Origin of the sequence: Curtobacterium sp. MCLR17_051 (assembly GCF_003234395.1) — a bacterium.
Classification (GTDB): Bacteria; Actinomycetota; Actinomycetes; order Actinomycetales; family Microbacteriaceae; genus Curtobacterium; species Curtobacterium flaccumfaciens.
Window position 1 is genome coordinate 1 of sequence record NZ_QKTA01000014.1, and the last position, 57,671, is coordinate 57,671.

The following is a 57,671-nucleotide window of genomic DNA, read 5'->3' on the forward strand; positions in this document are numbered from 1 at the left end:
CGAGAGGGAAACGCCCGGTCACATTCCGAACCCGGAAGCTAAGCCTCTCAGCGCCGATGGTACTGCAAGGGGGACCTTGTGGGAGAGTAGGACGCCGCCGGACTTAACGTAGAAACACCAGGGAACCCCTGACCATTCGTGGTCAGGGGTTTTCTGCGTTCCCGGCCCGTTCTGGGTCCTTGTCGACGGGGACCGGTCAGGCCGTAGGATCAGCCGACGACGGAGGAACGATGACCGAAGCCTGGCCGGCCCTGCCCGACGGCTCCCGACTGGCGCTGCGGGAGATCCTCATCCACGGGGTGCTCTCCCGTGCCGAGATCGCCCGGTCACTCGGGCTCTCACGGGCGAGCCTCACGCGGGCGATGCGCATCCTCGTGTCACAGCGGCTCGTGGTCGAGGTCGGCACTGATGTTCGCGGCGCCACCGGCCGCCCGTCGGAGCTCCTGCAGGTGAGCAGCGGGCAGTGGGAGTTCCTCGGCATCAAGCTCACGAAGGACCGCCTGTACGCCGCGGTCACGGACCTGGGCGGACGGGTCCTCGCCCTGCACGAAGAGGCGATCGACGACACCGCCGCCGAGCCGCTCGCGGAGCAGATCGCGGCGGTGCTCGCCCGGCTCCGGGATGCGCACCCGGCCATCTGTGCGATCGGGGTCTCGCTGCCCGGCGACGTCATGGTCCGCGCGGGGGAGTCCGTCGTCGCGGCGTCGGTGTTCCTCGGGTGGCACGAGGTGCCCTTCGCCCGGATGCTCGAGGAGCGGACGGGCATCGCCACGTTCACCGCGAACGACGTCCATGCGCTCACGGCGAAGGAGCACTGGTTCGGTGCGGGTGCCGGTCGCGGGTCGATGGTGCTCGTGACGGTCGGTGAGGGCCTGGGCCTCGGGCTCATCGCGAACGGGCAGGTCTCCACCGGGGAGCACGGGCGACTGGGGCGCATCGGGCACCTTCCAGTCCTCGGGGGAGGTCCGGACTGTGGCCTCGGTCACGCCGGGTGCGCCTCGAGCTACCTTCCCAGCCCGGTCATCGTGCGGAACGCCGGCCACGAGGGGAAGACCTACGACCAGGTGGTCGAGCTCGCCCGGGACGGTGACGAGGCAGCCCTCGCTGCGTTCGAGGATGCCGGCCGCGCCCTCGGGGTCCTGCTCGCCACCGCGGTGCACATCGCAGACCCCTCGGCGATCGTCCTGACGGGCGACGGGCTGCCCGTGTACGACCTGGCGCGGGCGACCGTCGACGAGTCGATGCGGGCCGCACTGGCGCCGTACACCGAGCCGGTCACGGTGGAGGTGCAGCCGTTCGAGTTCTCGGAGTGGGCACGCGCCGGGGCGGTCCTCGCCATCCGCCGGCTGCTGGGGGAGTGAGCGGTCGAGGGATCAGGCATAGGTGTCGGCGCGTTAGTTACACACGTTGACAAACGCGGACGCAGACGGGAGGCTTGAGCGGTCCACACCATCGAAGGAGATGCCGTGACCGCTGCCCCCACCGTTCCGTGGCCGACCGACGGCCTGTCGTTCGGCGGCGACTACAGCCCCGAGCAGTGGCCCCGGGAGACCTGGCTCGAGGACGTCCGACTCATGCGCGAGGCCGGGGTGAACCTGGTCACCGTCGGGGTGTTCTCGTGGGCACTGCTCGAGCGGTCGCCGGGGGACTTCACGTGGGAGTGGCTCGACGACGTCCTCGCGCTGCTCCACGAGAACGGCATCGCGGTGGACCTCGCGACGCCGACCGCTGCACCACCGAACTGGCTGCTGACCGCACACCCGGAGATCCTGCCCGTGGACGCCACGGAGCGGCGAGAGCGACCGGGTGGACGACTCGGGTGGTGCCCGGCCTCCGAGCTGTTCCGGGAGTACGCGCTCCGCATGGTCGACGCGCTGGCGGAGCGGTACGGCCGGCATCCCGCGGTGCGGCTCTGGCACGTGAGCAACGAGCTCGGCGGCGGCAACGGCCGGTGCTACTGCGAGGAGTCGGCAGCGGACTTCCGGCACTGGCTCGTCGCGAAGTACGGCGACGTCGAGGCCGCGAACGACGCGTGGGGCACGGCCTTCTGGGGGCACACGTACACCTCGTTCGACGAGGTCTCGCCACCGCGCGGTGTGGGCGGGGCGCCGAACCCCGGGCTCGCGCTGGACTTCGAGCGGTACTCCTCCGACGCGCTGCTCCGCCAGTACGACGCCGAGAAGGCCGTCATCGAGCAGCACTCGGACGTGCCGGTGACGACGAACTTCATGGTGGGCGCCGGGTCGCAGGTCGTCGACTACGCCGGGTGGGCGAAGCACGTGGCGATCGTCGCGAATGACCACTACACCCTGGTCGACGACACCCGCCGCGAGCAGGACCTCGCGCTGGCCGGTGACCGGATGCGCGGGATGTCGGCGGACCGCCGTCCGTGGCTGCTCATGGAGCACTCGACGGGTGGCCCGAGCTGGCAGCAGCGCAACCGCGCCAAGGAACCCGCGGAGCTCGTCCGGAACGCCCTGGCGCACGTCGCGCACGGGTCCGACGGGGCGCTGTTCTTCCAGTGGCGGGCCTCCACCGCGGGTGCGGAGCAGTTCCACTCGGCGATGCTCCCGCACGCCGGCACCCGCACTCGCATCTGGCGCGAGGTGCTCGCCCTCGGCCGGGCACTGCAGGCCCTCGCACCCGTGCAGGGCACCCGCGTCGAGCCGGCCCGGGTCGCGATCGTCGTGGACGAGGCCTCCGGGTGGGCTGTGCAGTCGGGGCTCAAGCCGCACCGGGGCCTGCGCTACGGCCGGGAGCTCCGCGCCTGGCACCGCGCGTTCCACGACCGGCAGGTGCTCACGGACGTGGTCCCCGCCGACGCCGACCTGGACGGCTACGACGTGGTCGTCGTGCCGACGATGCTCATCGTCGACGACGCGACCGCCGCGCGGCTGTCCGCCGTGGTGGACCGCGGCGCCACCCTGATCGTCACGTACCTGTCCGGCGTCGCCGACGAGACAGCACGCATCCGCACCGGCGGCTACCCGGGCGCGTTCCGCGAGGTGCTCGGCGCCTGGAGCGAGGAGTTCACCCCGCTCCAGCGCGATGAACGCTGGACCCTCGACGACGGCGAGGTCGTCACCGACTGGGCCGAGGCGGTCGTCCTCGAGGACGCCGAGTCCGTGCTCCGCTACACCGACGGCCCGCTCGCGGGCCGGCCCGCCGTCACGCGCCGCGCCGTCGGCGGCGGCGCCTGGTACGTGTCCGCGATGCTCGCGGACGACAGCATCCAACGGCTCGTGGACGGGGTGATCGCGGAGCGGGGGATCCTGCGGACGGTCACCGGGCCTCCCGGCCTGGAGGCGGTGCGTCGCGTCGGTGACGACGGTTCCGCTTTCCTGTTCCTCGTCAACCACCGCGCTGACGACATCACGGTCGTCGCGTCCGGCACGGACCTGCTCGACGGGTCCGGCCACGGGCCGGACACCGTCGTGCCGGCCGGACGCGTCCGCGTGCTGCGCGAGGAGCGGGCCTCGTGACCGTCGTGGAGCGCGAGTCGACAGCCGTCGGTGCAGGCGATCGACGCGTGCACGTGCTGCGATCGGCCGGGGTGTCGCTGGTGCTGGCGTCCGCAGCGGACCGGCTGCCCGAGGTGCTGCACTGGGGTCGGGACGTCGGGCCCGTCGCGCCGGACGATGCGGCCGACCTGCTGCTCGCACTCGGCCGGCCGCTCGGACCGAGTGCGCTGGACGCGCGGTGGCCACTCACGGTGCTGCCGACCGAGCGCGACGGGTGGGAGGGGCGACCGGGGATCGCGGGGCACGTGGACGGGATGCCGCTCGTGCCGCGGTGGCTCGACGTTGTGGTGATCGGTGACGACGAGCGGATCGTCGTGACCGCCGAGTCGGACTCGTTGGCGCTCCGGAGCGAGTTCGCGCTCGACTCCGCGGGGGTGCTGCGGGTGCGGCACACGGTGACGAACACCCACGCCGAGCCCGTGCACGTGCAGGCGCTCGAGGCGACGCTGCCCGTGGGGGAGCGGATCGCCGAGGTGCTCGACCTGGGCGGACGGTGGACGCGTGAGCGCACACCGCAGCGCCGGTCGGCGACGGCCGGGAGCCACGCGCGGGAGAGCCGTCGCGGGCGGACGGGCCACGACTCGCCGACGTTGCTCGTGCTCGGGACGCCCGGGTTCTCGGACGCCGAGGGCGAGCTGTGGGCGGTGCACCTGGCCTGGAGCGCGGACTCGGTGTACCGGTACGACCAGCTCGCCGAGGCGCGACCATTGCTCGGTGCCGGAGAACTGCTGCGTGCCGGCGAGGTCGTGCTCGGCGAAGGGGACTCGTTCGCTTCCCCTGATGCGGTGTTCGTGTGGAGCGACACCGGGATCGACGGGCTGTCCGACCGCCTGCACGACTCGTTGCGCAGCCGCCCGGGGCCCCCGCGACGACCCCGGCCCGTGGTGCTCAACACGTGGGAGGCCGTCTACTACCGGCAGGAGCTCGAACCCCTGGTGGCACTGGCGGAGACGGCGGCGGACATCGGCGTCGAGCGGTTCGTGCTCGACGACGGGTGGTTCCTCGGCCGGCGGTCGGACTCGACCTCGCTCGGGGACTGGCGCGTCGACCCGACGGTGTGGCCGGACGGGCTGGCACCGCTCGTCGACCGCGTACGTGCGCTCGGCATGGAGTTCGGGCTGTGGTTCGAGCCCGAGATGGTCAGCCCGGTGTCCGAGCTGGCGGAGGCCCACCCCGAGTGGTTGCTGCAGCGCCCCGAGGACGACGTCCGCACGTGGCGGAACCAGTACGTGCTCGACATGGCGAACCCGCTGGCCCGGCACCACGTGCTCGAGAGCATGTCCCGGGTGATCGGCGAGCACCACGTCGACTTCGTGAAGTGGGACCAGAACCGGGACATCGTGCACGCGGTGCACGCGGGACGCGCCGGCATCGACGCGCACACCCGCGGCGTGTACGCGTTGATGGACGAGCTGCGTGCGCGGCACCCGTGGCTCGAGATCGAGGCGTGCGCGAGCGGCGGTGCCCGGATCGACCTCGGCGTGCTCGAGCGCACCGACCGGGTGTGGCCGTCGGACTCGAACGACGCCTTCGAGCGACTGCCGATCCAGCGGTGGACCGAGGCACTGCTCCCGCTCGAGCTGATCGGCTCGCACGTCGGGCCGGAGGTCTCGCACACCACGGGCCGGCACCTCGACCTGGACTTCCGGATGGCGGTGTCGTTGTTCGGCTCGGCCGGCATCGAGACCGACATCACGAAGCTGTCGCCCGAGGAGCTCGACCGGCTCCGGGCCTGGACGGCGCTGTACCGACGGGAGCGCGGGCTGCTGCACTCCGGGCGGCTGCGGCACCTGGACCTCGGGGATCCGGGGACGGTGGCGACGTCGGTCGTGGCCACCGACCGTTCGCGTGCGCTGGTGCGGGTGGCGCGGACGGAGACGGGGCCGAGGTCGTTGCCGGTGCCGCTCCGGATGCGCGGACTCGACCGGTCGCGGCGCTACCGGCTCGCCCCGGTGTCCGGGCTCGCTGTCCCGCGCGGGCTCGACATGGTGCCGCCGGAGTGGCTCGTGCGCGGACACCTGGAACTGACCGGCGCCGTGCTCGAGGACGTCGGCGCGCGGCTCCCGCTGCTCGCACCCGCGACCGCGATCGTGCTGGAGCTCCGCACGATCGACTGAGCGCCGTCAGCCGCGCTGTTTCGGCGGGGGAAGCGTTTCCTGATCGGCGACGTGACGGTTCTGGTTCGCGATCCTCGGGGATCGTGAACCAGAACCGTCACGCGTCGAGAGGAAGTGTCCGTCCCGGGCGATCGGTGGGGTGCCGCGCGGGACGGTCCCTCCGTCCGCGGGCTGTGGTGTTGCGGGCCGCCGGGTTGCGGGTGCAGCGGAGGTGGGTGGGGGTGCTCGGGTGACGGTTCCGGTTCGCGAACCCGGGGGATCGTGAACCGGAACCGTCAGCGGCGCGAGGGAACGTCGCCGTCCCCCCTAGGGCACCCGGGTCAGGGCAGGAGCGAACCTGCGTGTCGGAGGACGAGCGGGTGGACGAGCTCCTGTGCAGCGATGCCCGGCGCACCCGTCACCGTGAAGGTCACCGACTCGCCGGGGAGCAAGGACACCAACCCGTCGTCGACGCGGGCGGCCGCATCCACGCGGTCGGGGAACAGCGAGACGTCGCGCGCGTACGCCGTCGCCGTCACGGTGACCGTTGCGCCGTCCTCCGTCGCCGACACCACCGTGGACAGGGGCGAGTGGTCGAGTGCCTGGTCGACGACCTCGGCGAAGTCGTGCACGGTGCGGGTGCCGGCTCCCGTGACGACGAGGACCTCGGAACCGGGGTCGCCCGGTGCCGCGAGCGACGACGGCAGCTGCACCCGGTCGGCATCGGCGGGGGCGGCCGCGAGCATGAACGACGACGACTCGAGCACGGTGCCGTCGAAGGCCACACGGGAGACGGTGACCTCGTCGGCGACCGACGCCCCGGACGCGTTGACGAGGACGACGTCGAGACCTCCGTCGCCGTCGCCGTCACCGCCCTGGGCACCGGACGACGGCTGGACGGTGAGCAGCACGGGCTGGTAGGCCTGCCGGACGGCGTACCAGACGGGCTTCCGGATGCCGGCGTGGTCGACCAGGGCCCAGGACACCACGGGCCAGTCGTCGTTGAGCTGCCAGACGACCATGCCGGTGTTGTCGGGCGTGCGGGAGCGGAACCACTCCATGCCGAAGCGGATCGCGTGCGCCTGGTTGAGCTGCGCGGCGAAGTGCCAGTCCTCGATGGAGGTCGGCTCGGGCAGGTGCCCGCGCATGCCGTCGGCGAGCTTCCCGTTGCCCTGGTGGGCCTTCTGGTGCACGAGCATCTCGTGGCCGTCCGGGTCGAGGGGCTCGTCGTGCACCACCGCGGTCAGGGTCGACCACGCCGGCGGGCCCTGGAACCCGAACTCGGCGACGAACCGCGGCTCCCAGTCGGCGTAGGCGCGGTAGTCGAGCCGGTTCCACACGTCCCAGATGTGCACGCTGCCGTTCCGCTGGTCGTTCGGCGTCAGGTACTCGTCGAACGAGAACGGGCTGCCCGGCGTGTACGGCCGGGTCGGGTCCAGCTCGGCGACGACCGACGGCAGCAGGGAACGGTAGTAGCCGTTGCCCCAGGTCCGGCCGACGAGCGACGGCCGCCAGCCCCACTCGGCGTAGGCGACGAGGTTCTCGTTGTTGCCGTTCCACACCACGAGTGACGGGTGCGGGCTGAGGCGGGTGACGGCCTCGCGGACCTCGGGCTCGACCTCGTCGGCGAGCCAGGGCTCCTCGGCGTAGGCGGCACAGGCGAACAGGAAGTCCTGCCACACCAGGACGCCGAGCTCGTCGCACCGGTCGTACAGGTCGTCGGACTCGTAGATGCCGCCGCCCCAGATGCGCAGCAGGTTCATGTTCGCGTCGATCGCGTCCTGGATCCGGTCCGCGTACCGCTCGGGCGTCATCTCGGTCAGGTAGGCGTGGTCGGGGATCCAGTTCGCCCCGCGCACCATGACCGGACGGCCGTTGACGCGGAGCAGGAACGGCGCGCCGCCGGCGTCGGCGGCGGTGTCGAGCGTGACGGTGCGGAATCCGACGCGGCCGGTCCACACGTCGTCGCCGACCTCGACCCGCACGTCGTACAGCGGCTGGTCCCCCTCGCCGCGGGGCCACCAGACGGCGACGTCGGGGACCTCGAGGCGGACGGTCGCGGCACCGTCGACGACGGGGCGCGCGTCGGCCACCCGGCCGGCGGTGTCGGAACCGGCGTGTCCTGCGGACGCGGGGTGCGGGGCCAGGGTGATCCGGGCCTCCAGGCCGGTGCCCGCGGAACCGTCCGCGGACGCGACGGGCGCGCTGCCGATCGCCTGCGAGAAGGAGCCGGTGGAGCCGGCGTGCTCGACGTCGACGTGGGCCGTCAGCACCCCGGTGGTGCCGTCGAGGTCGACGAGCGGGCGGACGGCCGCGATGCGGACGCCGCTCCAGGACTCGATGCCGATCGACTTCCAGATGCCGCTCGTGGCGACGTCGACGCCCCAGTCCCACCCGAAGTTCGACGCGTTCTTGCGGAGCGCGTTGTAGGGGTGGTGGTTGACGTGCGGCAGCTCGCCGCCGTGCAGGGCGGACAGGCGCTCGGCTGCGGGGACTGGGGCGTCGAACGTGACGACGAGCTCGTTCGTGCCCGGTCGGAGCAGGTGCCCGACGGGGAACCGGTACGAGCGGTGCTGGTTGGCGGTGGTCGCGACGACGATGCCGTTGAGCTCGATCGTGGCGAGGGTGTCGAGGCCCTCGGCGACGAGGTCGTGGCGGGTCTCGTCCGGCGCAGTCCACTCGAACGTGCGGCGGTAGCGCCAGACGGTGTCACCGATCCACTGGGTGGCGGCCTCGCCGTCGCCGTCGAACGGGTCGGGGATCCGGCCGGCCCGCAGCAGGTCGGTGTGCACGCAGCCGGGGACCTGCGCCTCGACCGGTTCGCGGTGCTCCGCCGACTGCTCGGGCCCGGTCACCGCCTCGAGGGTCCACGTGCCGTCCAGGGTGGTCCGCTCCATTGCGTCTCCTCATCGTTACGGGGCCGTGACCCGACCCCTTGACCGCCTTAGTTTACGCGTGTAACAATCACGCTCACAACGTGGACCCTGCGACGACGCAGACCGAGAGGACAACGATGTTCAACCCAACCCGTTCACGGCTCGCCATCGGCGGCGCCGTTCTCCTCGCAGCCGGCCTCGCGCTCAGCGGCTGCAGCTCCAGCGGCACCGCCAGCACGAACGACGCCGCTGCCTCGACCCTGGTGGCGTACACCGGCCAGTCCGGCGACTACCAGATCAACTTCAACCCGTGGTCGCCGTCCAACATCGGCGGCGTCGGCACGATCTACGAGTCGCTCTTCTTCATCACCAACGTCAACACGAAGGACCCGAAGCCGCTGCTCGGCAAGTCCTCCGAGTGGAACGACGACGGCACGCAGCTCACCATCACGCTGCGCGACGGAGCCACCTGGAGCGACGGCGAGCCCTTCACCTCGAAGGACGTCGTGTTCACGCTCGACATGCTCAAGAAGCAGAAGGCCCTGAACTCGATCGGCTACGACGGCACCGCGAAGGCCGACGGCGACGACAAGGTCGTCGTCTCGTTCGACAAGCCGTCGTTCGTGCTCGGCCCGAACCTGCTCGGCAAGACCTGGATCGTGCCCGAGCACCTGTGGAAGGACATCGACCCGACCACCGACGTCGTGCGCGAGCCCGTCGGCACCGGCCCGTACACGCTCGGCACCTTCAAGGCGCAGGCGTTCACCCTCGAGGCGAACAAGAAGTACTGGGACGGCGCCCCGGCCGTGAAGACCATCCGCTACCTGTCGCTCTCCGGCAACACCGCCGGTGCCGACGCGCTGAAGCAGGGGTCGATCGACTGGCAGACCGGCCCGGTGCCGAACATGGACGACATCCCCGCCAACTACAACGGCTACGACGGCATCACCGTCGGTCAGAACCAGATGGCCCTGCTGACCTGCGCGAACACCGACCTGGGCTGCGCCGGCCCGCAGACCGACCCGGCCGTCCGCCACGCGATCGCCGACGCCATCAACCGGAAGCAGCTCAACTCGCTGGCGTTCGAGAACACCGCGAGCGAGATCTCGCCGACGTTCGCGCTCACCACGACGCAGAAGGACACCATCTCGAAGGACATCGAGCCGGCCGTGATGCCGGAGACCGCCGACACCGACGCGGCCGCCTCGACCCTCGAGGACGCCGGGTGGGAGAAGGGCTCCGACGGCATCTACGCCAAGGACGGCAAGAAGCTGTCCCTGACGGTCGAGGTCGTCACCGGGTGGACCGACTACATCACCGCGATCGACACGATGACGCAACAGCTCAAGGCCGCGGGCATCGAGCTCAAGGCACAGCAGTCGTCGTGGAACGAGTGGACCGACAAGAAGACCAAGGGCAACTTCGAGCTCGCGATCGACTCGCTCGGTCAGGGCCCCACGGCGAACCCGTACTACCTGTACAACAACTACTTCACGACGGCCAACACCGCGAAGGTCGGTGAAGCGGCCCCGATGAACATCTCGCGGTACAGCAACCCCGACGTCGACAAGGCCATCGCGAAGCTCGCCACGATCAACCCCGAGGACACCGCGGCGACCCAGCCCGAGCTCGACACGATCCAGGAGCACATCGTCGAGGACCTGCCCTACATCCCCGTGATGACCGGCGGCACGACGAGCGAGTTCCACGCGGCGAAGTTCACCGGCTGGCCGACGGAGGACGACCTGTACGCGTTCCCGGCGGTCTGGGCGAGCCCGGACAACGCCGAGATCTTCAAGGCGCTCAAGCCGGCGAAGGGCTGACACCGATGGGATCGCGACCGAGGGGCACTCGACGATGACCTACTTCCTGCGCAAGATCGGCTTCTACGTCGTCGCACTGTGGGCGGCCCTGACGCTGAACTTCATCATCCCCAGGCTCCTGCCCGGCAACCCGGTGGACATCCTGCTCGCCAAGCTCCAGCAGCGCGGCGGGCAGGTGACCCCGGCGACCCGGGAGGCGTACGAGCTGCTCCTCGGTGGCGATTCCTCGGAGCCGCTCATCTCCCAGTACGGCCACTACCTGGTCAACGTGTTCCGCGGTGACCTCGGCGTGTCCGTCAGCTACTTCCCGGCACCCGTCACCGAGGTGATCGGCAGTTCGCTGCCGTGGACGATCGCCCTGGTCGGCATCGCCACGATCGTGGCCGCCATCATCGGCGTCGGCCTCGGGGCCTTCGTCGGGTGGCGGCCCGGCACCTGGCTCGACTCGTTCGTGCCGGCCACCACCCTGCTCGCCGCGGTGCCGTACTTCTGGCTCGCGCTGATCCTGGTGTACTTCTTCGCCACCGGGCTCCACCTGTTCCCGGCGCAGGGCGGCTACGACGTCATCCTGACGCCCGGGTTCAACTGGGACTTCATCGTCTCGGCGGTGCAGTACGGGGTGCTGCCGGCGGTGACGATCGTGCTCGCGTCGCTCGGCGGCTGGCTGCTCGGCATGCGCAACATGATGGTGTCGACGCTGTCCGAGGACTACATCACCACCGCGCAGGCGAAGGGCCTGTCGGACGGCAAGATCCTGCGGAACTACGCCGCCCGGAACGCCGTGCTGCCGTCCGTCGCCGGGTTCGCGATCTCCCTCGGGTTCATCGTGTCCGGTTCCGTCGTCACCGAGCAGGTGTTCTCGTACCCGGGCATCGGGTCGAAGCTGCTGTCCGCGGTGACGAACAACGACTACGCGCTCATGCAGGGCATCTTCCTGTTCATCACCCTGGCGGTCCTCGGCGCGAACCTCGTCGTCGACCTGCTGTACGGACTGATCGACCCGCGCACGCGGGCCCGGAGCTAGGGGAGGAGACGACCATGACCAACATCCAGCAGGAGACCGAGCCCACCATCGGCGCACTGACCGAGGAGGCCGACAGCACCACGTCGATCGCCACCCGGCGCGCGTCGAAGGGCGGCATCCGCAGGTTCCTCCCGACCCTCACCCCGTGGCTCGTCACGGGCATCGCGCTCGTCGCCGGCGTCACGCTGTTCGGGGTGATCGGACCGCTGCTCGTCGGCGACCCGACCACCATCCGCGACACCGGGCTGCAGGGACCGAGCGGCTCGAACGTCCTCGGCACCACCCAGACCGGTCAGGACGTCCTGGCGCAGCTCGCCTTCGCCACCCGGGGCAGCCTGCAGATCGGGCTCATCGTCGGTGTCCTCGCCACGGTGCTGTCCGCGTTCTTCGGCATCCTCGGCGCGTACCTGGGCGGGATCATGGACGAGGCGTTCTCGCTGTTCTCGAACGTGTTCCTCGTCATCCCCGGCCTGCCGCTCGTCATCGTCATCTCCGGCCTGGTGCCGCGTGAGGCCCGCGGGCTCTGGACCATCGCCGTCGTCCTGGCGATCACGTCGTGGGCCGGGTCCGCCCGGGTGCTGCGGGCGCAGACGATGTCGATCCGCAACCGCGACTACGTGTCCGCTGCCCGGGTCGCCGGCGAACGGCCCTGGCGGGTCATCGCCGTCGAGATCCTGCCGAACCTGCTGCCGGTGCTCGCGTCGCAGTTCGTGTTCGCGGTGATCGCCGCGATCCTCGGGGAGGCGGGGCTGTCGTTCCTCGGGCTCGGGGCGTCGAACTCGTCGACGCTCGGCACGATGCTCTTCTACGCCCAGAACGGCTTCGCGCTGGCGAACGGCGCCTGGTGGTGGTTCGTGCCACCGGGCCTGCTCATCGCCCTGCTCGGCATGGGCCTGTCCCTGGTGAACTTCTCGATCGACGAGGTCATCAACCCGCGACTCGCGAATGTGCGTGCGCAGCGACGGCGCGACCGTCGTGCGAAGCGTGCGGCCCGCTCGGGAGGCCCGGCCCGCGTCGCCACCGCCGGTCACGACACGAAGGGGGTCGCCCGATGAGCGCCACCGACACCGCACGACCGGTCACCTCCGGCGCCACGGGCGACGGCCGCCGCCCGGCCGTGCTGACCATCGACCACCTCGACGTGGTCTACGAGACCGAGCACCCCGTGCACGCCGTCAAGGACGTCTCGCTCACCCTGGCGCCCGGCGAGATCCTCGGGCTCGCGGGGGAGTCGGGCTGCGGCAAGACGACCCTGGCGTACGCCATCACCCGGCTGCACCGGCCGCCGGCGAAGGTCACGTCGGGCAGCATCACGTTCCACGACCGCGACGGCACCGACGTCGACCTGCTCGGCCTGCCACACGAGCAGCTCCGGGCCGTGCGGTGGTCGAAGCTGTCGATGGTGTTCCAGGGGGCCATGAACGCGCTCAACCCGGTCACCACGATCCGCGCCCAGCTCGACGACGCCCTGGTCGAACACCGCAAGGGCCTGCCCCGCAAGGAACGACGGGCCATCGCTGAGGACGCCCTGCGCCGCGTCGGCGTCGACCCGTCCCGCATCACCGCGTACCCGCACGAACTGTCGGGCGGCATGCGGCAGCGCGTGATGATCGCGATGGCCATGCTGCTCGAACCGCAGATCATGATCATGGACGAGCCGACCACCGCGCTCGACGTCGTGGTGCAGCGGGAGATCCTGCGCGAGATCGTCCGACTGCGCGACGAGCTCGGGTTCGCCGTCGTGTTCATCACGCACGACCTGCCGCTGCTGCTCGAGATCAGCGACCGGATCGCGATCATGCTCCGCGGCGAGGTCGTCGAGTGCGACCGCGCCAGCGTGATCCAGCACGACCCGCAGCACCCGTACACGCGGAAGCTGCTGCAGTCGTTCCCGAGCCTGTCCGGAGCCCGCGGCGCGTTCATCCGCACCGGGGTCGAGGACGGCGCCGAACCCGAGACCGACACCCGGGCCGTCGTGGTCCAGGCAGCACAGGAGACGGACCGATGACCAGTGTGACCGTCAGCCACCTCGGCAAGGACTTCCACACCCGCAAGGGCCTGAAGCGCACCACCCTGCGGGCCGTCGACGACGTGTCGTTCGACCTGCTGCCCGGCCGGACCGTCGCGCTGGTGGGGGAGTCCGGCTCGGGCAAGTCCACCATCGCGCGGATGCTCGCCAAGCTCGAGACCCGGACCCGCGGCTCGATCGACGTGCGGCTCGAGGACGGCACCCCCGTCGAGGGCAGCATGTACCGGCGGCACGTGCAGATGGTGTTCCAGGATCCGTTCGCCTCGCTCAACCCGTTCCACTCGATCGAGCACCACATCGCCCGGCCGCTGCAGCTGCACCACCGAGCCCGCGGCGCTGACGAGACCGCCGACAAGGTGCGGGAACTGCTCGGTCGGGTGAACCTCGACGAGGACTTCGCGTCGCGGCGGCCGCACGAGCTCTCCGGCGGGCAGCGGCAGCGCGTCGCCATCGCCCGCGCACTCGCCCCGGGCGCCCAGGTGCTCATCGCCGACGAACCCGTGTCGATGCTCGACGTCTCGATCCGCCTGAGCGTGCTCAACCTGCTCGGTCGGCTGCAGCGCGAGGACGAGCTCGCCGTGCTCTACATCACGCACGACCTGGCGACCGCGCGGCACTTCTCCGACGAGATCCTCGTGCTCTACCGTGGCCGGGTCGTCGAGCGGGGTCCGTCGGACGCGGTCATCCTCGACCCGCACCACGACTACACCCGGCTGCTGGCCGAGGCCGCCCCCGACCCGGAGCGCACCGAGCGCCGGATCACCGCGGGGCCGCCGCTCGACCGGACGAAGATCGACAACACCACCTGCTACGACCACACGGTCGGGGACTGGGTGTCGAGCGAGCCCGCACCGGTCGGGGCGCGATGAGCAACGGGCCGACGTTTGTCGACTGGGTCACCGACGGGTTCGCGGCACGGTTCCGGATCCATCCCGATCAGCCTGTCGCCCTGGTGTCGTTCGTGACCGGGGGCAGAGCGCTCGCCGACGGGCCGGACGACCCGCAGCCGCTCGTCGAGCTGACGACGATCGGGCACGGGCGGTTCCCGGGCGGGTTCCGGCACGTGGACTCCACGATCGGGGCGCGACTGCGGCCCGTGTCGCACCACGTGCACGACGACGGGACCGACCTGTGGTTCCGGATCGTGCAGGCGGACGCGGCCACGGGCCTCCAGACCGAGTCGGTGTTCCGGGCGCGCGCTGGCGTGCCCGCGTTCCAGACGTGGACCGAGGTGTCGGCCGAGCGCGGTGAGCACGTCGTGGACTCCGTGTCGTCGTTCGCGACCGGGGCGTTCCTGACCGACTCGGGCGCCTCCGTCGACGACCTCGCCCTCGTGCACGCCGACAACGACTGGGCAGCGGAGAGCCGGTGGCGGACCGATCCGCTGCGGTCGATCGGGCTCGCGGCGATCGACCGGGAGGCCCAGCACCACCCGCCCCGCAGCCGCGCCGTCGTGCAGAACCGCGGCTCGTGGTCAACCGGTGAGGCGCTGCCGATCGGGGTGCTGCGGGCGGAGGACGCTGTGTCGCTTCCGTACGCGCTCGTCTGGCAGGTCGAGCACAACGGGCCGTGGCTGTACGAGCTCGGCGAGACCCGGCGGCACGCGTACGTGCTGCTGAGCGGCCCCACCGACCAGGAACACCAGTGGACCACCGTCGTCACGCCCGAGCAGCCGTTCACCTCGGTGCCGGTGTCCGTCGGCATCGCCGGGTCGATCGACGACGCCTTCGGGGTGCTCACCCGGCAGCGACGGGCGTTCCGGCACGTGCGGGAGTCCGACCGTGCCCTGCCCCTGGTGTTCAACGACTACATGAACACGCTCATGGGCGATCCGACGACCGAGAAGCTCCTGCCGCTCATCGACGCGGCCGCCGACGCCGGAGCGGACCTGTTCTGCATCGACGCCGGCTGGTACGCCGAGGGACACTGGTGGGACACCGTCGGAGCGTGGGAGGAAGCAGCGTCGCGGTTCCCGACGGGGCTCGGGGCCGTCATCGACCACATCCGTGCACGGGGTATGCAGGCCGGCCTCTGGCTCGAACCCGAGGTCATCGGCATCCACTCGCCGCTGGCCGGGACCCTGCCGCCGTCCGCGTTCGTCGAGCACCACGGGGTCCGGGTCGCGGAGCACGGGCGGCACCTGCTCGACCTGCGCTCGCCGGAGGCCCGCGCACACCTCGACTCGGTGGTCGACCGGCTCGTCGGGGAACTCGGCGTGACGTTCTTCAAGATGGACAACAACACGATGACCGGGCCGTTCGCCGGGATGCTCGACCACCAGCGGGCCCTGCTCGACTGGCTCGACGCGGTGCAGGAGCGGTACCCGGCACTGCTCATCGAGAACTGCGCCTCGGGAGCGATGCGCGCCGACTGGGCCATGCTCTCGCGCCTGCACATGCAGTCGACATCGGACCAGCAGGACCCGGTGCTGTCCGCCACGATCGCCGCCGCCGCTCCCGCCGCGATGCTGCCCGAGCAGGCGGGGAACTGGGCGTACCCGGCACCGACGATGGACCCGGAGCTGTTCACGCTGTCGCTCGTGAACGGGGTGCTCGGCCGGATGTACCTGTCCGGGTACCTCAACGAGATGTCGTCGTCGCAGCGCGCGGTGGTCGGTGACGCGATCGCCGCGCACCGGCAGGTGCTGGACGTCGTCGAGGCGTCCGTCCCGGTCTGGCCCCTCGGGCTGCCCGCTTGGGAGGACCCGTGGATCGCGCTCGGCCTGCACGCCACCTCGGGCGAGCTGTACCTGTCGGTGTGGTCGCTGCCCGGTGCGTCGACGTCGGTGTCGTTGCCGCTGCCGGCGTTCGCCAGGCAGGCGGTGGTCGTCGAGCCACTGTTCCCGACGGCACTCGGGTCGTGGTCCGTGGCGTGGGACGCCGCTTCGGGCTCGCTCGAGGTCGCGAACGGCGGGTCGACCCCCACAGCGCGGGTGCTCCGCGTCCGGTCGCAGGAGGCGGACGCGGAGGCCTGAGCGGGCGCGCGTCGCGATGGCAGGGCGCGCGCTGGAGCGGACGGGAGGCACGGTGCGGGCAGGCACCGTGCCTCCCGTTTCGTCGGTGGTCGCGTCCACAGCGCGGGGGACGCGGGTTCGTGTCCGCGCGGTGACGGTTCTGGTTCAGGATCCTCGGGGATCGTGAACCAGAACCGTCAGGAGCGCTGCAGAACGGGGTCCCCGGTCACGCCTGGTCCTCGTCGTCGGGGCGTCGTGGAGCCCGGAGGCGCAGGGTGGCGCCGAGGCCGATGACCAGGAAGCCGGCGGCGGAGAAGGCGGCGGCGCGGGTGCCGTCGGAGAACGCGTCGGCGGCGTCGGCGCGCGTGGCCCCGTCGAGGGCGGAGATGGCTCCGCCGGAGGACTGCACCACGGCGTCGGCGATCTTCGTCGCGGTGGCGGCCGGGGTGCCCGCGTCCTGCAGGCGGTGCTCCAGGATGCTGCCGGTCGAGGTGAACAGGACGGTGCCGAGGACGGCGATGCCGAGCGCCGAGCCGATCTGGCGCGCGGTGCTCTGGGCGCCGGACGCCTCACCGCTGCGTTCGAGGGGGACGTCCTGCAGCACCACACCGGTGAGTTGGGCCGTCGCGAGCCCGACGCCGAAACCGTAGACGAACAGGCACGGCACGATCGCCCACCACGGCGTCGACGACGTCACGACGAACCCGATCGCGGCGACCCCGACGATCTCGGCGCCGATGCCCATCCGGACGATCGGCAGTGCTCCGACGCGTTGCCCGACCGTGGCGGCGAACCCACTCGCGACGAACGACCCGATCGCCAGTGCGAGCAGCACGAAGCCGGTCTGCAGGGCGGAGTACCCGAGCACGTTCTGCAGCCAGAGCGGCAGCGACAGGATGATGCCGAACTCGCCGAGCGACACGATGAGTGCTGCGACGGAACCGTTCCGGAACGAGCCGATGCGGAACAGGTCGAGTGCGATCAGTGTCGAGCGTCCGGCTCGCTGCCGGCGCAGGGAACGGACCACGAAGGCGGCTCCGGCAGCGACCGCGATCACGAACGCGACCGGGATCGGGGAGACCGGGCCGTCCCACGACCACGAGCCGATGGTGAGCGGCGTCGACGACGGGGTCCACCAGCCGTAGGTGCGGCCCTCGATCAGCCCGAACACCAGGGCGGCACTCGCGATCACGGACAGCAGCGCTCCGACGAGGTCGATGCGGCCGGTGTGCCGGGCATCCCGCGACTCCCGCACGGCGACGGCGAGCCCGACGAGGATGACCGCGACGATCGGGACGTTGATGCCGAAGGCCCACCGCCACGAGAAGTCCGTCGTCAGCCAGCCGCCGAGCAGCGGGCCGACCGCGACCATGCCGCCGATCGTCGAGCCCCACACTGCGAACGCGATGCCACGCTCCCGGCCGGTGAACGTCGCGTTGAGGATCGAGAGCGTGGTGGGCAGGACCATCGCGCCGCCGATGCCCTGCAGCACGCGGGACACGACGAGGAGCTCACCGGTCGGCGAGAGCGCGGCGAGCACCGACGCCACCGCGAACACGATGACGCCGGTGGTGAGCAGGCGTCGGCGGCCGAACCGATCGGCCACTGACCCGAAGACGAGCAGCAGGGCGGCGAACACGAGCGTGTAGCTCTCCTGCACCCACTGCACCAGGGTCGAGCCGATGTCGAGGTCGGCGACGATGCTCGGGATCGCGACGTTGACGATCGTGGAGTCGACGATGATGAGCGCCACGGCGAGGCTGATCACGACCAGGCCGAGCCAACGACGACGATCTGGCGTGGTGGCTGGTGCTGCGGCGGGAGCGCTCATTCCGGTGGTTCCTCTCAGATGGTCAGCATGCTGACGACCTGACGGTACACCCGCTTCCGGTGACCGGCGGACCGGGGACTCACGGCAGGAGCTGGAGCTCCATCGCGCGGGTCACGGCGCGGGTGCGGTCGTTCACGCCGAGCTTCTCGAAGACGTGGCCGAGGTGCGTCTTCACCGTGGCCTCGCTGAGGAACAGCGCGCGGCCGATCGCCGGGTTGCTGTTGCCCTGGGCGACGAGGCGCAGGACGTCGAGCTCGCGCGGGGTCAGGGACGGGCCGGCTGCGGCGGGGAGCGAACCCGTCGCTCGGCGGACGAGTGCTGCGGCAGCCGAGGGGGCCAGCGCCGTCTCGCCCCGTGCGGTCGCCCGGACGCCGGCGAGGATCTCGGACTCCGGGGCGGCCTTGAGCAGGTAGCCGGTGGCGCCGGCCTCGATGGCGGCGAGGATCTGGTCGTCCGACTCGTACGTGGTCAGGATCAGGACGCGGACGCCGGGGTCGGCGGCGAGGATCTCCGCCGTCGCCGCATCGCCGTCGAGCACGGGCATCCGGAGGTCCATGAGCACGACGTCGGGGTGTTCGGCCAGCGCCACCGTCACCGCGGCGCGGCCGTCACTGGCCTGGCCGACGACCTCGACGTCGTCGGCGTCCTGCAGCAGGGCCACGATGCCCGACCGGACGATCGGGTGGTCGTCGGCGACCACGACGCGGATCACCGGGTCACCTCTGCCACGGGCTGACGATCGACGGCCGGGAGGCTCGGTTCGGGTCCGGTGGGCAGGCTCGAGTCGACGACGGTGCCCCGGCCCGGGGTGCTCGTGATCGTGCAGGCACCGCCGGAGAGCGCCAACCGTTCGTGGAGGCCCCGGAGACCGTGCCCGGCTGTCGGGACGCCGGTGTCGAAGCCGACGCCGTCGTCGGTCACACGGACGCCGACGTGATCGGGCGCGTGCCGCAGGACGACGCTGACGGAGCTGGCATCGGCGTGGGCACGGATGTTCGCGAGGGACACTTGCACGACCCGGAGCAGCACGACCTGGGCGTCGCGGTCGAGCGGGCCGTCGGTCGCGTCCACGGCGACGGGCGTGCCGGTCTCGCGGGTGTAGCGCTCGGCCAGGCGGTGCAGGGCCCCGGCCAGGCTGCCGCTCGTGGCACCGGCGACCCCGGCGGCGATGAGGGCACGGGAGTCCTCGAGGGCCGCTCGTGCTGACTCCTCCAGGACCCCCAGCCGTTCGTCGAGCGCGGCACCGCGGTCGTTCGCCAGGTCCTTGCGGGCACGTTCGGTGAGCATGACGATGCCGGCGAGGTTCTGCGCGACGGTGTCGTGGATCTCGCGGGCCAGGCGCTCCCGTTCGCTCGCGACGCCCGCGCTGCGGTGGGCATCGGCGAGGGACCGCTGGGTGGCGCGGAGTTCGTCGAGGAGCTGGCGGCGCTCCTCGGACAGGCCGGCGACGCTCGAGATCCACACGCCCATCGCGCAGGCACCGATGACGCTGATGCCCTCGATGAGCACGGTGCTGACGAGGGCGTCCGGGCCACCCGAGACCTGCAGGCCGATGCCGCTCGCGATGCCGACCGCGACCGAGAGCAGGACGGCGGTGCGGACGCGCTCGGACTGCACCCACACGAGGGGGAACGCGATGCACTGCACGAACGCGGTGCTCGGCACGACGGCGGGCAACACCAGGGCGGCGACGAGGACCAGCGGCAGGAAGACCGCGGCGGCACGGGGGCTGTCGTAGCCGCGGTGCCCGAACACGGCGTAGGCGACGACGAGCACCACGACCGCGGTGAACGCCGGCCAGCGGGTCGACCACGGGGACCAGCCGAACACGGTGATCACGGCGGTGAGGAGCATCGTGCCCGCGAAGAAGACGTGCAACCACCGGTTGCGCATCCACGTCTCGCCGTTCATGTGCCCAGCATCCCACCAGCGGGGCGCCATCAGGCGTCCTTGCGGTTCCACCGGAACGTCAGCAGGCAGGCCACCGTGCCCAGGACCAGCCACGCTGCCAACACGAGGGCTCCGAGGCCGAGGTGCCACGCGCCTCCCGGCTCACCCGACTCGAACGCGCCGGGCAGGAAGACGGACCGCATGCCGGACGCCATCCAGCGCAGGGGGAAGACGGAAGCGACGTCCTGCAACCAGGTGGGGAGCTGCGTGAAGGGCAGGTAGACGCCGGAGATGAACTGCAGCACCAGCACGATCGGGACGATGGTGGCGGTGGCGCGCCGGCCCTCGCGGGGGAGCGCCGAGACCGCGATGCCGAGGACGCAGCTGGTGGCGATGCCGAGGACCATCACCCCGGCGAAGACACCCCAGTTGCTCGCGTCGGTCGGCAGGTCGACGCCGAACACCAGGCTCGCGATCGCCAGCAGCAGTGCGGTCTGCACGAGCGTGGTGACGAGGACCATGCCGATCTTGCCGACGAAGTACGACAGGACGGGCAGCGGTGTGCCGCCGAGTCGCTTCAGCGTGCCGTCGCTGCGCTCGGTGGCGATGTCGACGCCGAGGGACTGCGTGCCGGAGAGCAGGATGCCTGTCGCGACGAGGCCGGGCAGGTAGTAGGTGGCGTAGTCGACGCTGACGTCGGGGCCGGCGTGGATGTCGGCGGCGCCGGAGAACGCCACCGAGAACAGCGCCAGCATGATGATCGGGAACAGGAACGTGAAGAAGACCGCGTCGGGAGCGCGGAAGTAGGTGCGAATCTCGTACGAGATGCGGCTGGTCGCTGTCTTCATTTCTGTCCCACCATGTCGAGGTAGACGTCCTCGAGGGACGGACGGATGACTTCGAGGTCGTGCATGGGTGCGGTGCTGCTGCGGATGAGCGCCGTCGGGTCGGTCGTGCGCTCGTCGTGGTGTCTGCCGTCGTCGTCACGCCAGCGGACCCGGGGCGTGCGGGCCTCGGCGCCGCCGATCTCGTCGATGGGTGCGAGGTCGAGGAGCTTCCCGTCGGCGATGACCGCGGCACGGTCGGCGAGCTGGGCGGCTTCGTCGAGGTAGTGCGTGGTGAGCAGGATCGTCGTGCCCTCGTGCTGCACCTGGCGCAGGAGGTCCCAGAACTGGCGTCGGGCCTCGGGGTCGAAGCCCGTGGTCGGTTCGTCGAGGAACAGGACCTCGGGGCGGCCGATGATGCCGAGGGCGACGTCGACGCGGCGGCGCTGGCCTCCGGACAGGCGGCTGATGCGGGTGTTGCGCTGCGTCTCGAGCCCCGTCGCGGTGAGGAGCTCCTCGGTACTGCGGTGCTTCGGGTAGAGCGTCGCGAAGTGGTTGAGCTGCTCGGCGACGGTGACGTTCGGGGACTCCGCGCTGGTCTGCAGGACGATGCCGATGCGTGCGTTGTGGCTGCGGCTCGTCCGTGCGGGGTCGTGGCCGAGGACGCGGACCTCGCCGGCGGTGCGGGAGCGGTACCCCTCGAGGATCTCGACCGTCGTGGACTTGCCGGCACCGTTGGGGCCGAGGAGCGCGAAGGTGTCGCCTCGCTCGATCGTGAAGGAGACGTCGTCCACGGCACGTTTGCCGGTGGCGTACTGCTTGCCGAGGTGCTGGACCTCGATGGCGGGGGACTCGGGCATGGGTCCAGCTTCGCCGTCCGGTGGCCGTGGGGGATCGGCCGGGGCGGTGGTCTCGGCATCGTCCGATCGGGGGATGGTGCCGGCGGGGGAGGTGGTTCGGTTTCCGGCCGGTGACGGTTCTGGTTCGCGATCGTCGGGGATCGTGAACCGGAACCGTCACGACTTCAGTACTGCGGGCGGATCCAGTCCGTCGGTTGCACGAAGCGGGCGCGGGGCAGGACCTCGTCCGGCTCGGCGGTCCGCACGCTCGTGATGATCGTGGTCTGGCCGTACTCGTACGACCGGCGGGCGATGCCGTCGCGCTCGTCGATCACCAGCGTCGTTCGGAACGCCGGGTCCTCGTGGTGCTCGAACGTCAGCAGGATCGAGTGCTCGCCGATGTGCTGGATCAGGATCGGATGGACGTCGTCCGTGGCGCGACCCCATCGGAGCATCAGGTCGGGCACGGCCATCCGGACGACGGGGGACGAGACCATGCTCCGGGCGAACGACACCTCGATCGGTCCGTCGTCGGGCTCGTGCAGCACGCCGTCGCGGTAGGAGACCGGCTTGGCCCGCTGGCGGACGAGCGTCCAGGTCTGCGCGGCCTCGTCGATGTCGACCCGGAACTGCCAGGACTTCTGCCGGGACTCCTGGTGGACGCCCTCGAGGACGTACCGGGCGGGTCGGCGGAGGGCGCCGAACTCCTCGGCGATCGCGGGACCGTCGGACCGCGTGAGGAGTTCGTCGAAACGCACGGTGCCAGCATGGCGCACCACGTGCCGTGGACCGCACCCCCTGAACGGCAGGAGGCGCGGGGCGGGGTGGTGCCGGGCCTCCAGGCCGCGGGGTGGTCGCGTCAGGTTGCGTCAAGCAACGTGCGCGTAGACCGGGAGGATGCAGGTCGTCGGAGTCGAACAGTTCGGAGGGCCCGAGGCCCTCGCCGTCCACGAGGTGCCGGAGCCGCACGCCGGTGCGGGGTCCGTGCGGATCCGGGTGCAGGCGTTCGCCGTGAACCCGACCGACACGGGGGTGCGTGCCGGGCAGCGGGACAGCTCGCAGGCCTCACCGCCGTACGTGCCGGGGATGGACGCCGCCGGCGTCATCGACGAGGTCGGGCCCGACGTCACCGGCTGGCAGGTCGGCGACGAGGTCATGGCGGTGACGCTGCCGCTCAGCGCCCACGGTGGCGCCTACGTGCAGGAGCTCGTCGCGCCGGTGGGGTCGTTCACGCGGATCCCTCGCGGGACGTCTCTTCCGCTCGCCTCCACGGTGCCGATGAACGGGCTGACGGCGTTGCAGATCCTGTCGCACGCTTCGCTCGCGCCGGGGCAGACGCTCGCCGTCACCGGGGCCGCTGGGCTGCTCGGGAACTACGTGGTGCAGTTGGCGAAGGCCGCCGGGCTGACCGTGATCGCGGATGCTGCTCCGGCGGACGAAGCCCTCGTGCGGTCGCTCGGGCCGGACCACGTGGTGCCGCGTGGTGCTTCCTTCGCTTCCGCTGTCCGTGAACTCGTGCCGGAGGGGGTCGATGCGCTCGCCGATGCGGCCGTGCAGCGCGACGAGGTCGTGGACGCCGTTCGCGACGGGGGAGTCTTCTTCGACGTGCGGGGGTGGCAGGGCAACGGGGCTCGGGGGATCGAGTTCGTGCAGGTGATGGTGTTCTCGGAGTACCGGTCGTTCGACAAGCTCGAGCAGCTGCGGCACGCGGTGGAGAGCGGGACGTTGACGCCGCGGGTGGCGGAGGTGCTGCCGGCTGTGCGGGCTGTGGAGGCGCACGCGCGGTTGGAGGCCGGCGGGACGCGGGGGCGGTTCGTGCTGACGTGGTGAGTTGACGCTGGTGTGATGGACGGGAGGCGCGGTGCCGCGGCGTCCGTCGTTCGGCGCTCATCCTTGAGTAACTGAACGACGCGGGCTGAGGACGGTCAGCGGGAGGAATGTGCTGCCGCGAAACTGTCAATGCAGGGAACGCGACTCAACGAACCGTCGGAGCGAGGCCGGAGCGATGGTGTCGCGACCACGAAGAGCGTCCTCGATGCGGATTCCGTCCACAGCGTCGTAGATGGAGACGCGTGCCAGCTGGACAAGTCCAGCTGCGGCTGCAGCATCTTTGATCGCGTCGTACAGCGCCCGTTGCTTCCATCGTGGAGCTCCGCCGCGATTGAACACCCACTTCTCGTCCGCTGGCCCGAACATGCGCTCGGCCGGGGGACTCGTCCATCGTCTGCCGCCGGTCCCCGCGCGGCCTTCGTGGGCTCCGGCGTGCTGACGGTAGGCCGCCGCCCACGGAAGTACGGCTGCAAACCGCGCTTCAAGAGTCAGCGCCCGATAGCGGTTGAAATGCATGTCTTCATCAAGTTCGACGATCACGTTCGAGTATGGCAAATCCCAAGCGCCCGGTCGAAAGGCTGGATCGGCGAGCTTGCCTCCGAGCTGGTGGTACAGGTCGAGTATTTCGCCAGCCAGCGGCACAGGAAGGTCCGCGATCCGCGGTGCTCCTGGTCGCGCGGAAGCTCGAGTCAGCCCAGCCTGAAGCAGCACCTGATCGAGCACCGAAGCGCGTGCGCCTGCCCTCACCGCGTGTTCAGTCCTTCCGCAGGCGTATCGCGCCCTTCATCACTCGTATTCTGCGATGTCGCCTATGCCGCAGGCCGACTGAACCTCGATGGAGACTCGTCGAGGACTGGCGTTGACCGAGATCGATTCCACCGCTTGTCCGGTGGTGACCGCGGACCAGAGCGGCCGACCGTCGTCGATCGTGTCCTGCCGAATGGTCACGTCGTAGTCATGCTGCTTCCACGTCTTCGCGACCGTACGGACGAGCGCTTCTGGGTCTTCGGCACCGGTGCGCTCCTGGTCCCACGAGAACGTGACGCCTGGGCTGCCGGCGGCCGACGAGCATTCCGAGGATGCGGGTTCCTCCGAGAGCGACTTCCAGTCACCGCCGGCAGCGTCCATCGTCTGCCGAACCAGGCTCACCATGCCGTCTCGTGCCTGTTCGGCGTCCATCTCACTGCCTTTCGGTTGTTGGGTACATCCGGCCAGCAGCACCGAGGCGCACACCAAGCTCAGGGTCACTTTCGTGGTGCGTGTCTTCATCGGTCGCTGACCTTCCCGGTGGTCGCGCGAGCGATGTTGTCGAGTGATTCAGTGTTCTTGTCGAAGTACCCGTACTGGCCGGCGTGATCAGTCGCGTTGTTCCAGATCGGGTCGTGACGGTTCACACCGTTCATCATCGGGTCGTGTGGGAGTCCAGCTGTCGGCAGGTACGTTGCGCCGAACGATGGGCTAGCTGGGTCTCGGCGAGTCATGCTGAAAGCCTGCCCGATCCACGACCAGTTGTCGCCCGGCAGGCCGGGGATCGAGCGCGGTGCTTGCGCAGCGAACACCTGATCGGAGTGGATGTCGTCAGCGGTCTTGATCTCGCGTTCCAGCCCGGCCGATCCGGCCGTCACGTAGGCGTTTACCCCGTAATCCCTGTCAGCAAGGGTGAGCGAGGAAGTCGTCGACCCGTAGGAGTGCCCGACCACGTTCAGTGTCCCCTTGGTCGAACCACGAGCAGCGTTGAACCCAGCGAGGTCCTGGCCGAGTCGTTCGCTCCCCGCCCGAGCGAGATCGCCGTGCAGAACGGTCTTCGTCGTCGGGGTCTCGTAGTTGATCCACGCGACGACTGCCGCATCTTTTACGTAGTCCTGTTGGCGGACCCGGAGGTTGTAGGCGGCTCGCTCCACCACCGTCATGTTCCTGGTGTCCGAGTCCATCCCGGGGACGAGGTAGGTGACGTCATGAGCCGTGTCGAGGTCACCGATCGACACAGCGGCCAGTGGTGGATGCTGAGGAACGAGCGAGGTCAGCTGGACACCCTTGTACTTCCCAAGGGACGCGCGGATGTTCTTGTAGGCGGCAAGGTCTTCCCCCGACGCGGACTTGATCAGAGTCTTGAGGTTCGACCGGTTCGCCCGGTCGCGTGCCCAGTAGGCAACGCCGTTGAGATTGCCGATCACGGCGGGGAACGCTGCGATCAAGGCATCCTGCTCCGGGGAGTGCTCGTCGCTGCTTCCCCGCTCGTGTGCCCCGCCCGCCTGCGACCACCAGTCGGCGATCATCTCGGGGTCCGAGACCGAAGCCAGCCGATCGGCGATCGCGGGATCGTCGCGTAGGGCGAGAAGTTGGTCAGGCTTCAACGAACTCAGCCAACTCAGGACTTGAAGATCCGACATTCGGCCCACTGAATGTGCTTGCGCGGCCACGATGCCGACGGATTCGATTCCGGAGAGCTTCGCAGCGGTCGTGTCGTCTAGTCGTGTCCGCTCGGCGACGAGCTCGTCCCATCGCATGGACAGTTGAGCGTCCTCGTCGTCCTGCTGCGTCAGCGCGTCAGAGACCCTGCGGAGCATGACGTGGTCGGATTCCACATCCGTCCCTGCGTCGACAGACTCATTGAGTCGGGAGCGGTTCGTTACCAGCCGCTCGCGATCGCTTGCAGCGCTGTCCTGTGCGGACCGGATGCGGGCGGCTTCGTCCTGGATGCGTTCGACCTCGTCTGCGTACCGCGACAGCGTCTGCGCAACGTGCTCGATGAGGGAAGCCAGCCGTGAGTAGGACGGTCCGAGGGTTTCAGCCGCCGACGTGAACCGCCGTTTGGCCGAGCCGGACCACTCGCCGGCGCTCAGACCTCCCGCTGTGCGCTCCAGACGAGTCTGCTCATCCCGGAGCACCTGGGCACGTGCTTCGTGCTGCCGCGAGGTAGCCCGGATGGATGCCGGCGCGCCGCGAGTCGGATCGGCCGTCATTCGACGGCGCTCGCGAGGTCAGCGTCGCGCCAGCTGAACTCTTCAGCTGCAGTCCGCACCCACCCGCCGATGGTGTCTGTCATCTCGGCGATTGCTCGCACAGATCGCTCGTGTGACGCCGAGGAATCGCTGTGAGCCGCTGCGACCGCGTCGCTTCCGAAGTCCGCCGACATGCCGGCGGAGCCAACTTCCTCGTTCAGCGCTGCGCTGATCTTCGTGATGGTTCTACTCGCTGCGTTCATCGCTGCGCCGTCGACGATGAGATTCCCCAATGTTGCCCCCTCCGCCGTGACAATATCAGATGCTGGACGTACTCTGACGGACTGATCCGACACCTGGTGTCGCCTCAGCGGCTGCGCGTTGCTCCGCTGCGGGCGCCGACCCACAAGCCGTCCCTCGCCCGGGTCATCCCCACGTAGAGCTCGCGGCGCCCTCGCTCCCGGCGCTCTCGTTCAGTCTCCGACGGTTCGGCCGGTGCAGCATCGAGCAGCCGTGGATCGACGTGCGCGAGGAGCACCTGCTTGAACTCGAGGCCCTTCGCACGCTTCACCGTCCCCACGCGAACCGCGTCCGAGCTCCGTCCCGCGTACTGCTGCAGAGAGACGGTCGGGACGTCGGCGCTTGCAAGCGCCTGCATGACGTCGTCCGCCTGCCGGTTCGTCGCCGTGAGGATGCCGACGTCACCGTGACCGGTCCCGACCAGCCGGAGGACCTCGGTCAACCGGTCGAGCATCGCCCGGTCGTGGTCCGCACGACTCGCGAACTGCGTCGTCGTCGGGGCGGCACCGGAGCGGGAGACGTCGGACACCGCGTCGCCGACCCCGTCGACGCCCTCGATGTCCACGAACTGGTCGTCCGCCACCATCTCCTTCGCGAACTCGAGGATCTCGGCGGTGTTCCGGTGGTTGACGTCGAGCACCACGCCTCGACCCGACAGGTTGATGCCGACCTCGCCGAGCGTGTACCCACCGGGGTAGATCGTCTGCTGGCCGTCGCCGATGAGCGTCAGGCCGTCGGTCCGGTCACCGACGAGCTGGTGCACCAGCGCGACCATCGCGCAGGACAGGTCCTGCGCCTCGTCCACGATGACCGCGTCGTACCGCTCGAGCGGCACCGCGCGTACCGCGTCGCGAGCGAGCAACACGATGTCCTGCCAGTCGTGCGCACGTCGCTCGCGCAGCCCGCGCGCGTACGCCTCGTACAGGTCCCAGACGGCCTGGCGCGTCTCCAGCGGGAGCGCGTGCTTGCGCCCGATGCGAGCCAGGTCCGCGTACTCGTCGAAACGTGTCAGGCCGCGGCCCTTGATGACGTGGCTGATTTCGTCTTCCCAGTACGAGCGCGAGAATCGCGACGACCGCAATGGACTGGAGGCGCGGATCGCGTTCCACGCGTCGTCGAACGCGAGCTGGGCCTCCCGTCCAGGAGCGCGGAACGCGATGCCGCGTTCCTTCAGCAGGCGCGTGGCGAACGCGTGGACGCCCATGAAGTCGACGCGACCTACCATGTCGGGCGCGAGGCGTTCGAGGAGTGATTCGAGGACCTTCGGCAGGGTGCTGATGTACGTCGTGAACAGCACGCGGCCGCCGGTCGCGCGCGCGAGGTACGCGGCGCGGTGCAGGCCGACCATGTCGGGTGCGAGGCGTTCGAGGAGTGACTCGAGGACCTTCGGCAGGGTGCTGATGTACGTCGTGAACGGCACGCGGCCGCCGGTTGCGCGTGCGAGGTACGCGGCGCGGTGCAGGCCGACGACGGTCTTGCCGGTGCCCGCAGCGCCGCGTATGCGTGCCGGGCCGTTGAAGCTGCGGCGGACGAGCGTGGCCTGTGCCGGGTCGAGGAACGCCATCCAGTCCTCGATCGGCGCTTCGAGCACGCCGTGGAGGAGCTGGTCGGTCAGCTCGTCGTCCGTGCTGGCGATCGTCGGGAGGAGTACGTCGGGTTCGCGGGGGAGCACCGGTGCCGGGACGACGACCTGTGGCGGTGTTGCTCCGCCGTCGCCGAGCACGGGGAAGTGGTGCAGAATCGCGGCGAAAACCTCGTCGACGCGGGACGCGGACAATCGGGCTCCACGCTTCGTGATGTGCCCAACGAGGTCGTTCGCACCGATCACGTCGACCGATGCGACGCGGGCGTGCATCCGCTTCTGGCCGGCGAGTGCGGCGACCGCATGGACCTCACCGGGCGCCAGCCCCGTGTCCGCCAGCGCTGCCTCGGTGCTGTACGCCAGGTCGGCGAGGCGGGCGATGTCGTCGGTGACGTCCTCTTGTCCGCGGACGATCCGGTCGCCGTGGACCGCGACCTCGCGCCAGGCCTTCGTGTCGACGATGAAGACGCCGGCGCGGCCGACGACGACCATGTCGACCTGGGCCGTGCGGCTGCCCAGCCAGCGGCGATCTGCGAGCAGGTGGTACCCGATGCCGGCGAGTGGTGCGAGGAGGCGGGCGGTCTCGCCCTCGGTGTGGTGCGCGATCTCGAAGCGGGCAGCGCGTTGCTCGGCGTCGTCTGCCTGGCGGCGGAGTTCGCGTGTGTGGCTGTGTTGGCGGTGTGCCTCGACCCCCTGCGGATTCGCCGGCCATCGTCATGGTGTTGCCCCTCGAAGTGCTGACTGTGCGGACCACTCGTCGTCCCCGGGACGAGAGGCGTTGAACCATCCTCGTGGGTGGGCCACTCTCGCAGAAGTAGCCGTACTGGGGTGGAGCGGTCGTGAAGTCGAATTTCCGCTTCACATCGGCCGCGGCGAGCTGCGCAATCGCCGAGCGGGGAGGTCATACGAGTCGAACCCTTGTTGACCATCGCCCCAACTGCCTGAAGCGATTCACGCAGCCCGTCATCGCAGAGATCCGCCCTGGACGCATCGTCCGGTCCCTGGGGCCACTTCGGCGGAGAGTTCTACGCGGCGTCCGGCTGTTCGGGCGCGTTCAGCTCGGCGAACTTGGCCGCCATCGTTGGATTGCCTGTGGTCAGCTTCTTGACGGTGAGTGCTGCCGCCTTATCGTTCGCAAGCCGGAGGTGGTTCTCGGATCCGAGGAGGTTGGTCTTCACCTTCTGGAGCCGGTCAATCGCGTTGTCGATCTCCTTGATCGCCGTGTCGAACTTGCCCTTGGCGAGCTGGTAGTTGCGGCCGAACGCCGACTTGAAGTCGTCGAGGTCCGACTCGAACCCGGTGATGTCGATGTTCTGCGTCTTGACCTGCTCGAGTTCCGCCTTGACCAGGATCGTGTCCAGAGCAGCGTTGCGCAGCAGCGCGATGATCGCGAGGAAGAACTGTGGACGCACAACGAACATCTTCGGGTAGAGGTGCGAGACGTCCGTGATCCCCGCGTAGAGGTCCGAGTCCTCTTCGAGCATCGAGACGAGCACCGCGTACTCGCAGCCCTTGTCATTGCGGTCCTTGTCGAGCTTGGCAAGGAAGTCGGTGTTCTTCTTCTTCGATGCCGACGTGTCCGACTCGTTCTTCATCTCGAACATGATCGAGACGTACTCCACGTGGTCATCGCTGTAGTCGCGGAAGACGTAGTCCCCCTTCGTGCCGGCGCTCGCATCGTTGTCCTTTCCGAACTCGGCGTTGGGGAAGGCGAGGGAGCGCATGCGGTTGAACTCGACCTCGCAGTGCTGCTCGAGGGTCTCGCCGAGCATCTTGACCGACAGCTTGGCCTTCATCTCCTTGTAGCGGTCGATGAGCTCGTCCTTCATGGCGAGCTCCTTGGCGTGCGACTGCGCGAGCGCGACGTCCTTGGCTTTCTGTTCGGCCGCTTGGACTTCCAGCTTGCTCTTCGCCTCGTTGAGGTTCTTCTCCGCGGAAGACACCGCGTTCGCGACAGCCAGCTCCTGGTCCGTCGCGGTCGACTTGAGTTCGGACTTGAGCTGCTGGATTTCCAAGTCCTTTGTGACGCTGATCGTCTGCGCCTGCTGTGTTGCGTTCGCCACAGCGAGTGCGATCTCCGTCTCCTTGGCCTGTTCGGCCGCAGCGAGGCGTGCGTGGAGCTCGGTTTCGAACTCCGTAGTGCGCACCTGCCGAACGATGTCGGCGTAGTTCGCCTCGTCAATGGTGAAGAGGGTGCCGCAGTGCGGGCACTTGATCTCGTTCGGATCGATGGTGGGTGTGATCTCGGTCATGGGTATCTGTGTCTCCAAGGAGGGGCAAAGGCATACTCCGCGGACGAGCAGCCCCTCTTGTGCTCCGCCAGTCGGCAGCGACGTCATGTCGCCAGACTCGATCGTGATGCAAATTCCCGACCCAAGCCATATTGTGCTGATAAGGTGTCTTATCACCAAAACGCAGGAGCAGGGCCACATCTTAGGTACATTGAGTCCATGCCCAACGCACCATCGCTCCACATCGACCTAGCCGGTGTCGCTCGGCTGGCCAACGTGCAGCGATCGGTGGCGTCGATGTGGCGATCCAGGTTCGCGTCGACGTCTGATCCATTCCCCCGAGCCGTCGGTGAGACGGGCGGCCGGCCTCAGTTCGACGCACAGGAGATCGCCGACTGGCTTGTGCGCACAGCCCATGGCAACAACCCGGAAGCACGCGCGGATGCCGCTGCGTCGGCGACGCCACAGGACTTCTCGTTCGCCGACTCAGGCTCGGTCGCCGAGTTGGAAGCCCTGATCGCCCTCCACGCGCAGGTCGATGATTTAGAACGACTCGCGCCCTCGGAAATCGAGGAGACCGGCGCCAAGCTGGACCCTCGCGACGTCACGCTCCACGCCGAGATTGCCGCCCATGTGCGCCGGGGTGCGCCGTGGGTCGAGTACGCGGCCCGACTGGTCGACGCAGCATATTCACCATCGGCCGCGCTGGCGCTCGTGGCCCAGCGGCACGCTGTCATGCAGAAGGGAGCGGGATCCGGAGGACAGCTCGTCGACGATGCGATCGCCTTGGTCGTCGACGTCACGCTCGCGGTCGTTCGCGAAGGCGATACCGTGACGCTCGATGCGCGCGATGCCACGCTCTCCTCGACACTCGCGGGCAGGCTCCGTGACGATGTGCGCATCGTGCTGCCCGCCGAGGCCGATGGTCGGCGGCTTCGGCGCCAGTTGCTTGTCGACGGTCTTTGGCTCGCGGATCGAGAGGAACTTGCGCTCGGCCACGTCGTGGTCGCGCGCGTTCCCTCGCACCCTGGCGACGACGTCGCGGAGATCCTGCGAGCCGTCGATGATGTGTCCCTGTCGCTGCGCGATACGGATGCGGCGGTGGTGATAGGCCCCGCGAGGGCGCTCGTCGATCAGCTGGCGCCCATCGACGAGCGGGCGCGCGCCGACATCCTTCGTTCTGGCCGTGTCCGGGGGATCGCGCGATTGACGGCCGGGCTGGTCGACAGCGCCGTCCGCGAGTCGCTCGCAATTTGGGTGCTAAGCGAGCCGAAAGGTGACGTCCCGCAAGCGGAGCGTAGAACCGCGGTTGCAGATCTCACTACAATGCATCTAACGCCCGCTACTCGCGCGGACCTCGTATCGGATTTGATGGCAAGCATGGGTAGCCAGCGCGACCGGCGTGCCCATCCATTCCGCTTCGCGTCCTCTGCGACCACGACATCGCTGCAGGCACGAAGCGGCTCCCTTGTGGCGTTAGCAACTCGGCAGCCCGTGCCTTCCACCACGGATCCGAGCGATCTTCCCGCGCTTCTCGACCTGGCCGCCGACGCGGTTCGCGACGACGTCAATCTGGTCGAGACCGTGCCTCACTCGCACGAGGTCCCGCAAGCCGGATTGTTGCCCGAGCTGATCGGGTACGGCCATTTGCGGAGGGTCCAGGGTGTCCGCCTCGATTCTGAGTTGTTCGGCTCGGAAGGACTCATCGTTGTGAGACCCGCTGAACTCGACAATCCTTCGTTAATTGGCCGGACGCGCATCGATCAGCTCGAGTTCGCAGCCCGGAACCCCAACGCGCAACTCACCCGCGCGGGCGACGTGGTCTTCCGAACCAGCCCATCCGCGGTCGCGTGGGTCGATGTCGACGGCTCGAAGGTTGTCGCCTACCCCGCACAAGTGCTGCGCATCAACACGAACAACCCAGGCGGACTCGTCCCTGAAGTCATTGCCGCTGACATCACCGGCGCGACCACGGGTCCAGGGGCGTGGAAGCGATGGATGCTGCGTCGCGTCGCACCTCAGGCGATCACTTCCCTCCGACGGGCACTGGCCGACATCGCGACCACTCGCGAAGAACTCGAGACGCGAGCTTCGCGCCTCTCCGACTATGCCGCCCTGATCGTCGACGGTGCGACGTCGGGATCGGTAACCATAATCGACTCGAACCACGCCGCGAACGCGGCAACCAGCCGGTAAGGAACAACTATGCCCCGCATACCCAAAGCCGCCCCTAAGGCGCCGTCGACCATGAAGGAGCTTAAGGACACGCTCTGGAAGGCTGCCGACAAGCTGCGCGGGTCGATGGATGCCTCGCAGTACAAGGATGTCATCCTCGGCCTCGTGTTCCTCAAGTACGTATCGGACGCGTTCGACGAGCGCCGCGCAGGTATCCGCGCAGAACTGACCGCCGACGGTTACGACGATGACCAAATCGCCGACCTCATCGACGACAGCGACGAATACACCGGCCGCGGTGTGTTCTGGGTGCCTGCGAACGCGCGGTGGGGCTTCCTCGCCGAGAACGCAAAAGGGCTCGGCCCGTCGATGAATTCCGCGGAGAAGTCGATCGGCGCGCTCGTCGATGATGCAATGGAAGCCGTCATGCAAGCGAATCCACAGCTTTCGGGCACGCTGCCTCGCATCTTCAACCGCGATAGCCTTGACCAGCGCCGACTGGGCGAGCTCATCGATCTGTTCAATTCTGCGCGATTCACGACGCAGGGTCAAGGCGGTGTGGACGGACGCCGCGCCCGAGATCTACTCGGCGAGGTGTACGAGTACTTCCTCGCGAAGTTCGCTGCGGCCGAGGGTCGCCGGGCCGGCGAGTTCTACACCCCCGCTGGAGTCGTGCGTGTGCTGGTCGAGGTTCTTCAGCCGACCCACGGCCGCGTCTATGACCCAGCGTGCGGATCAGGCGGGATGTTCGTGCAATCCGAGAAGTTCATTGACGCGCATCACGGCGAAGGGTCGGATATCTCCGTCTATGGCCAGGAGAACAATGAACGTACTTGGCGTCTCGCCAAGATGAACTTAGCAATCCACGGTTTGGCAGGAAACTTGGGTCCAAGGTGGGGTGACACTTTCGCGCGCGATCTGCACCCCGAGCTGACCGGAGTAAACGGCGCAGACTTTGCGATGGCAAACCCGCCGTTCAACCAGGACGAGTGGGCTCGCAACGAAGATGATCCCCGTTGGCGGTTTGGACTGCCGCCAGCGCGGAACGCCAACTACGCGTGGATTCAGCACATCCTATCCAAACTCGCCCCTGGGGGGCAGGCCGGCGTTGTTATGGCTAACGGCTCAATGTCCTCGAACTCCGGCGGCGAAGGCCGAATTCGTGCCGAGATTGTCGAAGCCGACCTTGTTTCGTGCATGGTCGCTCTGCCAGTCCAGTTGTTCCGCTCCACCGGGATCCCGGTGTGTGTGTGGTTCTTCGCAAAGGACAAGGGCGCGCGGGCCGGCGAAGTTCTCTTCATTGACGCCCGCAACCTCGGGCATATGGTCGACCGCGCCGAGCGTGCACTCTCGGATAATGACATCGCCAGCATCGCGGGAACCTTCCACGCATGGCGCGGTGACGGACCGGATCTTGCGCTCCGCAAGTACGCGGATGTTCCGGGCTTCTGCTACTCAGCGACGCTCGCGGAGATTAAGGCGGCGGACTATGCACTGACACCCGGCCGGTACGTCGGCGCGGTCGAGGCCGAAGATGACGGCGAACCGATCGAGAATAAGCTTGCCCGACTGAGGGCAGAGCTTGAGGCCGGGTTCGCCGAGTCCGAGCGGCTGGCCGACATCGTGCGCGAGCAGTTTGGCCGTGTCTTGTGACTGGGATGGGTTGGGAAGTCACGACGTGGGGCGAGGTCGTCGAGCTCCGCTACGGCAAGGCGCTGCGCGACTATCGGGACGGAGATGGAACCGTGGCCGTCTATGGCACTAACGGCCCTGTGGGCTCCACCAACGTGCCTCAAGCGAAGGGACCGGGCGTTGTCGTCGGCCGTAAGGGAGCCTATCGTGGCGTCCACTACGCACCACGGGATTTTTGGGTTATCGACACTGCTTTCTACATCGCTCCGAGGCGGCCCCTTAACATGCGGTGGGCCTACTACGCACTCCAGTTAGCGGACATAAACGGATTGGACGCGGGTTCGGCCATTCCGTCAACTACGCGTCAAGCCTTCGCTGGACTTCGCGCACACGTCCCCCCACTCGGTGAGCAACAGGCGATCGCCGAGGTGCTGGGCGCGCTCGATGACAAGATTGCCGCCAACACTGCCCTCGCCGAGACGACGGAGGCCTCCATCGCCGTGGCGTACACCCTCGCGTCGCGCGATGGAGTGACACATAGGCCGCTATTGGACGAGCTTGTAATAGAGTTCGGGGAGCCCTTCGGTGGACCACAGTTCAGTCAGCCTGGAGTGGGGCGGCCGTTGATCCGGATTCGGGACCTTAAGACTTTCAAGTCGCAAGTCTGGAGTACCGAGTCGCGGCCCAGGGAAGTGGTCGTGGCGGCCGGCGACGTTCTTGTCGGCATGGACGCCGAGTTTCGCGCCACTCCTTGGCTCGGAGAGCCAGGCCTCTTGAATCAACGAGTGCTCCGTGCTCGCCACACGACCCTCGGCCGCGCGCTCGTACGGGAGATGCTGCGGCGTCCTCTCGCGGAAGTTGAGAGTGAAAAATCTGCTACAACAGTGATTCACCTGAACAAGGCTGACCTCGCACGAAAGAGGGTGGGTATGCCGCACTCTGATGCGCTCGCTGCTTTTGAACGGCTGGCTGAGCCACTCTACGAGGCGCGTATCGCGCTCGCAGTCGAGAACCGCACCCTCGCCATGACTCGCGATGCGCTGCTCCCACAACTCATGTCGGGCAAGCTCCGCGTTCGCGGTGCCGAAGCGGCAGCATCCGAAGCCGGCGTGTAAACGCGCCAAGCACGACGAACTTGAAGGGAACACGCTTGACTTCGCTCAGCGAGGCCGACTGGGAACACGACGCGCTCGAGACGCTTGCCGAGCCACTCGGTTGGCTCCCGGTCCGGGGTGAGGACATCGCGCCCGGTAGCGGGGAACGAGAGACCTGGGACGACCCGGTCATCCGCCCCCGCTTGCTCGAGGCCCTTCGTCGCCTGAATTCCAGCGTCCCCGGCGAGTACCTGCAACAAGCAGTTGCTGAGATCGCGTCGCCGAAGTCGCAGGACGCGATCACCGAGAACCAACGCATCCACGACTACCTCGTCGGCGGGTATCCGCTGAGCTACATCGATCCAGACGGGGTCGAGCAGAACCCGCGCCTGCGCCTGCTCGGAGCGGACCCGTCCGAGAACGACTGGCTCGCTGCCAACCAGGTCACTCTGCGGCAGGGCGATGTGCATCGCCGGTTTGACATCGTGCTGTTCATCAACGGGATGCCGCTGGTCGTCGTCGAGCTCAAGCGCGCGGGTTCGGCATCCACCGGTGTCGCGCCTGCGCACGCGCAACTGCAGACGTATCTGCGAGAGCTTCCGATGGCGTTCCGATTCTGTGTGCTCACGCTCGCGAGCGACGGGCTCGAGGCGAAGTACGGCACCCCGTTCACGCCGCTCAACCACTTCGCGCCGTGGAACGTCGATGACGACGGCGTACCACTGAAACAGCCACGCATCGAAGGTGGCGTGTCGGTCGAGCCGATCGATGACGCCCTCAACGGCCTCTTCAATCAAGAGCGGTTCTTGCAGCTCGTCCGAAACTTCACCGCGTTCGACGAGAACTCTGACGGGCTCACTAAGCGCATCGCGAAGCCGCACCAGTACTTCGCGGTGACGAAGGCTGTCGGATCAACTGTCCAGGCGGTCGAGACGAACGGTAAGGCCGGCGTGGTCTGGCACACCCAAGGGTCGGGCAAGTCGATGGAAATGGAGATGTACGCGAATCTCGTATCGCGGCATCCGAAGCTCAAGAACCCGACCGTTATCGTCGTCACTGACCGCACCGAACTCGACGGACAGCTGTTCCGGACGTTCGACCAGAGCTTGCTGCTGGCCGAGAAACCGGTGCAGGTTCGCGAACGAAAGCAACTCCGTGACGAGTTGCGCAACCGGGTCACTGGTGGCATCTACTTCACGACGCTGCAGAAGTTCGGACTGAACGAAGCCGAAAAGAAGTCGGGTACGCAGCATCCGCTGCTCACCGACCGGCGCAACGTGATCGTCGTTGTTGACGAAGCGCACCGGAGTCATTACGACGACCTCGACGGGTACGCCCGGCACCTGCGCGATGCCCTGCCGAACTCAACGCTCATCGCGTTCACCGGAACCCCGATCTCGTTCGCCGAGCGCGACACCCGTGCGGTCTTCGGTGAGTACATCGACATCTACGACCTCTCACGCGCAGTCGACGACGGAGCAACGGTCCCGGTGTACTTCGAACCGCGGCTCATCAAGGTCTCGTTCGCGAACGGCGCCAATGAGGAAGCCATCGACACCGCGGCCGACGAGTACACGCTCGGCCTCGATGACACGGAGCGGGCTCGGCTTGAGGCATCCGTCGCCGTCGTCAACGCCGTGTACGGTGCCTCCGAGCGCATTGAGACCCTCGCGGCGGACCTCGTGATGCATTGGGAGGAGCGGCGCGAACGGATGAAGCCGTTCCTCGAGTCCCCGGGCAAGGCGCTGATCGTGGGTGGCACGCGTGAAATCTGCGCACGGCTCTACTCGGCGATCGTCGGCCTGCGTCCCGACTGGCACTCGGATGCGCTCGACCAAGGCCGCATCAAGGTCGTGTACTCGGGGTCTGCGTCGGATGCGCCGCCGGTGAGCGGCCACGTGCGGCGCGACTCGGAGAACAAGGCGATCAAGGCACGACTGAAGGATGCTTCGGACGAGCTCGAACTCGTCATCGTCAAGGACATGATGCTCACCGGGTTCGACGCCCCGCCGCTGCACACCCTCTACCTCGACCGGCCACTCAAGGGGGCGTTGCTCATGCAGACCCTCGCCCGTGTGAACCGGACGTTCAAGGGAAAGCAGGACGGACTGCTGGTCGCCTACGCACCGCTGGCCGACAACCTTGCCAAGGCACTGTCGGAGTACACCGTCTCGGATCAGGAGAACAGGCCGATCGGCCGGGACGTCGACGAGGCCGTCGGCATCGCATCGGAGCTCGTGGCGCAGATCCGCGAGATGCTCGCGGGCTGCAACTGGCGGTCGATCGCTGCTAAGGGAGGTTCTCGTGCATGGCGCACTGCCGCGACGACCGCGACGAACTACCTCCGGGATGCCGCCGACCCGCTGAACGCGGTGGAGCTCGGGGCCGAGCGGTTGTCGGCACGGTATCGAGCGGCGACGGGTCGCCTGGCGCGCGCGTGGGCACTCGCGTCGGGACGTGCCGGCCTCGCCGAACTGCACGATGAGATCGCCTTCTACGAAGAGGTGCGCGTGTGGATGGCGAAGTTCGATGCCGCTGAACGACAGTCCCGCGATGAGCCGGTCCCTGAGGAAATCTCCCGGCTGCTCGGCTCCCTCGTCGCGGACTCGATCGCGCCAGGCGACGTGCTCGACATTTACGACGCTGCCGGCCTCCCGCGCCTCGCGCTTGACGACCTCGGGCCTGAGTTTCTCGAGAGGGCGCAGGCCGCGCCGAATGCGTTCCTCGCGATAGAGGCCCTGCGCAAGTCACTGACCGACGCCGGTTCCGCCGCGACCCGCGGCAATGTGGTGCGGCAGCGGGCGTTCTCGGAGCGGATCGCCGAGATCTTGAACCGATACACGAACCAGCAGCTCACGTCGGCCGAGGTGATCGCGGCGCTGGTCGAACTGGCGAAGGAGGTCGCGGCCGAGGCATCCCGAGGCTCGCACTTTGCTCCGCCGCTTTCGAGCGATGAACTCGCCTTTTACGACGCTGTCGCCACCAGCGAGTCGGCGGTCGATGTGCAGGGCGAGGACGTGCTCGCGCAGATCGCCCGAGAGCTCGTCGCTGTGATGCGTCGTGACGTGCGCACTGACTGGACCGTACGCGACGACGTCCGTGCCAAGCTGCGGTCATCGATCAAGCGACTGCTGGTGAAGTACAAGTACCCGCCGGACAAGCAGCCCGACGCGATCAAGCTCGTCATGGAGCAGATGGAGTCGATGGCTCCGCGCTACGCCACCGAGCGCGAACGCTAGGAGCTTTCCGATTGCAGGATCCGGCTCGAGTGCATTATGCGCGCTGCGGTCGAGCAGGTTCATGAGCTGGGCGGCCTCGAGAGTGGAGACGAGTTCGACGTCGTTGAGGGCGAGTCAGCGGCCCCGGTCGAGACGTTCTCCAGCTCCTCGTGGAGGTCGCCCGTGGCGGAGGCATGCGAGGAGCGGGTGGCCGGGCTTCTTGAAGTGCTGGCCGGCCCGGTGCTACGACCGCGTGCTTGAATCGGCGCATGGCACTCTTCCGACTGGAGCCCAACGCGCTCGTCGAGCAACCGCCTGCCACGTTCCGCGAGCTGCACTTGTACGAGCGCGGGGACATCCAGCGCTTGCTCCGCGCGCAGCCCGAAGCGCTCGGAGAGGAGCTGCTGGTCATCAGCGAGGAGTTCGGCAACTGGGAGGACTCACGGCGTCGGATCGACCTCCTCGCGCTCGATCGTGCTGCGAACCTCGTCGTCATCGAACTCAAGCGGACGGAGGACGGGGCCACATGGAGCTCCAGGCCCTTCGTTACGCGGCGATGGTCTCCTCGATGTCGTTCGACGAGGTCGTCGAGGCGCATGCGGCGCGTCAGGCTCGTACAGGAGCCGGCGTGAGTTCGAGCACGGAATCGAGAGCGACCATCGTCGACTTCCTCGAGGTTGCTGAAGGCGAGAGCGTCGCCCTGTCGTCCGACGTCCGCATCCTGCTCGTGTCTGCCGATTTCAGCAGGGAGATCACGACTGCGGTCCTGTGGTTGAACCGTTTCGAAGGGATGGACATCCGGTGCATTCGTCTGCGGCCCTACGAGCTCGACGGTCGGATCATCCTCGACATCGATCAAGTCACCCCGCTGCCGGAAGCGGCTGACTACCAGGTCCGCATCGGCCGGAAGGACGCGGCGCGAGCACGCCAGCCTCGGCCTGACGGTCGAGATTTCACCAAGTACGTCGTGGCAGCCAGCGGAAAGGAGTCGCCGGTGCTCGCGAAGCGCAACGCGGTCCGCTGGATGGTCGAAGTGTTGGTTGACGCTGGCGCACGTGTTGCCGACCTCCGATCGCTGTTCGCCGATCGGGTGTTCCGAGAGCTTCCGGGCACGGTCGCCCCGGGGGACGCTTGCGTTCGCGCACTTCTCGACGCTGAACCGAGGACTGACGTCAAGCGATACTTCACTGATTCCCCCGTCCACCAGGACGGCAAGACGTTCGTCATGTACAGGATGTGGGGAGTCAACACTGAGGAAAGCCTCGAGAAGCTGCGTGCTGCTTTTCCCGCTGCGGGGGCGTCGTTCAGAGCGGTCCGGCCGGAGGACGATTGAAGTCGACCAGTGGCTTGGCCGTCATTCCTGCTGATCGCCGTACCGCTCACGCAGCTCCTTGAGTACAGCTGTCTCCAGCTTGTGCACGGAGCCGTCGATCTCCGCGGTCTTGAGCGCTACGTCGAAGAGATCTGCGAGGTCACCGGACTCCTGGTCGAGTCGGCGCCATACGTCGTCAACATCGAGGTCGATGACGTTGGCGAACTGCTCGTCGGCGAAATCGTGCTGATCGTGCAACTGCTCGACCAGCTTCCGCATGAACAGGGCCTCGTCGTCGGTGACCTTCCCGTCGGCGAGCACCATCATCCATGCCACCCACAGCATGGCGCGAGGGTGATCCGTTCTCGAAACCGCACCCGTCGCTGCCTCGTCGACGCGAGCATCATTCTTGAAGACCGCGCGAGCATGCTTGCCGGCGATGATCGTGGAGTAGTAGTTCAGCGCGACCGATACCGGCACTCCGACGACCGGGATTCCGATCTTGATGACGTTCCGCTGCAATAGGAATCTCCCGACGACGGGCAGGCCACGTGCAGCAGTCAACACCCCCTTCGAGTAGAAGGCCTTGACCAGCGGCCTCACCAAGGCTGGAACTACCTTCGTGACGCCCTCGCTCACGGCCTGTGCGCCTCGAATCGTGAAAGCAACTCTGATCAGCTTCCACAGGTCATCCGGGTCCTCGACGTCGAGCGGGACTCGGTACAAGACAGCGATGTCGTAGGCGAGGTGCAACTGCAGGCGTGCGATGTATGCGACGTCGACGAGCAAGGTGATGCCTGCTGCGGGGAGCGTCAGCGGTGAGGCACCGCCGACAGTGCCCAAAGTGGCAACGATCGCCGCCGAGTAAGCGCTGGCGGAGAGCCCGCCCTCGAGCGCGGCGTACCGGGCCGCCATCTTGATCCTCTGGTCGACGACTGCGTCTGCTGGCACCCCCTTGTAGCGCTCTTGGAAGTACGTGGCGTCCACCTTCTGCGTGTAGGCGTTCAGCGCGTTGCTCATGAGCTTCGAGAACCAATTCCCCGACCTGATGTCGTCCCCGGTCAAACTCTTGACGAAGTTCTTGAGTTCCTCGCGTTCCTGCTCGACAGTGGCTCGCTCTTCCTCGGTGGCATCAGGCTGGGCGGGCTGGGGCATCATGGTCTCCTACTGAACAGGTGAGGGGCTGACGCCCTCCGCCATCCTGACGCATTCTCGTGTGATTGGAGAACGGAATGCGCAAATCACAGTCACCAGTCGTTGGAGCTGGTCCTGTCCACTGCCCTTCGTCCTGTGTCGACGATTGCAGCCCACCGGTCAAGCTCTGCCTCGACTGAGGCGGCGGCCGTGTCGACCGGGTTGGGCTCCCAAAACCGCAGCACCCGCCAGGCTTCCGACACCAAGATCGCCTGGTTCTGTGCGTCCCGCTGACGATTGGCGAGCAACTTCCGACGCCACAGCTCGGCGTTCGCCTTCGGCAAGTGGGCGTGCTCCTCGCAGAAGTGCCAAAAGCACCCGTCGACGAAGACAGCGATCCGTGCACGTGGGAACACGAGGTCGGGCCGAACGCGCCACCGACTGCTCACGGGCCGGTCGACGAAGAACCGTCGCCCTCGGCGGTGCAGCTCACGACGGAGGGCGAGTTCGGGCGCGGTGTCTCGCCGACCGAAGCGGGCCATGTACCTCCGACGAGCGTCGTCTGCTTCCCAGGTCTCCACGCTCCGATCCTCGCCTGATGACTGTCCGGGCGAGGATCGGAGCGATGGTCTGTGAACGGATCGGCGGTAGATCGCGGTGTGGAGGAACGGGCGATCAGCGCGAGTCGGCCGCAGTCGCTCCGACCGGCGAGACCGGCACATCGAACGGCGTATCCGGAGCGACAGGGTCACCGGACGGCACAGGCGACTGCGCCTCCAGATCAGCCCGCACCGAGTCCGACACCCCGAACAACAACGTCGCCACGAACCCCACGACGTACGCCACCACGAGCCCCGACCCGTACCCGAGCAGCGCCCAGCCGTACCCGGACGAGCCGTTCAGCAGCGGGATGAGCGACAGGTCCGAGGCCCCGATGGCGATCGCCCCGACGGAGTGCCCGAGCTGGTCGAAGAGCCCGACGACACCGCCGCCGAACGCGCCACCGATGCACGCGGTGATGAACGGCCGACCGAGTGGGAGCGTCACGCCGTAGATCAGGGGCTCGCCGACACCGAGGAACCCGGCCGGCAGCGCGCCACGGATCGTCCGCACCAGTGAGGCGTTCGACCGGAACCGCACCCACAGCGCGATGCAGGCTCCGATCTGGCCGGCACCACCCATCGCCAGCACGGGCAGCAGCACGGTCCACCCGGTCTGGTCGATCAGGGTGGTGTGGATCGGGATGAGTCCCTGGTGCATGCCGGTCATGACGAGCGGCAGGAAGAGTCCTCCGAGCACAAAGCCGGCGAACGCCCCGCCGTTCGCGAGCAGCCAGGTCGCCGCGGTCCCGATCGCGACGGAGACGACACCGGCGACGGACATGAGCACGCCGAGGGTGATCGACCCGGCGACCAGGACGGTGACGGTAGGCACGACGATGAGCGCGATGACGTCCGGCGTGACCCGGCGCATGGACCGCTCGACATACGCGGCGAGGATGCCGCCGGCCAGCGCACCGAGCACACCGCCCTGCCCGGGAGCCAGGGTCTCGCCGAACACAGTGACGTTCGCGACGCCGGCCGCGACGATGATGCCGCCGACTGCGCCGCCGAGGATTGGCGTGCCGCCGAACTCCTTCGCGGCGTTCATCCCGACGAACACGGCGAGCAGCGACAGGAACCCGGACGAGAGCACGCCGAGGAACGGCGTCAACGCTGGCATCCACCCCAGGTTCGTCAGGATCCCGTTGATCCCGGCGATGAGCCCGCAGGCGATCAGGGCGGGGATGAGTGGGATGAAGATCGCGGAGATCTTCCGGATCGCGCGCATGGTGCGGCCGTCGGAACGGGACCGCGCGGTCGCCTTGATGGACGCACCGCGAGCAGCGAGCTCCTCGGGCGACGCACCAGGCCCACCAGCCGCAGCCGGCGGGGCGGCCGTTCGTAGGGCCTCCAGGCCGTCGGCCACGCGGTCGACGAGACCCGGGCCGAGCACGATCTGCAGGTTCGAGCCGGCCGCGATGGCGGCCATGACGCCGTCGGTGGCCTTGAGGTCCTCGAGCGCGACGGACGAGTCGGACACGACCTCGACCCGCAGGCGGGTCATGCAGTTCTCGACGTCGGCGATGTTCGCGGAACCGCCGACGGCGTCGAGGATCTGCTGGGCGAGTTGCTGTGCATCGGGCATTGCTGTGCTCCTCGGGGGAAAGGAAACGGAAAAGGGAACGGGGTCTACAGCACGGCGCGCAACGAGCCGGCAGCAGCATCGAGGCGAGCACGCACGTCGGTAGCCGAGGCGCCGGTCAGGATCACGGCGATGGCGGTCTTCACCTCGCCGTCCGATGCGTCGAGCGCTGCCTGGACCTCGGCGGGGCGAGCGCCCGTGACGTCCTGCACGAGCGAGAACGCCCGGGCGACGAGCTTCGCGTTCGTCGCCCGCACGTCGACCATGCGGTTGCCGTACGTCTTGTGGCTGCGCACCATCGCGAGCGTGGTGAGCATGTTCAGCACGAGTTTCTGCGCGGTGCCCGCCTTCAGGCGGGTCGACCCGGCGATGAACTCGGGGCCGACGACGACGTCGATGGCGATGTCCGCCTCCCGCCCCGCGGCCGAGTCGGGATTGCACGCGACGGAGACCGACAGGGCGGAGCGGCGCCGGGCCTCCAGGATGGCCGCGATCACGTAGGGCGTCCTGCCGGACGCGCTGATCCCGACGACCACGTCGTCGGCCGTCAGGCCGAGCGCGTCGAGGTCGCGGACGGCGGCTGCTTCGTCGTCCTCCGCGCCCTCCACCGCGGTGGTCAGGGCGGGGTCTCCGCCGGCGATCACGCCGACCACCTGGCTCGGGTCGGTACCGAAGGTGGGCGGGCACTCGCTGGCGTCGAGGACGCCGAGCCGGCCCGGCGTGCCGGCGCCGACGTAGACGAGTCGCCCACCACGCGCGAACGCTGCGGCGATCGAGTCTGCCGCCAAAGCGATGGCCGGGAGGCACGGCTCCAGTGCCGCAGGCACGCTGCGGTCGCCGGCGTTCATGCGCTGGGCAGCTTCCAGCGTGGAGATCGTGTCGATGTCGTCCAGCGAGTGGTCGGTCGCCTCGGTGGTGAGGGCCGCGAGTTCGTCGCGGAGGGCGTCGTGGGTTTCGTGCGTCTGGTTCATGGTGGTGCTCAGTTCCGGTGGTGGGTGCGGACGGCGTCGCGGCTGCGGGCGAGGAGCGGCTGGGAGCGCTCGTCGGTGCGCTGCGCGACGACGATGAACAGGGTGTCGACGATGGCGAGCTGGCTCATCCGGCTGCCCATGGCCGCGGGGCGCAGGGCGCTCTCGGCACCGGCCACACCGAGCAGGACGTGGTCGGCGGTGGTGGCGAGCGGGGCGGCGGCGTGGCCGGTGATCGCGACGATCGTGGCGTGCTGGGTGCGGGCGGCGTGGGCGACCTCGAGGGTCTCGACGGTGGAGCCCGAGTGGCTGACGAGCACCAGGACGTCGTGCTCGCCGATCACGCTCGCCAGGGTCAGAGCGTTGTGCGGGTCGTCGGCGATGGAGCTCACGATGCCGATGCGTTCGAGCTTCAGGTGCAGGTCTCGGGCGACGATGCCGCTCGCGCCGACGCCGTACAGGACGACGCGGCGGGCATCGCTCACGGCGGCTGCCGCTGCCTCGAGCGCGTGCGGGTCGAGTGCGGCGCGGGTGTCGGCCATCACCGCGCGGACGTCCTCGGTGACCTTCGCGATGACGGTGGCGACGTCGTCGTCGACTGCAACCCCGGCGTGGATCTCGGTGGACTCACGCTCGTGGATCCCGCGTTCGACTGCTCGGGTCATGCTGCGCTGCAGGGCGGCGAAGTTCGCGAAGCCCAGGTGCTGAGCGAAGCGGGAGACCGTGGCGGGGGAGACCCCGGCTCGACCGGCGAGGTCGGTGGCGTTCGTGGTGGCCGCGGCTGCCGGGTCGTCGAGGACGGCGTCGGCGATGGCGCGCATGCTCGACGGCATGCTCGCCGACTGGGTGCGGACGAGCGCGAAGGCGTCGGCGCGCTCGGATCGCTCGGATCGCTCGGGCCGCTCGGTGATCGTCATCCCGCCATGAAAGCGTCTTTCGTAAGCAAGCGCCAGTGCTGAAAGTAAATTGCGTGTTACGTCGTTGTGCCCGGCCTGTGTGCCAGCGGACTGACGATGGCGGCGATCACCAGGGGGAGGACGAACGCCCACGACGCCGGGTCGGTGTTCGTCGACACGACTCCGGCCCATCCGGCTGGTTGATCCGGGATCCCGCGACCGAACAGCGCTGCGACGAACAGGTAGAGCACGCCCGGCACGGACTGGAACCGGTCGCCGAGCACGGCGCGACTGGCCAGTGCGAGTGCGCAGAACGCGATCGTGTTCCGGGCGGTCGCGACCGCGGCCTCGGGTTCGGCGCCGACCGCGAGGCCGATGCTCGCGGTGGCTGTCACCAGCGCGACCACCGCGATGACGGCGGCCAGCTCGAGCAGGTCCGTCCGCCGAGTGGGCGCGGGGAACGGTGCGCGGGTGACCGAAGCGCTCGTCGTGATGGCGATCACCAGCGGGAGCACGGCCGCGACGGGGATCAGTGCGAACGGTGCGCCGCCGCCGAATGAGGGGAAGAGCATGCCGATCGGGCCGAGCGCGATCGAGAGCACCGTCAGGGCGGTCGTGAGTCCGAGCAACGGCAGGGTGCGGTGGACACGCAGCCACCAGATCACGAGGACGGCACCGGGATGTGGCCGACCGAGCAATCCGTCAGCCGGTCGATCGTCGCCGTGACCCACGCGGCCTGAGCGGGGACCGGAGCACGACGGAGGGCTCGCAGAACGTCGGGGTCGTCCAGCTCGAGGGCGGGTTCCACCTGGTCGGCGTTCACGATGCCCTCGGCGGCGACGTCGATGAGCCATCGGTTGGCGACGGCGGCATCGTTGCGGCGTTCGGCATCGTCCTCCTCGGTGCCGCAGTACGCCACCTCGGCGTCGCCGAGCAAGGAGGTGGTGATGCTGTGGAGCACGTCGGCGTCGGTCATCCGGACCTGGACGATCATGTTCAGGACGTCGGCCGTCGATGGCGCGTTGCTCGCGCGGATGGTCGACGGCACCGTGATGCCCGAGCGGCCGAGGTTCTCCGCAGCCTTGCGGATGACGGATTCTGAGTTGCCGCTGTCGCGTTGCTCCGGGAAGAGGCAGATCGTCGGCGCCGCGCCGCTGCAGATCGCCTGCGCTTGCGGGCGGTCGACGATCGGTGCCGCGCCGAGGCCGGAGCCGGCGGTCAGGGCGACGAGGGCGATCGCGATGAACGAGCTCGCGCCGATCTGGAGTCCGAACCGGCGCGCACGGTCACCACTCGAGCGTCGAGCGACCGCGATGACGAGCAGACTGCACCCGGCGAGCAGACTGAACGCCGTCGCGATGACCGGTGCCCGGGTGTCGAGCGCGGTCTCGACCGAGCAGCAGTCCGCCATCACGAGTCCGGCGAGGTACCGGAGCGGGAAGTAGTCCACGGACCAGGTGAAGCCGAGCCAGCTGTACGAGACGAGCAGGCTCAGCGGGATGGACGCCACTGGCGGGAGCCACCGCCCCAGTGCGAATCCGATGCAGCTGTGGAAGAACAGGATCCCCGCGAAGGCGAGGCCGACGAGGGGCGACGGGCCACCGGGAGCGCCCCAGGTGTCCCGACTCATGAGTGCGACCGCGACGAGCTGGAGCAGCAGACCGGCGGCCAGTGGTGTCCACAGGTGATCGGTGACGACTGCTGCACTGGATCGGCTGCTGGACTCGATCACGGGCGCAGCCAGACGGAAGCGCTTCCCTTCCCAGGCGCCGGCCGTGGCCGCCACTCCGCACGAGAACACCAGGTAGATCGCGGAGCCGGCCATCGCCGCGGGCCAGTAGCCGGCGACGGTCGTCTCATCTGCGAACTGCACGCTGTAGGCGACGACGCCGAGCAGCCCTGGAGCGAGGAGCCACACTGCGGCTCGGCTGCGCCACGGGATGATCGGGCGCATCAGTCGTCCTCACTCGTGAACCGCGCGTACGAAGCGGTGATCGCCTCGGCGGGCGAGAGGTCTGCGAACGGCTCGGTGAACGACGCGACCGAACCAGCGAACGGCACCCGGCCGTCGACGAGGACGGTCACGTGGTCGTAGGTCGTGGCGACGTCCTCGGTCTGGTGTGTCGAGACGACGACGGACACTTCCGTCGGCAGGTTCTGGATCACCCGAGCGAACCGCGCGCGCTGTGCCGGATCGAGTCCGGCCGTCGGTTCGTCGAGCAGGATCCACTGCGCGCCGGACACCAGCGCGCCGGCAACGCCGAGCCGCCGGATCTGGCCGCCCGACAACGACGACGCTCGTGCGTCGGCTCGGGTGGCGAGATCGACGGCGGTCAGCGCGGCCGTCGAGCGATCCCAGGCGTCGGCGCGCGACAAGCCCTTCAACCAGCCGCAGTAGGCGACGTGCTCTCGAGCGGTCAGGCCGGGGAAGGCGCCGCTCCGCTGCGGAAGCCATGCGACGCCGCGGCGGTACAGTCGGCGGTTTCCGCGCGTCCCCGGTTCCCCCAGTCCCTCGATGTTGATCGTCCCGGCGCGGGGGCGGAGCGTGTCGGCGACGAGCCCGAGCAGGGTCGACTTGCCAGCGCCGTTCGGCCCGAGCAGGACGCTCGCTCCGGTCGGGAACACCGTCGACAACCCGGAGAGCACCGTGTGGTCCCGCCGGTACCCGAAAGTCAGTTCGTCGATCTGTATGCCCACTGCGCCCCCTTGAAACTTTGTACTGGTGTTTCACCGTACCGGGTGGAGGATCGCCTCAGGGCTACGAGGTGCGGCAGGCCTCCTGAGTCAGCGCTGGCGGGCGGCTGCTTCGGTGGCCGCCTGCACGTAGTGCCGGCAGCTTCGGGACTGGTGGAGGAAGAGTGGCGTGAAGACGACGGCCGCAACGAGGAGCGTGCCGCAGAGGATCCGACTGAAGACGGCAGAGAAGGGGTCGTCGCCGACGAGGTTCGGGAGCTGCGGACCAACGACGCCGAGGCAGAGCAGCAGGAACTGGCCGAGGGCGATCGGCTGGTAGGCGGCGCGGAGACGGGCGAGGTCGACCGCCCGTCGTGCGAGGTCAGAATCGGCTGGTTCGATCGGGGTCCCGCTCGCGATCGCCTGCGCGAGCGTCTTCCGGCCCAAGCGCGAGAGTCCTTCGATGGGCGCCTGCATCTGCGGAGTCAGCCGGAGTGTGGTGGCGACGAGCGAGAACGCCCCCGCGAGTCCTCCGACCGCCACCGTGCACCCGATCACGACGATGGGCCATCCCGGGCCTCGGCGCGCGTCTCCGAGCAGGATGACGACCACGACGCCCACCATCAGGCCGACGATTCCGCCGGCCAGGATGATCCAAGCCGTCCTGCGCCAGGCTCGGCGGGCGATCGCCTCGGGTGTCTCTGGTGCCTCCGTCGCGGTGGTCATACGACGGAGACCGGAGTGTCGGTGCGGCGTTCGTTCTCGGCAGTGGCGGCATCCGCGTAGCGCCGAGCTCGGCGGCCCCGGACGACCAGCAACGGCACGACGAACACCATTTCGATGACGAAGAGCGCGAGGAAGATCCGGCTGATGATCGCGTTGCCATTGCCGGTGACGACCCGGGCGAACTGGGGAGCTGCGGCTCCTGCGAACAGCATGAGGTTCTGGACGAGGATCAGCCCGTTGAACGCGGCGGTCCCGCGGGCGAGGGTGAGCGCGCGGTGCTGCAGTTCTGGGCCTGCGTCCTCCTCGAGCGGAACGCCCGAGCGGATGGCTCCCTTGATGATCTTGCGACGGTCTCTCGTGAGGTCCTCGGTCGCCTGCGTGATGATCGACGACGCGCGTGCCGTGGCTGGGAGCAACGAGAGCATCCCGGCCAAGCCGACGAGCACGGCGACGCACGTGCAGATCGCCAGGGCGACGGTCCAACCGTCCTCGTCCCGCGAGGTTGCCCAACCGGCCACTGCCCCCGCGACCGCGGCGATCGCCACGACCAGGGCGGTACGACGCCACGCGCGCCGGATGATTTGTTCGTCTTCCCCCACCCGCTCACCCTACGGGGCGGGGCAGAGCCGTGTTCTGGAGCCGAGCACCTGTCGGACGCTGGCGGTGCGGTCGAGGTGGGGCGGGCCTCCAGGCCGGACGCCGTCAGGCGACGCCGCGCCGCGGACGGAAGACGCCCGCCCGGATCAGCCACACGTAGAGCAGGCAGCCGATGCAGACGTCGAAGACGGCGTTGAGGAATGCGGCGACCAGGGCGACCGCGGCACCGATCGGAGCGGCGTACGGCACGCCGAGCAGCGCGAGGAGCAGGGCGACCGCGGTCACGAACAGGCCGACCTGTTGGGCGAAGGTCGGGGGTTCCGGGGCCTCGAGTTCGGCGGGCGGGGCGAGGCGTGGGCGGACGACCCGTCGGAAGAGTGCGCCGTAGGGGTGTCGGCGGATGCCGGCGATGCCTCCGACGGCGAACAGCGCGACGATGACCGCGAGCAGCACGATGCCGGCGACCCACGTCTCGGGGATCAGCGTGAGGACGATCGTCGCGGCGAGGAGCACCGTGGTGATGGCGGCGCCGAAGCGTGGGGAGCGCGGGTCGATGCCTCGGTCGGTGTCGTTCGTGGTGGTCATCGGGACTCCTGGGTGCCGGTCGTGTCTGCGGTGCCTGTGGTGCCTGCGGTTCCTGCGGTCAGGACGGTGGCGAGGGCTGCGGCGAGCTCGTGTGGGCGGGGTGGGCCTCCGAAGCGGGTGCGAACGGTCCGGGAAGCGTCGACGAGCAAGACCGTGGGGGTCTGCAGGACGTTGAAGCGGCCCGCCAGTCCGGGGTGCTCGGCGAGGTCGATCTCCAGTCGGGTGACACCGTCGTGTCGGGCTGCGACGGAGTCCAGGTGCCGGGCGGTCGCGGGGCAGCGGGCACAGGTCGGAGTGGAGAACTGGACGAGGGTGGCGCGCGTGCCGAAGGCTGTCGGCGGGGCGAGGTCGGCGACGGTGCTGGCGGTGCCATCGGCTGAGGGCCGGCTGGGCTTCGCGCGGCCGGTCCTGGAGCGGAGGAGCAGCCCGAGGACGGTGGCGAGGGCAAGAACCCCCGCCAGCACGGCGACGGCCACGATGACGGTCATGGTGCGACCGTACGTCGTGGTGCTGTCCGCACGGAAGCACGTGTCCGTTCGTGACGGGGCCGGGCGGTCAGGCGGCCCGGCGCAGCCGTCGCGTCGTTCCGTCGGCAGGCGAGCGTCCCACCAATGTGGGGACACCTTCGCCTCGAATAGGCATACGTTTCCAGCGTCGGCAGCGGACGGCTCGCCTGCCTACGATCGAGAGTGTGAGCTTCGACGTGACACCTGGGCGGTACCGGCACTTCAAGGGGAACGACTACGAGGTGGTGCTCGTCGCCCGTGATGTGGAGACCGAGGAGCCCGTGGTCGTGTACCAGGCGCTCTACGGCGAACGCGGGCACTGGGTCCGCTCGCTCGCCGACTTCACCGCGCACGTCACGCGCGACGGGTATGACGGGCCGCGGTTCGTGCGGATCGGCTGACCGCCCGGCGACCCGACGGGGTCGGTGTCGGTGCTCGCCCCTAGGCTTTCAGCGCACCGGAGAGCAAGGGGGAACGCATGCAGATCGGCGTCGACGGGCACGTGCTGCTCAGCCCGAGTGACCTGAGCACGTGGTCGGCCTGCGAGTGGGCGTTCCTCCGCCGCCTCGACGCCAAGCTCCTTCGCGGGGAAGCCCTGCCGGACGTGCACGACGACATGCTCGAGCGCACGGCTCGGCTGGGGGACCAGCACGAGCTCGACTACCTCGACATCCTCAAGCAGACCCGCAAGGTCGTCGAGTTCGACCGCCCCGCCCCGCCGGACTACGCACGCGCCGCAGCCGAAGCACGACAGGTCTTCGCCGACGGGGCCGACGTGCTGTACCAGCCGACGTTCCACACAGCGCCGACCGCCGACGCCCCCGGGTTCATCGGCTTCGCGGACTTCATCATCCGCAACGACCGCGGCGAGTACGAGGTCTACGACACCAAGCTCGCCCGCCACGCCAAGATCAGCGCCCTGCTGCAGCTCGCCGCGTACGCCGAGCAGATGCAGGCGCACGGCATCCCCACCGGGCAGCAAGTGCACCTGGTGCTCGGCGACCGGACGACCACCACGCACGACCTCGCCGACATCGCGCCGGTGTACCGCACGCAGCGCGCCGAGCTGCGGCGGGTCATCGCCGAGCGCATCGCTACCGACGAGTCACTGCAGTGGGGTGACCCGCGGTACTCCAGCTGCGGGCGCTGTGCGATCTGTTCGACCCAGGTCGCCGAGCACCGCGACCTCGTCCTCGTCGCGGGCATGCGCCTGGACCAGCGGGCGAAGCTCATCAAGCACGAGGTGCGGACCATCGACGACCTGGCGGTCCGAACCCGGGCAGTGCCGGGCTTGTCCCGCGCGACGCAGGATCGGCTGGTACGGCAGGCGAGCCTCCAGATCGAGTCGGAAGACGCGCGACGGAAGGGCGCCGACGGGCCGGGCCGGCCCGTGAAGCCGCGCTTCGAGGTCCTCGACGCCCGTGCGCTCGACGCGATCCCGGCACCCGACCCGGGAGACGTCTTCTTCGACTTCGAGGGCGACCCGCTGCACACCGAGGACGGCGTGCACTGGGGCCTCGACTACCTGTTCGGCCTGGTCGACGACCGCGCCGAGTTCACCGCGTTCTGGGCGCACACCATCCGCGACGAGCGAGTTGCGCTGGAGCAGTTCCTCGCGTTCATCGAGGCCCGGCGGCAGCAGTACCCGGGCATGCACATCTACCACTACGCGGCCTACGAGCGGACGCACCTGCTGTCGCTCGCCGCCCGGCACGGGGTGGGTGAAGAGGCCGTCGACGACCTGCTGCGCGCCGGGGTCCTGGTCGACCTGTACCCGATCGTCCGGAAGGCCCTGGTCGTCGGCAGCCACAGCTACTCGATCAAGAAGCTCGAACCGCTGTACATGGGCTCGGACCTGCGCGAGAGCGACGTCACGAACGCCGCGGACAGCATCACCGCCTACGTCGAGGCGATCGAGGAGCTCCGGAACGGCGACGCCGCCGAGGGGCAGCGGATGCTCGACCAGGTCGCCGACTACAATGCCTACGACTGCCGCTCGACCCTGCGCCTGCGCGACTGGCTCCGCTCGCTGCGCACCGACGACCCCAATGCGGCCGACCCCGCGCTCGAGCTCGAGGTCCCGCCGATCCCCGTCGAGCGCGAGCCCAATCCGGTGTACGTGGCGCTGGCCGCGCAGCTCGAGGACGTCGACGCCCTCGACCGCACCCCTGACCAGACCGCGTTGGCGCTCGCCGCAGCCGCGATCGACTACCACCGCCGCGAGGCCAAGACCTTCTGGCAGGACCACTTCGACCGCCTGCGGAACCCGGTCGACGACTGGGCCGACACGCGTGACGTCCTGGTCGTGGAGCGTGCGTCCGTCGAGCGCGACTGGGACACGCTGCCGCGTGCCCGCTCGCAGTCGCGGGAACTCCGGTTGTCGGGGACGCTCGCGCCCGGCTCGCGGCTCCGGCCTGGAGGCACGCCCCACCTGGTGTACGACGACCCACTTCCGCCATCGGTCGCCTCCCCGGGCCCCGGGTCGAAGGGGGCGTCGTCGCGCGCCGTGATCGTGGACGTGTGGGACAACGGGGATGCCGTCGAGGTGCTCGTGAAAGAGGGACTGCCCGTCGGCGGCGAACCGCACCACGAGTTCCCGGTGGCCCTCGCCCCGTCGGCGCCGCCCCGCGCGAAGCCCCAGCCCGAGGCGATCGCCTGGTGGGGTCAGGCCGTGCTCGACGAGCTGCCGGCGATGCTGCCCGACCCTGCGCTCGACCTGCTGCGTCGGGTGCCCCCGCGTGGCCCGATCGTCCCGGTGCAGGGCGACGACACGGTGTCGGCCGTCGTGTCGACCTTGCTCGGCCTCGACCGGTCGTACCTGGCGATCCAGGGCCCTCCCGGCACGGGCAAGACCTACGTCGGCTCGAACGTCGTCGCCCGGCTCGTCCGCGAGTACGGCTGGCGCGTGGGGGTCGTCGGCCAGTCCCACGCGACGTCGGAGAACTTCCTTGCCGCCGTGGTCAAGGCCGGCGTCCCCGCGGACCGGGTCGTGAAGGTGCCGAAGTCCGGCGCGACCGAGGACGAGCTCGAATCCGCAGCCTGGACCCCGGTGAAGAACGGTGCCGCGGTCGCCGCGTTCCTGTCCTCAGGCGAGGCCTCGGGCACCGGCGGTGTCGTCGGTGGCACGGCGTGGACCTTCGCGAACGAGTCGACCATCGAGCGTCGATCCCTCGACCTGCTCGTGGTCGACGAGGCCGGACAGTTCTCCCTCGCTCCGACCATTGCGTCGTCGGTCGCGGCGACTCGGCTCCTGCTGCTCGGGGATCCCCAGCAGCTGCCCCAGGTGTCGCAGGGCTCGCACCCGGAGCCCGTCGACGAGTCCGCGCTCGGCTGGCTCGCCGACGGACAACACGTCCTGCCGCCCGAGTTCGGGTACTTCCTGGCCCGGACCCGCCGCATGGAGCCCGCGCTGACCGAGTCCGTCTCCGCTCTGTCCTACGACGGGCAGCTCGCCTCGATGGTCTCCGGACGGCACCTCGACGGCATCGACGCGGGTGTGCACCCCGTGCCGGTCGTCCACGCGGGCAACACGACGTCCTCTGCTGAGGAGGCCGCTCGGGTCGTCGCACTCGTCGGTGACGTCGTCGGCCGCACGTGGACGGACGGTTCCGACACCCGGGCCCTGACCGACGAGGACGTCATCGTGGTGGCGCCGTACAACGCGCAGGGGGCACTGATCCGGCAGGAGCTCGACCGCGCTGGCTTCACCGGCACCCAGGTCGGCACCGTCGACCTGTTCCAGGGCCGCGAGGCCGTCGTGTCGATCGTGTCCCTGGCAGCGTCGAGCGCGGCGGACATCCCACGCGGCCTCGACTTCCTACTCATGCCGAACCGGTTGAACGTGGCGATCTCGCGGGCGAAGTGGGCGGCCTACCTCGTGCACTCGCCGGCGCTGACCACCGGACTGCCCCCGTCGATCGCGGGCCTGTCCCTGCTGTCCCGCTTCATCGAGCTCGTCGAGCCGCGCCCGCAGGCTGTCCGAGCCTGACCGCGAAGGCGAGGGACATGCTGGAGGACTGGGCGAGCCGACCCTCGCCGTGGCGCTCTCGGGCGTCGACGGCGGACCTCGTCGTGACGGTTTCACTGTTCGTCGCGACGGCGCTGACTGGGATCGCCGCTGTGCTCATCGGGTGGGTGTTCGCCGGACTGTCGCAGTACAGCTGTGACTGGGAGACGTCGACGCGTCCTTGCACGCCGTGGGTCGCGTGGCTCCCGAGCCTGGTCGAGAGCATCGTGCTCGTCGCCGTCTTCGTCGGGGGTGCGGTCCTGGCCGCACGGGTTCGTCGGACGAGGCCGCAGGGATGGGCGGTCGCTGTCGGCACCGCGACCGTCATGGCGATCGTGGTGTCCGTGACCTGGGTGGTCGTCGCGGAGCACGCCGGCTGAGTCAGCGCTGCGTGACGGTTCTGGTTCGCGAATACCGAGGATCGTGAACCAGAACCGTCAACCGCGCGAAATCGTGGAGGCACCCGCCGCGCTGTGACACCAGAACGAGGGCTGGCCGGGCCAGACGCCGTCCTGGAACGGTGGAGGCATGGGGGAGCACACGATCACCGCGGACCGCCCGAGCCCGAAGGGAACGGCACCGTTGACGCTCCGCGCCCGCAAGCCCGGGTACGCCGTGATGCAGCAGTGTCTCGCGGTCCAGGCCGACGGCCGCGCGCTGACGACCTGGCAGCGGTTCTGGGGGCATGACCCGCTCCGGCCGGAAGCCTGTTCGTGGTTCAAGGGGGCGATCGGCGAGCGGCAGGTCGCGGCGCAGCTCGAGGAACTCGGCCCGGACTTCACGGTCCTGCACGCCGTCCCGATCGGGAAGGGCCGCACGGACATCGATCACATCGTGGTCGGTCCGACCGGCGTCTTCTCGATCAACACGAAGAACCACTCCGGTCACGCGGTCTGGGCGGGCGGACGCACACTCATGGTGAACGGCCAGCGGACGCCGCACGTGCATCGCGCGCTGGCCGAGGGAGAGCGTGCCACCGCACTACTGTCGACTGCAGCAGGCGGTCCGATCCTCGTGCAGCCGATCCTGGTGGTCGCGGCCGCCGAACTCCGGTTCGGCAAGAAGCGGCCGGCAGCCGTGATCCTCGAGCCCGAGCGTGTGGGGAGCTGGATCCGCGGCCTCCCACGTGCGCACTCCGACGAAGCCGTGCGCTTCCTGTCGATGCTGGCGGAGGAACGGGGCACCTGGCACGTCGATGCCGTGGTCATCAACGACACACTCCGCCACGTCCAGCGCTTCGAGCGACTCGAACGTGAGATCGCCGACGCTCGCTCCCGCCGCAGCCTCATGCGCCGGGCTCGGGTCCTCGCAGTCCTGGCCGTTCCGGCGGGTGGTCTGCTCGGGTACTGGTGGGCCGTCGCAGCCGCGGCGATGGCGGCTGCCTGACGACGAAGGGTCCGAACTTCCGACGGAGCGATCAGTCGTCGCTGGTCGGGATGCCGCTCTGCATCTGCACCCGCATGTCGGCGAGGACGTCGGCGTGCAGGAAGTTCGCTTCGGCCGCACTCGTGGGGTCGACCACGATGCCGAACTCTTCGGGGAGCGCGGACACGAGCTCGGACATCGGCACCGGACGCCCCTCGGCGTCGGGCAGCCCAGCGGCGAGTTCGCCCGGGTCGGTGAAGACGGGCACGAACGGCTTCTCCCGGATCATGACGTGGGCGACGCTGCCGGCCTCCGGAGTGCCCGCCGGCTTCCACGGGACCCACGCCGCGCTGCGCAGGAAGCCCGCGGGCGAGGCCGCCATCCGGCGGCGGAGTTCGGCGGCCGCGGTCGGCGGTGCCTTGTCGACGCCTCGGCCGAAGGCTGATCCGTTGGTCTGATCGGTACTCACACCAGCCATGCTGTCACGGTCGGCGGACACGGCGGGGCCGAGCCGCGCCTCCAGGCCGACGCCCGGCGCACGCGGACGTTCGCCGGGCGTCGGAGGTGACGGACTCAGTACGCGGCCGACTGCCCGCCGTCGATCGGGACGACCGTCGCGTTGACGTAGGACGCGTCGTCAGACAGCAGGAAGGCGACGACGGCGGCGATCTCGGGGGCCTCGCCGTAGCGCTTCGTCGGGTTGACCTGGATGAACTCCTCGGCGGCCTTGCGCGGGTTCTCCGCGTCGAGCTGCTTCATCGAGTTCTCGACCATGGGCGTCCAGATGGCGCCGGGGGCGATGGCGTTGATGCGGATGCCGTAGCGGCCGTACTCGACGGCCGAGTTGCGGGTGAGGCCGACGACGCCGTGCTTGGCAGCCGCGTACCCGGACTGGTTGCCGATGCCGCGGATGCCGCCGACGCTCGCGGTGTTCACGACCATGCCGGAGCCCTGCTCACGCATGACCTTGAGCACCTTCTCGAGGCCGAGGAACACGCCGCGGAGGTTGATCGACACGACGCGGTCGAACTCGGCGGCGGTGAAGGACTCGGTTGGGTTCTGCTTGCCCTCGATACCGGCGTTGTTGAAGAAGCCGTCGATGCGGCCGAAGCGCTCGGTCGTGGCGGTGACGTAGGCGTCGACCTGGGCCTCGTCGGACACGTCGGCGACGGTCGTCAGGACCTGCGCGTCCGGGGTGGCCTCGAGCACGGCGGTCTTCGTCGCCTCGAGTCCCTGCTCGGAGACGTCGACCAGGGAGAGCGCAGCGCCCTCGGCTGCCAGGCGGACGGCGGTCGCGCGGCCGAGGCCCGAGCCCCCGCCGGTGATGAGGACGACGCGGTCGGCGAAGCGGGTGGTGCCGGTGGTGGTTTCGGGCATGGTGGGAGGCCTCCTGAGGTCTTCGACGGTGAAGGGCTCGGGGTCCGCGGTGGGGCAGCGAGTCCGATCGATGCATCTGCATCGAGATACCTAGACTACACCTGTCGTTTAAGAGTGGAAACAGCAGGCGTCCAGGCGCCCCATCACGCTGCCGGCCTCAGCTCGTCACGATCGACGTCGTCGTTGCCATGGTCGCAGCCATGATCACTACGATCGTCGCGGCCTCGATCTCCTCGAGCACGGCCTGCACCGCCGGGCTCGCCCAGGTGCCCGAGGTGATCTCCTTCACCAGGTCCTTGTCGACGGCGCCGAACTGCTTGCGCAGGGTGTTCGTCGCGTCGAGCAGGCCGATGACCGCGGCGGAGAACGGCGTGGGTCCTGCCCGGCCAGCCAGCACGTCCCCGATGCCGGAACGCAGCAGTGCCTCCGGGGCTCCGTCCCGCTCCGGGTGCTTCGTGGTGGGGAAGAGGCCGAGCACCTTGCCCTGCTCGACGCTGATGATGCCCCTGGCGACGAGGCCGGCGAACACGTCGTCGCGCAGCCGCTGCTTGCCGAGTCGGCTCACCCACCACTTCGCCTTGCGCGGTGCACCGGATGCCGCGATCGACCCGACGACGCCGTCGAGCACCGGG

Annotated in this window: 48 protein-coding genes and 1 rRNA gene (1 of these 49 running past the window's edge); 21 read left to right on the forward strand and 28 right to left on the reverse strand. The window is 69.0% G+C overall.

The genetic code is table 11. The annotated features are described in order from the left end of the window. The 4 genes from rrf to DEJ06_RS12085 form a co-directional block, all read left to right on the forward strand. Nucleotides 1–103, forward strand: a 5S ribosomal RNA gene (gene rrf / locus DEJ06_RS12070); the annotation flags it as partial. A 127-nt stretch (nt 104–230) separates the two neighbouring features. Further along, nucleotides 231–1,361 (forward strand): ROK family transcriptional regulator, encoded by a 1,131-nt coding sequence (locus tag DEJ06_RS12075; RefSeq protein WP_111039446.1) that lies wholly within the window; start codon nt 231–233, stop codon nt 1,359–1,361. A 105-nt stretch (nt 1,362–1,466) separates the two neighbouring features. After that, entirely contained in the window at nt 1,467–3,482 is a 2,016-nt protein-coding gene (locus DEJ06_RS12080) for a beta-galactosidase (RefSeq protein ID WP_111039447.1), read from the forward strand. After that, nucleotides 3,479–5,638 carry an alpha-galactosidase gene (locus DEJ06_RS12085; RefSeq protein ID WP_258372485.1) on the forward strand — a complete coding sequence of 720 codons (2,160 nt, stop codon included), beginning with the start codon at nt 3,479–3,481 and terminating at the stop codon, nt 5,636–5,638. The genes DEJ06_RS12080 and DEJ06_RS12085 overlap by 4 nt, the downstream gene beginning before the upstream one ends. Nucleotides 5,639–5,958: 320 nt before the next feature. Here the strand turns inward: DEJ06_RS12085 and DEJ06_RS12090 are convergent, their stop codons facing one another. Next, nucleotides 5,959–8,514: a glycoside hydrolase family 2 protein gene (locus tag DEJ06_RS12090; RefSeq protein WP_111039448.1), complete on the reverse strand. Its 2,556-nt coding sequence runs from the start codon at nt 8,512–8,514 to the stop codon at nt 5,959–5,961. Between the two features lie 116 nt (nt 8,515–8,630). Between DEJ06_RS12090 and DEJ06_RS12095 the strand changes: the two genes are divergently transcribed. The 6 genes from DEJ06_RS12095 to DEJ06_RS12120 all read left to right on the forward strand — a co-directional run bounded on the left by DEJ06_RS12095 (nt 8,631) and on the right by DEJ06_RS12120 (nt 16,343). Continuing rightward, entirely contained in the window at nt 8,631–10,316 is a 1,686-nt protein-coding gene (locus tag DEJ06_RS12095) for an ABC transporter substrate-binding protein (RefSeq protein WP_111039449.1), read from the forward strand. A gap of 34 nt (nt 10,317–10,350) precedes the next feature. Beyond that, nucleotides 10,351–11,340, forward strand: a complete 990-nt coding sequence (locus DEJ06_RS12100) for an ABC transporter permease (protein ID WP_071247140.1) — start codon at nt 10,351–10,353, stop codon at nt 11,338–11,340. 14 nt (nt 11,341–11,354) lie between these two features. Next, nucleotides 11,355–12,395 carry an ABC transporter permease gene (locus DEJ06_RS12105; RefSeq protein ID WP_111023919.1) on the forward strand — a complete coding sequence of 347 codons (1,041 nt, stop codon included), beginning with the start codon at nt 11,355–11,357 and terminating at the stop codon, nt 12,393–12,395. Continuing rightward, on the forward strand, nt 12,392–13,348 hold the full coding sequence (locus DEJ06_RS12110; RefSeq protein WP_111031005.1) for an ABC transporter ATP-binding protein: 957 nt from the start codon (nt 12,392–12,394) through the stop codon (nt 13,346–13,348). The genes DEJ06_RS12105 and DEJ06_RS12110 overlap by 4 nt, the downstream gene beginning before the upstream one ends. Further along, a complete protein-coding gene (locus tag DEJ06_RS12115) occupies nt 13,345–14,238 on the forward strand; it encodes an ABC transporter ATP-binding protein (protein ID WP_111023915.1) in 894 nt (297 codons plus the stop codon). The genes DEJ06_RS12110 and DEJ06_RS12115 overlap by 4 nt, the downstream gene beginning before the upstream one ends. 92 nt (nt 14,239–14,330) lie before the next feature. Further along, the gene (locus DEJ06_RS12120; protein ID WP_181436831.1) at nt 14,331–16,343 is read left to right on the forward strand and encodes a glycoside hydrolase family 36 protein; all 2,013 of its coding nucleotides are present in this window, start codon (nt 14,331–14,333) and stop codon (nt 16,341–16,343) included. Nucleotides 16,344–16,548: 205 nt separating this feature from the next. Here the strand turns inward: DEJ06_RS12120 and DEJ06_RS12125 are convergent, their stop codons facing one another. The 6 genes from DEJ06_RS12125 to DEJ06_RS12150 form a co-directional block, all read right to left on the reverse strand. Beyond that, nucleotides 16,549–18,153, reverse strand: a complete 1,605-nt coding sequence (locus DEJ06_RS12125; RefSeq protein ID WP_111039451.1) for an MFS transporter — start codon at nt 18,151–18,153, stop codon at nt 16,549–16,551. A gap of 79 nt (nt 18,154–18,232) precedes the next feature. Beyond that, nucleotides 18,233–18,865, reverse strand: coding sequence for a response regulator transcription factor (locus DEJ06_RS12130; protein ID WP_111039452.1), 633 nt, complete (start codon nt 18,863–18,865; stop codon nt 18,233–18,235). After that, nucleotides 18,862–20,064 (reverse strand): sensor histidine kinase, encoded by a 1,203-nt coding sequence (locus tag DEJ06_RS12135; protein WP_181436832.1) that lies wholly within the window; start codon nt 20,062–20,064, stop codon nt 18,862–18,864. The genes DEJ06_RS12130 and DEJ06_RS12135 overlap by 4 nt, the downstream gene beginning before the upstream one ends. Nucleotides 20,065–20,093: 29 nt before the next feature. Next, nucleotides 20,094–20,891 (reverse strand): ABC transporter permease, encoded by a 798-nt coding sequence (locus DEJ06_RS12140; protein WP_111039454.1) that lies wholly within the window; start codon nt 20,889–20,891, stop codon nt 20,094–20,096. After that, nucleotides 20,888–21,727: an ABC transporter ATP-binding protein gene (locus tag DEJ06_RS12145; RefSeq protein WP_181436833.1), complete on the reverse strand. Its 840-nt coding sequence runs from the start codon at nt 21,725–21,727 to the stop codon at nt 20,888–20,890. The genes DEJ06_RS12140 and DEJ06_RS12145 overlap by 4 nt, the downstream gene beginning before the upstream one ends. A gap of 164 nt (nt 21,728–21,891) precedes the next feature. Further along, nucleotides 21,892–22,464: a hypothetical protein gene (locus DEJ06_RS12150; protein ID WP_111039456.1), complete on the reverse strand. Its 573-nt coding sequence runs from the start codon at nt 22,462–22,464 to the stop codon at nt 21,892–21,894. A 139-nt stretch (nt 22,465–22,603) separates the two neighbouring features. Between DEJ06_RS12150 and DEJ06_RS12155 the strand changes: the two genes are divergently transcribed. Beyond that, nucleotides 22,604–23,536, forward strand: a complete 933-nt coding sequence (locus DEJ06_RS12155; RefSeq protein WP_111039457.1) for an NADP-dependent oxidoreductase — start codon at nt 22,604–22,606, stop codon at nt 23,534–23,536. A 126-nt stretch (nt 23,537–23,662) separates the two neighbouring features. On the opposite strand, the gene DEJ06_RS18075 is transcribed toward DEJ06_RS12155, so the two are convergent. From DEJ06_RS18075 to DEJ06_RS12185, 6 genes are all read right to left on the reverse strand, one after another. Continuing rightward, nucleotides 23,663–24,259, reverse strand: coding sequence for a hypothetical protein (locus DEJ06_RS18075; RefSeq protein ID WP_146245845.1), 597 nt, complete (start codon nt 24,257–24,259; stop codon nt 23,663–23,665). Between the two features lie 63 nt (nt 24,260–24,322). Further along, nucleotides 24,323–24,805 carry a hypothetical protein gene (locus DEJ06_RS12160; protein ID WP_146245846.1) on the reverse strand — a complete coding sequence of 161 codons (483 nt, stop codon included), beginning with the start codon at nt 24,803–24,805 and terminating at the stop codon, nt 24,323–24,325. Continuing rightward, nucleotides 24,802–26,499 (reverse strand): alpha/beta hydrolase, encoded by a 1,698-nt coding sequence (locus DEJ06_RS12165; RefSeq protein ID WP_111039459.1) that lies wholly within the window; start codon nt 26,497–26,499, stop codon nt 24,802–24,804. The genes DEJ06_RS12160 and DEJ06_RS12165 overlap by 4 nt, the downstream gene beginning before the upstream one ends. After that, nucleotides 26,496–26,771, reverse strand: coding sequence for a hypothetical protein (locus DEJ06_RS12170; RefSeq protein ID WP_146245847.1), 276 nt, complete (start codon nt 26,769–26,771; stop codon nt 26,496–26,498). Before DEJ06_RS12170 ends, DEJ06_RS12165 begins: the two co-directional genes overlap by 4 nt. A 74-nt stretch (nt 26,772–26,845) precedes the next feature. Further along, nucleotides 26,846–28,966 (reverse strand): 3'-5' exonuclease, encoded by a 2,121-nt coding sequence (locus tag DEJ06_RS12175; protein ID WP_258372490.1) that lies wholly within the window; start codon nt 28,964–28,966, stop codon nt 26,846–26,848. A 419-nt stretch (nt 28,967–29,385) separates the two neighbouring features. Then, on the reverse strand, nt 29,386–30,612 hold the full coding sequence (locus DEJ06_RS12185; protein ID WP_111039463.1) for a DUF2130 domain-containing protein: 1,227 nt from the start codon (nt 30,610–30,612) through the stop codon (nt 29,386–29,388). 198 nt (nt 30,613–30,810) lie between these two features. Here DEJ06_RS12185 and DEJ06_RS12190 point away from each other — a divergent pair, with 198 nt between their 5' ends. The 6 genes from DEJ06_RS12190 to DEJ06_RS12220 all read left to right on the forward strand — a co-directional run bounded on the left by DEJ06_RS12190 (nt 30,811) and on the right by DEJ06_RS12220 (nt 40,043). Then, nucleotides 30,811–32,787, forward strand: a complete 1,977-nt coding sequence (locus tag DEJ06_RS12190) for a hypothetical protein (protein ID WP_146245848.1) — start codon at nt 30,811–30,813, stop codon at nt 32,785–32,787. 51 nt (nt 32,788–32,838) lie between these two features. Beyond that, the gene (locus tag DEJ06_RS12195) at nt 32,839–34,419 is read left to right on the forward strand and encodes a class I SAM-dependent DNA methyltransferase (RefSeq protein ID WP_111039513.1); all 1,581 of its coding nucleotides are present in this window, start codon (nt 32,839–32,841) and stop codon (nt 34,417–34,419) included. 5 nt (nt 34,420–34,424) lie between these two features. After that, the gene (locus DEJ06_RS12200; protein ID WP_111113935.1) at nt 34,425–35,513 is read left to right on the forward strand and encodes a restriction endonuclease subunit S; all 1,089 of its coding nucleotides are present in this window, start codon (nt 34,425–34,427) and stop codon (nt 35,511–35,513) included. A gap of 35 nt (nt 35,514–35,548) precedes the next feature. Then, a complete protein-coding gene (locus DEJ06_RS12205) occupies nt 35,549–38,731 on the forward strand; it encodes a type I restriction endonuclease subunit R (RefSeq protein ID WP_111039466.1) in 3,183 nt (1,060 codons plus the stop codon). 248 nt (nt 38,732–38,979) lie between these two features. Next, nucleotides 38,980–39,342: a hypothetical protein gene (locus DEJ06_RS12215; RefSeq protein ID WP_111039468.1), complete on the forward strand. Its 363-nt coding sequence runs from the start codon at nt 38,980–38,982 to the stop codon at nt 39,340–39,342. Further along, nucleotides 39,279–40,043: a hypothetical protein gene (locus DEJ06_RS12220; RefSeq protein WP_146245849.1), complete on the forward strand. Its 765-nt coding sequence runs from the start codon at nt 39,279–39,281 to the stop codon at nt 40,041–40,043. Before DEJ06_RS12215 ends, DEJ06_RS12220 begins: the two co-directional genes overlap by 64 nt. A 21-nt stretch (nt 40,044–40,064) precedes the next feature. Here DEJ06_RS12220 and DEJ06_RS12225 read toward each other — a convergent pair whose 3' ends face one another. The 12 genes from DEJ06_RS12225 to DEJ06_RS12275 all read right to left on the reverse strand — a co-directional run bounded on the left by DEJ06_RS12225 (nt 40,065) and on the right by DEJ06_RS12275 (nt 50,273). Continuing rightward, the gene (locus tag DEJ06_RS12225; RefSeq protein WP_220036965.1) at nt 40,065–41,177 is read right to left on the reverse strand and encodes a TerB family tellurite resistance protein; all 1,113 of its coding nucleotides are present in this window, start codon (nt 41,175–41,177) and stop codon (nt 40,065–40,067) included. A gap of 92 nt (nt 41,178–41,269) precedes the next feature. Beyond that, complete coding sequence (locus DEJ06_RS12230; RefSeq protein WP_258372486.1) at nt 41,270–41,737, reverse strand: very short patch repair endonuclease; 468 nt, start codon at nt 41,735–41,737, stop codon at nt 41,270–41,272. Nucleotides 41,738–41,831: 94 nt separating this feature from the next. After that, nucleotides 41,832–43,343 carry a PTS transporter subunit EIIC gene (locus DEJ06_RS12235; protein WP_111039472.1) on the reverse strand — a complete coding sequence of 504 codons (1,512 nt, stop codon included), beginning with the start codon at nt 43,341–43,343 and terminating at the stop codon, nt 41,832–41,834. 44 nt (nt 43,344–43,387) lie between these two features. Next, nucleotides 43,388–44,311 (reverse strand): N-acetylmuramic acid 6-phosphate etherase, encoded by a 924-nt coding sequence (murQ, locus tag DEJ06_RS12240; RefSeq protein WP_111039473.1) that lies wholly within the window; start codon nt 44,309–44,311, stop codon nt 43,388–43,390. Nucleotides 44,312–44,319: 8 nt separating this feature from the next. Further along, nucleotides 44,320–45,225, reverse strand: coding sequence for a MurR/RpiR family transcriptional regulator (locus DEJ06_RS12245; RefSeq protein ID WP_181436834.1), 906 nt, complete (start codon nt 45,223–45,225; stop codon nt 44,320–44,322). A 56-nt stretch (nt 45,226–45,281) separates the two neighbouring features. After that, entirely contained in the window at nt 45,282–45,869 is a 588-nt protein-coding gene (locus DEJ06_RS18080; RefSeq protein WP_146245850.1) for a hypothetical protein, read from the reverse strand. Then, entirely contained in the window at nt 45,866–47,158 is a 1,293-nt protein-coding gene (locus DEJ06_RS12250) for a hypothetical protein (protein ID WP_111039475.1), read from the reverse strand. Before DEJ06_RS12250 ends, DEJ06_RS18080 begins: the two co-directional genes overlap by 4 nt. Next, on the reverse strand, nt 47,158–47,901 hold the full coding sequence (locus tag DEJ06_RS12255; protein WP_220036505.1) for an ATP-binding cassette domain-containing protein: 744 nt from the start codon (nt 47,899–47,901) through the stop codon (nt 47,158–47,160). The genes DEJ06_RS12250 and DEJ06_RS12255 overlap by 1 nt, the downstream gene beginning before the upstream one ends. Nucleotides 47,902–47,988: 87 nt before the next feature. Next, entirely contained in the window at nt 47,989–48,603 is a 615-nt protein-coding gene (locus DEJ06_RS18310) for a hypothetical protein (RefSeq protein WP_181436835.1), read from the reverse strand. Next, nucleotides 48,600–49,202: a hypothetical protein gene (locus DEJ06_RS12265; RefSeq protein WP_146245851.1), complete on the reverse strand. Its 603-nt coding sequence runs from the start codon at nt 49,200–49,202 to the stop codon at nt 48,600–48,602. The genes DEJ06_RS18310 and DEJ06_RS12265 overlap by 4 nt, the downstream gene beginning before the upstream one ends. A gap of 103 nt (nt 49,203–49,305) precedes the next feature. Beyond that, nucleotides 49,306–49,785 (reverse strand): DUF4395 domain-containing protein, encoded by a 480-nt coding sequence (locus tag DEJ06_RS12270; protein WP_111039477.1) that lies wholly within the window; start codon nt 49,783–49,785, stop codon nt 49,306–49,308. Further along, on the reverse strand, nt 49,782–50,273 hold the full coding sequence (locus tag DEJ06_RS12275; protein ID WP_111039478.1) for a thioredoxin family protein: 492 nt from the start codon (nt 50,271–50,273) through the stop codon (nt 49,782–49,784). The genes DEJ06_RS12270 and DEJ06_RS12275 overlap by 4 nt, the downstream gene beginning before the upstream one ends. A gap of 203 nt (nt 50,274–50,476) precedes the next feature. Here DEJ06_RS12275 and DEJ06_RS12280 point away from each other — a divergent pair, with 203 nt between their 5' ends. From DEJ06_RS12280 to DEJ06_RS12295, 4 genes are all read left to right on the forward strand, one after another. Beyond that, entirely contained in the window at nt 50,477–50,692 is a 216-nt protein-coding gene (locus tag DEJ06_RS12280) for a DUF1653 domain-containing protein (RefSeq protein WP_258372487.1), read from the forward strand. Between the two features lie 77 nt (nt 50,693–50,769). Next, nucleotides 50,770–54,279, forward strand: coding sequence for a TM0106 family RecB-like putative nuclease (locus DEJ06_RS12285; protein WP_111039479.1), 3,510 nt, complete (start codon nt 50,770–50,772; stop codon nt 54,277–54,279). Nucleotides 54,280–54,362: 83 nt separating this feature from the next. Then, nucleotides 54,363–54,677, forward strand: a complete 315-nt coding sequence (locus tag DEJ06_RS12290; protein WP_146245852.1) for a hypothetical protein — start codon at nt 54,363–54,365, stop codon at nt 54,675–54,677. A 148-nt stretch (nt 54,678–54,825) separates the two neighbouring features. Beyond that, entirely contained in the window at nt 54,826–55,683 is an 858-nt protein-coding gene (locus DEJ06_RS12295) for a nuclease-related domain-containing protein (protein WP_111039481.1), read from the forward strand. A 31-nt stretch (nt 55,684–55,714) separates the two neighbouring features. Here DEJ06_RS12295 and DEJ06_RS12300 read toward each other — a convergent pair whose 3' ends face one another. The 3 genes from DEJ06_RS12300 to DEJ06_RS12310 form a co-directional block, all read right to left on the reverse strand. Continuing rightward, the gene (locus DEJ06_RS12300) at nt 55,715–56,140 is read right to left on the reverse strand and encodes an SseB family protein (protein WP_146245853.1); all 426 of its coding nucleotides are present in this window, start codon (nt 56,138–56,140) and stop codon (nt 55,715–55,717) included. Nucleotides 56,141–56,235: 95 nt separating this feature from the next. Continuing rightward, nucleotides 56,236–57,039 (reverse strand): SDR family oxidoreductase, encoded by an 804-nt coding sequence (locus tag DEJ06_RS12305; RefSeq protein ID WP_111033816.1) that lies wholly within the window; start codon nt 57,037–57,039, stop codon nt 56,236–56,238. Between the two features lie 157 nt (nt 57,040–57,196). Next, on the reverse strand, nt 57,197–57,671 hold the 3' portion of the coding sequence (locus tag DEJ06_RS12310; protein WP_111023847.1) for a GPP34 family phosphoprotein. 191 nt of this gene lie beyond the right edge of the window; 475 of the gene's 666 nt are visible here — the last part of the coding sequence; its start codon lies beyond the right edge, outside the window; the stop codon is at nt 57,197–57,199.

Bases quoted from the DNA above. Each gene is read 5' to 3' on its own strand.
- DEJ06_RS12075 (WP_111039446.1), top strand. From the start codon at position 231: ATGACCGAAGCCTGGCCGGCCCTGCCCGACGGCTCCCGACTGGCGCTG.
- DEJ06_RS12090 (WP_111039448.1), bottom strand. From the start codon at position 8,514: ATGGAGCGGACCACCCTGGACGGCACGTGGACCCTCGAGGCGGTGACC.
- DEJ06_RS12095 (WP_111039449.1), top strand. From the start codon at position 8,631: ATGTTCAACCCAACCCGTTCACGGCTCGCCATCGGCGGCGCCGTTCTC.
- DEJ06_RS12100 (WP_071247140.1), top strand. From the start codon at position 10,351: ATGACCTACTTCCTGCGCAAGATCGGCTTCTACGTCGTCGCACTGTGG.
- DEJ06_RS12105 (WP_111023919.1), top strand. From the start codon at position 11,355: ATGACCAACATCCAGCAGGAGACCGAGCCCACCATCGGCGCACTGACC.
- DEJ06_RS12110 (WP_111031005.1), top strand. From the start codon at position 12,392: ATGAGCGCCACCGACACCGCACGACCGGTCACCTCCGGCGCCACGGGC.
- DEJ06_RS12115 (WP_111023915.1), top strand. From the start codon at position 13,345: ATGACCAGTGTGACCGTCAGCCACCTCGGCAAGGACTTCCACACCCGC.
- DEJ06_RS12125 (WP_111039451.1), bottom strand. From the start codon at position 18,153: ATGAGCGCTCCCGCCGCAGCACCAGCCACCACGCCAGATCGTCGTCGT.
- DEJ06_RS12135 (WP_181436832.1), bottom strand. From the start codon at position 20,064: ATGAACGGCGAGACGTGGATGCGCAACCGGTGGTTGCACGTCTTCTTC.
- DEJ06_RS12140 (WP_111039454.1), bottom strand. From the start codon at position 20,891: ATGAAGACAGCGACCAGCCGCATCTCGTACGAGATTCGCACCTACTTC.
- DEJ06_RS12145 (WP_181436833.1), bottom strand. From the start codon at position 21,727: ATGCCCGAGTCCCCCGCCATCGAGGTCCAGCACCTCGGCAAGCAGTAC.
- DEJ06_RS12155 (WP_111039457.1), top strand. From the start codon at position 22,604: ATGCAGGTCGTCGGAGTCGAACAGTTCGGAGGGCCCGAGGCCCTCGCC.
- DEJ06_RS12160 (WP_146245846.1), bottom strand. From the start codon at position 24,805: ATGAAGACACGCACCACGAAAGTGACCCTGAGCTTGGTGTGCGCCTCG.
- DEJ06_RS12165 (WP_111039459.1), bottom strand. From the start codon at position 26,499: ATGACGGCCGATCCGACTCGCGGCGCGCCGGCATCCATCCGGGCTACC.
- DEJ06_RS12185 (WP_111039463.1), bottom strand. From the start codon at position 30,612: ATGACCGAGATCACACCCACCATCGATCCGAACGAGATCAAGTGCCCG.
- DEJ06_RS12190 (WP_146245848.1), top strand. From the start codon at position 30,811: ATGCCCAACGCACCATCGCTCCACATCGACCTAGCCGGTGTCGCTCGG.
- DEJ06_RS12195 (WP_111039513.1), top strand. From the start codon at position 32,839: ATGAAGGAGCTTAAGGACACGCTCTGGAAGGCTGCCGACAAGCTGCGC.
- DEJ06_RS12200 (WP_111113935.1), top strand. From the start codon at position 34,425: ATGGGTTGGGAAGTCACGACGTGGGGCGAGGTCGTCGAGCTCCGCTAC.
- DEJ06_RS12215 (WP_111039468.1), top strand. From the start codon at position 38,980: ATGGCACTCTTCCGACTGGAGCCCAACGCGCTCGTCGAGCAACCGCCT.
- DEJ06_RS12220 (WP_146245849.1), top strand. From the start codon at position 39,279: ATGTCGTTCGACGAGGTCGTCGAGGCGCATGCGGCGCGTCAGGCTCGT.
- DEJ06_RS12225 (WP_220036965.1), bottom strand. From the start codon at position 41,177: ATGCCCCAGCCCGCCCAGCCTGATGCCACCGAGGAAGAGCGAGCCACT.
- DEJ06_RS12235 (WP_111039472.1), bottom strand. From the start codon at position 43,343: ATGCCCGATGCACAGCAACTCGCCCAGCAGATCCTCGACGCCGTCGGC.
- murQ (WP_111039473.1), bottom strand. From the start codon at position 44,311: ATGAACCAGACGCACGAAACCCACGACGCCCTCCGCGACGAACTCGCG.
- DEJ06_RS12245 (WP_181436834.1), bottom strand. From the start codon at position 45,225: ATGACGATCACCGAGCGGCCCGAGCGATCCGAGCGATCCGAGCGCGCC.
- DEJ06_RS12250 (WP_111039475.1), bottom strand. From the start codon at position 47,158: ATGCGCCCGATCATCCCGTGGCGCAGCCGAGCCGCAGTGTGGCTCCTC.
- DEJ06_RS18310 (WP_181436835.1), bottom strand. From the start codon at position 48,603: ATGACCACCGCGACGGAGGCACCAGAGACACCCGAGGCGATCGCCCGC.
- DEJ06_RS12270 (WP_111039477.1), bottom strand. From the start codon at position 49,785: ATGACCACCACGAACGACACCGACCGAGGCATCGACCCGCGCTCCCCA.
- DEJ06_RS12275 (WP_111039478.1), bottom strand. From the start codon at position 50,273: ATGACCGTCATCGTGGCCGTCGCCGTGCTGGCGGGGGTTCTTGCCCTC.
- DEJ06_RS12285 (WP_111039479.1), top strand. From the start codon at position 50,770: ATGCAGATCGGCGTCGACGGGCACGTGCTGCTCAGCCCGAGTGACCTG.
- DEJ06_RS12295 (WP_111039481.1), top strand. From the start codon at position 54,826: ATGGGGGAGCACACGATCACCGCGGACCGCCCGAGCCCGAAGGGAACG.
- DEJ06_RS12300 (WP_146245853.1), bottom strand. From the start codon at position 56,140: ATGGCTGGTGTGAGTACCGATCAGACCAACGGATCAGCCTTCGGCCGA.
- DEJ06_RS12305 (WP_111033816.1), bottom strand. From the start codon at position 57,039: ATGCCCGAAACCACCACCGGCACCACCCGCTTCGCCGACCGCGTCGTC.